The organism is Shewanella sp. WXL01, assembly GCF_012263345.1.
GTDB classification, from domain to species: Bacteria; Pseudomonadota; Gammaproteobacteria; order Enterobacterales; family Shewanellaceae; genus Shewanella; species Shewanella maritima.
Window position 1 is genome coordinate 57,672 of the sequence record NZ_JAAIKQ010000010.1, and the last position, 57,671, is coordinate 115,342.

Below are 57,671 nucleotides of genomic sequence, written 5' to 3' on the forward strand. Positions count from 1 at the left end.
TTTTAATCCAGTTACCTGAGCGTATGCGCCCTGGCGGTTATTGGCGCTATGTTGAGTTAACCCTGCAAGTGATTGTACCGACGATATTGCTGATCCTACTCACTATATTCTTGTATCGCTACATTATGAAACCGCTGGCGCAATTACAGAAGGCAACGCGAAACTTTAGCCGTGGACAACTGGATGTCAGTGCCCGCCAACTAATGGGGCAACGTCGTGATGAGTTTGGCGATCTTGCGACTGGCTTTGACCAAATGGCTGCGAGAATTAGCGAACAAATTATTAGTCAGCGCCAACTGATTGCAGATATGTCCCATGAACTACGTACGCCGCTAACGCGTTTAGATATTGCGCTAGAACAGCTTAAACAAGAATTTGTTTCTGAAAATAGCCAGCGAATAGAGCGAGAGTCACAACACATTCGCAAGTTAGTTGAAGATAGTTTGGCATTAGCCTGGCTTGAGAATGAGCGCCCAGAGCTGCAACAAGAATCAATGGAGCTGGTTGATCTGATTGATGTCATCACTACCGATGCACGCTATGAGTACCCTGACCGTGAGATCACTGCTGACCTGCCAGACTCAGTTGTGTTACACAACACCAGTCACCGCGCTGCGGGGCAAGCTATCGAGAACATTTTGCGTAATGCGCTGCGCTATACGCCTGTCGGTGGTGTGGTGCAGATAAAGCTTGTCTGCGACAAGCAACAAGCAGTGTTAGATATTCTTGACCAAGGCCCTGGTGTACCAGAAGAGTTATTGTCGGCAATATTTAAACCCTTCTTTCGGGTTGATAAGTCTCGCGAGCGTGCGGGCAATAGCTTTGGGTTAGGGCTGTCGCTAGCCCAAAGACAGCTCACAGCCATAGGCGCAAGCGTTGTAGCAACCAATCATTCCTATGGTGGTTTACAAATGCGCATGACCTTCCCGATTGCAAAAGGTTTATAAGTATTGGCTAAACTAAGTGTAAAATTTGTAAAACCGCTGTTACCTAGCTTTTAAATAACAATAATTCTCATTTGAGGATTATTTAAAGGAATATAGGTAACGCATGAACAGATCGGAATATTTAGCTTCTCCTACCAAACGCCTAGCACCACTGGCAGCGGCAGTGCTGTGCGCTCTTAGCGCGCAAAGCGCAGTTGCTCAAGAGGTTGCTGACAAGGAAGATAATCTCGATGATGTTGAGGTTATTGCGATTGTTGGTAAAACCACAAATACCGTTATTACTCCGCAAGAGCTTGAAAAGTATCAAGCCAATGACTTAGCCGATGTTTTCCGCCTAGTGCCATCAGTGTCTGTGGGTGGCTCGCTAGGTATTGCGCAAAAGGTCTACATTCGTGGCCTTGAAGATACCCTATTAAATGTCACTGTAGATGGCGCACCGCAAACCAGTACCTTATTCCACCACATGGGCCGTGTCTCGATTGATCCTGAACTACTGCGTGAAGTTGAAGTGCAAGCTGGTGCAGGTGAAGCGACTGCAGGTGCTGGCGCGGTAGGCGGTGCAATCCGCTTTAAAACCAAAGGTGTTGATGACTTACTGGACTCAAGTGAGAGCTTTGGTGGTCAACTAAAAGGTAACTACTTTAGCAATGACGGCTACAAAGGCAGTGCAACCCTTTATGGCCGCTTAGGTGACGATTGGGGCGTGCTTGGCTCTTACGTTTACTCAGACCGCAACAACATGAAAGATGGCAGCGGGGTTGAAATTAACGGCACTGGCGGTGAACAAAAACTGGGTTATTTCAAACTTGGTGGTGATATTACTGATTCACAATCGATTACTTTTAGCTACGAATCTCGCAAAGAGGAAGGTGAGTTTTCACAGCGCCCTAACTGGCCAGCGTTGGAAGGGGCAACCTTGTACCCGATTGAGCTTACCCGTGACACTTTTGTGGCTAACTACCTGTTTGAGCTTAACGATGCTGTCAATCTGGATTTAAGTGCGTATCACACCGAGGCTAAGGTGGTACAAGACGTCTATGACCGTTGGGGTAAGTATCAAGGTAAAGTCACTACCTACGGCTTTGACCTTCGCAACCAAAGTTACGTAAGCAATCACACTATTACTTACGGCGTTGAGTACCGTAAGGATGAAGTTCACTCAAAACCTCTGGTTGATGGCGGTGGCGACGGCGCTAAAGAAGAAGGCTCTGTCATGGCGTTTTATGCGCAAGACCACTGGCAAATCAATCGAGACTTACTGTTAAGTTTTGGTTTGCGTTACGACAAATATGACCTTGAGCAAATTACTTACGATGCTAAAACCGACAGCGATGGCTTTAGCCCTAACATTGGTGTGCAGTATCAAATTAGTGATAACTGGCGTTTTAACGCTGGCTACGCACAAGCAATGCGCGGTAAGGAGGTGGGCGATGCGTTCACTGTTGAGGCAGGTTACAGCTCGCTTGACCCCAACCTAAAAGCGGAAGAAGTGGATAACACTGAGGTCGCGATTACCTATGAAGATGATAGCTGGCAGGTCACTGCTACGGGTTATAAGAGCGACATTGATAACGTTATCCAGGATCAAATTGGTCAGGGCACTTACTACGAGAATGTTGGCACCTTAGAAACCAAAGGTTTTGAAGTGCGCGCCGTATATTGGTATGAAGATTTACGGGTAATGGCGAACTACAGTAACAATGATGCAGAAATTAACGGCCACACTGTTGAAGGTTATGAGCACATTGGTTTAGCCAATGCCCGTGGTGACACCTGGGGCTTGAACTTTAAGTACACGCTGACCGATGACATTGAGTTCGGTTGGAACTTCACCTATGTACATGACCTAAATAACATCGAAGTGCTGCACCGCGCGGTCGACATCGGTTGGATTGATCGTACCTATACCATAGATAAAGACGGGTACCAGGTGCATGACGTCTACGCTCAGTGGACGCCACTTAGCAACGACAGTCTCAAGGTTAATCTGGCGGTACAAAACCTGTTTGATGAAGACTACCGTGATCACTCAAGTGTCGGTGATTACAGCAGTATTCCTGATTGGGGGATTGTTGCCGGTCTAAAAGAAGCGGGTCGTGATATTCGCGCGTCAATCAGTTATCAGTTTTAAGTGCTGAGTTAGTAAGCGGTCACAGTTGTTGTGGCCGCTTTTTGTTGTTTGGGAACGCCATGAAAGCAAAAACAAGAATGTTATGGATGAAACTACATGCTTACTTTGCATGTTTTTTCTTACCTATCACCCTAGTTTATATCACAACGGGAATGTTGTACTTCTTTGATATTAAAGGGAGTGTCACATCGGAATCTGAGTATTTTATTGAGATGCCACAAGGCTGGACTAAAGATGAAAAGCAAGCTGAAGCGATAGTGACAGCCTACTTAGTGGGGGACAAATATGTTGAGCGACCTAGCGAATACTATTGGTATGAAGGTGTGCACTATTGGTACAACTACGAGCGCGAAGTAGCGCTGTCGGCGACTGATGATGACAAAGTCGCTGACTTGCATATTAAAGAGCATGACTTGCTTGAGTCATTGTTGATTGTGCATAAGGGGTTTGCAGGTACTTACTTCAAAATTTTCTCGGTGCTGTTTGGCTTAAGCCTCGCGTTTAGCATAGTGAGCGGCGTAGTGATCACTTTGCAATTACCTCAGCTTAAAGTGCCTTCGCTAATTAGTATTGCGGCGGGAGCGGCATTGCTGCTGATGGGCTTCTTTTTGTAATCGCCGCTTTGTTTGCTGTGTTTGAGTGTGAGTAGTTTGAACGATGCAATTGATGGGTATGGCTTGCACCCATATTCCAATTTAATTGTAACAATTCCACATAAATAAAAATAACATCTATTCGCATTATCATTGGTCGTGTTAATATTTTGCTAATATTCTGGGCGGGGCAACAGCATGAGCAAGAAATCCACCTTTAGCGCTGTAAAGCGGCGTAATTTAATGGCGATCATATTGGCGCTAATCACAGCGACAGTGATGATCCCAGGCATGACAGTGTATCTGCCATTTTCGTTTGAAGAGCAAATCCTTATTCCTATTTTACTGTTCCCATTTATCTGGAGCGGGTTATTTATCTACACCTACATGGCTGAAAAAGCCTGGCATCCTTTAGTTGTGATGCTGGCGCTGACCTTTAGTCATGCAGGTTTGAGTTACTATGCGTTGACTCAAGGAGCGAGTGTATGAAGAGCTTAACGATTAAGAAGCTATTTCAGCTACATAGCTGGGTGGGAGTGGTAACCGGTGTATTACTGTTTATCGTTGCTTTTACTGGTGCCGTAGCGGTATTTGCTCGTCCTGAGTTGGTGATTTGGTCAAATACGGTAACCGATGATGTGCCTCAAGCCGTGTCAGGTGAACAGGTGCAAAAGCTGGTGAATCACTATAGCGAGAAGGTGCCAGCCGAGTTTACCGAAAATATCCATATTTATATGCCAACAGGCTACAACTACACAGATTTGACCTTGCTATTTGAGTCGCACCATGGTGATGAAAATCACGAGCATGCGGCGGTATATGCTTATGAAATAGACAGTAATACGTTAGAGCTTAAACGTGAGTTTTATGGTGCCACTGGCGATTACTACATGGGGCGTAAATATAATTCAGGCTCTTTTATTGGTCACTTCCATGCCGATTTACATTTAGGCCGACCAATTGGCCTCATTTTAACAGGCTTCATGGGATTAACTCTGATGGTATCGGTGATCACAGGTCTCTATATCCATAGGGAAATGTTCAAGCAGCTGTTCACCTTTAGACGTGAAAAGAGCTTTAGCGTGCTAACCAGCGACGCGCATAAGTTGTTTGGTCTGTGGGGTAGTGTATTTCACTTAGTTATTGGTTTTACAGGTGCTTTCCTAGGCTTAGCGACGGTTATTTTACTGCCCGCTGCAGCCTACGTGAGCTTTAATGGCGACCAAGACAAGTTAGTCGAAACCTTTACCGCCATGCCTGAGCCCATTATTAGTAAAGAGTATCAACCGACAGAAATCGCCTCGATTATGTCGAGCATTGAACAAATTGACCAAAAAGCAGTGTTGATGGACTTAACTGTGATGGCGCTTAATGACAAAAACTCGGTGGTCTATGCCCGCATGATGGGTGGGGAGAACTTTTCATCTGAACTGCTTGAATACAAGGGCAATGGCGAGTTTGCTAAGTCTATGTCTAGCCTAGGCGATATTAACGGCTGGGCTATTACAGTGATTGAGTGGCTGTTCCCGTTGCACTTCGGTAACTTCTCAGGCGTATTCGTGAAGTTCCTTTGGGGCTTTTTGGGTTTATCAACCGCGTTAATACCCTTGTCTGGTGTAATGATGTGGCTAGCCAAGCGAAGCCGCGGCAATAACAGTGACTTATCGCCAATTGCTTATCAGCGTTGGAACCGCTTTGTTATCGGCTCATGCGGCGGTATTGTGCTGGCTTGTGCTGCAATGTTCCCAGCACAGGTAATATTAAATGCGACAGTTGTTGGTGTTGCGCAAAACAGTTGGTTTGCGCCTATCTTCTTTGGTAGTTGGGTCGCGTGGTTAGTGCTGTGTATTCTACCTATCGAGTATCGTCGTTTGCTCAAAGCCAATACTTTGTTAGTCGCACTGCTGCTAACTGTCATTATGCCGTTAAAGCTATTTACAGTGGATGGCTACTTAGGATATCTATTTAGCGCCAAATACAGCTTGGTTGCGGCAATTGATGTGAGCTTTTTAATTTTAGGCTTACTTAGCTTTTATGTTGCAGGCAAGGTGAAAACCCAGTCGATGGCGATGAATACAGAAGTGTTAGAGGAGAAAAGCGCATGATGTACTTGGGTTTTATGCTCATTCTGGCAAGTTTTTGGGTACTGAGAAAGTCCACATTGCCTGCAGCGTTAAACTGGGGCATTGCGGGTGGCTTAGTGGTGGCTGCTTTGGCCATTAATGTGCAAGCGCTTGGTATGGCGCCCGCCATTGTCACCTTTATTGCGAGTCTATTTTTAGCGGGCATTGTCATTGCCATGTTTACTAAGGGTAATACGCGCTAGTAGCTAGCCGAGCCGTTTTAAATTTATTAATGCCCTGTAATAAGTAATTACAGGGCATTTTTTATTGGGCAGGGATCAATCTATAGGTTTTCATCAATTCGATTGGAGATAATATCGCGGATCCATTTGTGCCCAGGTTCGGCGTTGTTGCGCTCGTGCCACAGTAATACATATTCCATCGGAATAAACTCAAACGGTAGCTCGATCAAGCTCAGCGGATATAACTTCATTGCATGTTTGGCAAAGCTAGATGGTAGGGTGAAAATCAAATCTGTATGGGCACACAAGCTGGCCGCGCCATAAAAGTCAGGTAAGGTGACGGAGATCTTGCGAGTTAGGTTTTGCTCGGCAAGATAGTAGTCCATCGCCCACCAGTCTTTGCCCTCACAGCGCACTTGTACATGATATAAATCAAGGTAATCGGCAATTTGCCATTGTTGATTTTGCACCTTATCAAGTATTGGGTGGTCATCTCGTACTAAGCACACTTGGCGGTCTTGAAACAGACTTTGCTGCTCTATGCCTTCTGGGAGTTGGTCGAACTGCTTATCTGCTTGCGGGTGAATATCGCGCCCAGTTATACCAAAGTCAATTTGCCCAAGTTGCAAATCCTGCAATGAGTTTTGATTCCACACGTATGAGTCTAGTTTAAGCTGTGGTGCTTGCTTGAGTAATGGGCCAATGAACAAAGGGAACAAGGTTTCATAAGCACTCTCAACCATGGCAAACGAGAAACGCCTTTGGCTGTCAGATGGCAAGAATGCTGGAGGTTGAGTGAGCTGATACAAACTTTGCAATAAATTGGGTAGCTGCTGACTTAGTATCTCCGCATGTGCTGTAGGCTTCAGGCCGTGAGCGGTGCGCTGAAATAACGGGTCGTCTAATGTATCACGTAAACGGTTTAAGCTTTTACTCACAGCCGACTGACTAACATTTAAGCGACTTGCGGCGCGGGTCACACTTTGTTCTTCAAGTAGTACTTGTAAGATAACCAATAAATTGAGATCAATACGAGCAAGCTTATCGATATGCACCAGATATTCCTATATGGAAATTTACTTAGGATTATATACCATTTCTGTTCATATCAATGCTCAACTAAAATAATAGCGTTATTTTTGTTTAAACCTTTTCATTTGAGCCGAATATGAAGCGAAATCTGTTCCCAACCCTAATGATGATGGTGCTATTAAGCCCATTAGCCATTGATATCTATTTGCCGTCTATGCCAACAATGGCAACGGACTATGGTGTTGAGCACCACGACGTGCAATCAACCCTGGTGCTATTTATGCTGGCTATGGGTGTGGGGCAGATATTAATTGGACCGTTAGCGGATAGATTCGGTCGTAGACCAATCGCGCTATTTGGTATCTTGCTTTATGGCTTTAGCAGCTTGTTTGGCGCGATGACCGAGCAGTTTGAGCTGCTGCAGCTAGCGCGTATTTTGCAGGGTGTGGGTGCCTGTTCAACCTCGATTGTAGTGTTCAGTGCCGTGCGCGATTGTTATGACAAGCAGCAAAGCGTGTCCATGTATAGCTATTTGAACGGCGCTATTTGTGTAGTGCCAGCGCTAGCGCCGACTTTGGGTGGCTTACTTGCCATGCAATTTGGCTGGCGATCGACCTTTATTTTTATGGCTGCCTACGCCGTGATTGTGCTGCTAGTGGTTGCGTTTGCATTTCCTGAAACTCGCCCGCAAAACACTGACAGCAGTGGCAAGCTATTTCGTTGGGCGCGTTATAAACCTGTACTTAGCGATTCGCACTTCTTGTTTTATGCCGGTGCCTGCATGGTGTCGATGGCATCAATCCTATGTTACGTGTCTTACTCATCGATTTGGTTGATTGGTCATCTAGGTGTATCTGAGCTGACGTTTAGTGGCTTATTTGGCGTTAATGCTGCAATCAATATTGTTGCTTGTTTTGCTGCGCCAGTGCTTATCAAGCGTATTGGTAATCGACCTGGTGTGATTGTCGCGTTTGCGCTAATGCTGAGCGCAGCTGTGATTGAAATTGCCCTGCAACTATGGGGACCGCAAACAGGCATGGCGGCGGCACTCAGTTTTATGATGCCTATGGTACTCTTGTGTATTGGTTTTGCTGCAGTGCTTGGCCCTGCAACCACAATGGCGCTAGCTGGGTTTGGTGAGCGTGCAGGTACTGCTGCAGCCATGCTTGGCTTTATTCAAATGGCAGGCGCATCGGTATTAACCGGATTAATTCAACAAACGAGTTTGACTGCACCTTGGGCTGTAGTGGTGATCATGGGCGGCAGCTCACTACTGTATTTGCTTATGATGGCGACGCCTAAATTGAGTTACCTGCATCAAGAACAGCATCCGTAAAACAAAAAAGCCGATGCATACCTGCATCGGCTTTTCCCATCTAGAATCGGGCGTTAACCGCAAGTCCTATTGAGAGTTCATCATCACTTTCACTATAGCTGTATCCTTGTGGGCGGTCGACATCCCTCTCTTGCCATAATTGTTCTATTTTCGCTTTGAGTGAGAAGTAGCGGCTAAATTGCCAAAAATATTGGGTGCCGATGCCATACTCAAATGTTGTCGCATCAAATTTGCTGCGTGACTCAACCATTGGGCCTAGCGTGTTGTCTTCCATGACAATGTTGCGATTAGAGACATACGTATACTCATTATTGATGTAGTTAGCTGCAATACCAACTGACCAAGCATTGGTAATGAACCAATCTGCTTTTGCTATGAACAAATGGGTCTTGCTGTCGTTTGTGCTGTATGACTTGTATCTTTGTTGTTCATCATAGTAAAACGGGTAGTCATTGTATGAATCTGACTTGTATGTTGAGTAGCCGTAGGTGGCGTTTAAGAAAATGCCAGCTGTTGACTCCAATGGAAAGAACTGTAGGTAATGAGCTGAGTAAAGGCGATTAGTGTAGTCAAATTTACTTTCATGGTTGTTGCCAATTTCATGCTCGTCATTCGAGTTTTGGGTAAAATTTATTGCAATGAGGGTGTTGTCATTGAGGTATTTCCCCGCTGACAAAGACCACGCATCCTCGCTATCTGGGCTTACCCAGTTATTTTCTTGGTTAATCCTTTGGTATGAGCCGCCAACAAACCATTTTGAGTCAAACACATACTCACCAGATGCTTGGTAGGAAGTGATAATATCAGTATTTGAGTATCCAAAACTCAATGATGAGGACTGGTTGAAAAACGAACCTAGAACCAGTGGCTTGTTGTTGGCTTCTAGCGGTTTGAAGTGAAACTCATAACTCGCATTGATAATGCCATCCGATGTAAAATCAGACTCTAGAAAGCTAACCTCAGCTTCGTGTTGGTACGAGTTTGAATAATTGTCAGGTTGGTTTTCTGCTTGAGCTGTGTGACTAGAAATTGCTAGCAAAATAGCTAACGACAAAGTGGGTTTTGTCATTTTTCATCCTTGAGTGGTTTACGAATTCTCTTTCTATTTAATAGCTTACGTATTTATTAATATTGGTTCAACATAAAGTGACAAGACAATACTGTCCTAACTGCCATTATCCACAATCAGCTTGTATTTGTGCTGCTATTACCAAGATGACGGTGAAAACTGAAGTGATTGTGATGCAGCATCCATCTGAAACCAAGCATGCGAAGAACAGTGTGCGCTTGATGCAGTTGGTGATGCCAAAGCTGCGAGTAGAAGTGGGCGAGAATCAGCAAGACTTTGTAGAGCTTAGGGCGTATTTGAGCGAGCAAAGCAAGCCGATTTACTTGCTGTACCCCAACGATAATAGCCAAAGCGCTGCAGAGGCGAATGCACCTAAAGATTGCATATTATTGTTGCTCGATGGCACCTGGAAAAAAGCTTATCGTATGTTGCAGCTTAACCCTTGGTTACTTGAGCTACCTGCGCTGCATTTAGATGTTGCTAACGCATCAAAGTACACCATTCGTAAAGCTAAGCGCGAAGATAGTTTATCAACCTTGGAAGCCACAGCGATGGTGCTAAACGAGTTAGATAGACAGCTGGATACTCAGCCATTATTTGCAGCCTTAGAGGCAATGGTGCAACATAGGCTGCAAGCTATGCCAAAGGACGTGCAACAGCGTTATCAGACTAAGTAGTTTATAATTGCGAGCCGTTGGCAATAAGGCTGTAAGTTAACAAGGAGTAGGACAGATATGACAATCAAAAATACTGGCTCAGTTTTATTAACTGGCTTGCTGTTCATTAGTCCGATTTTCATAAGCTCGTTGCTCATAAGCACTGCAGCTAGTGCTAGCGACAAGCCTAAGCTGAAAATGACCTTATCTGACAAACTCAGCGAAGATCAAAAAACTTACCATAAGACGGAAAATGAGCAGCTTGAAAAGGCGCGTAAAGCGGCGGCTGAAACGGCTAAACGCGAGCTTGATGTGTTGTCACATCAACAAAATGGTGAGTGGGAACAAGAGCAGCGTGATAAGGCTCAGGCGCAGTTCAATGAACGTAAATCCCGTGAGCAAAAGTACCTACAGGAAGCGCAGCAAGCTGCCAAGAAAGAACGTAAAATTATCAAGAAAATGTCGCCAGAAACCAAAGATTAGTTAGCTTTGGTGCTGCAGCTCCTAGTGTTGTTAGCTATATCGCCTTAAACTCAATAAATAAGTAATACCGCTTTATGTCTCAATGTCCTCTTTGTCTTAGCGCTGATTTGCAAGCATTCCATCAAGATAAAAAACGTCATTATCTGCAGTGTCAGCAATGTAAGTTGGTGACTGTACCCGCTGAATATCACCTGTGCGAAGCGGATGAAAAAGCCTTTTATGACTTACATGACAATGATGTTGCTGACGAGGGTTACCAGCGTTTTTTATCTCGCACCTTAACGCCGCTACTCGATAAAGTCTTGGCTAACGCAAGCGATGCGAATGTTAGCGATATTATCGGTCTAGACTTTGGTTGTGGCGAGGGCGCGGTATTAAGTCAAATGGCGGCGAAGCAAGGTGTGAAGGTGATGAACTACGACCTTTATTACCACAATGACCCAAGCCTGCTCGCGCTACAATATGACTTTATCAGTATGACCGAGGTGATAGAGCATGTGTATGAAGCCAAGGCGCTGATTACGCAACTAAGCGCAATGCTCAAAGCTGGTGGCACCTTAGCCATTATGACTAAGCGCGTGTTAGGGCAAGCTGAATTTGTTAACTGGCACTATAAGAATGACCCAACGCATATCAATTTCTACTCTGAAGCCACCTTTGCGTGGCTAGCCCGTGAGCTTGGCTGGCAACTGGAAGTGATCGGCAAAGACGTAGTGTTCTTCACTAAGCCTTGATTAAATCCTGATTAATTCTTGACTAGATCTTGAAAGCCGCCCGTTCCTTACTTGGGTTAACACTAAGAGCCTAGGACTATTGTCCCGCTAAGCCTGCAAATTTGTTTACATATTCAGATACAAATCATTGCCACCTCTCGCCTGATTGAGGTTAACAAACTGAGCCTAAAAGAGTAATTTATGCTGCAGGTGATTGCCTTTTGTGAGTTTTAGCAGTCTCTAGGCTCGATGATAGCTCACTACCGTGTTAGAACAGCATCACATACCGATGGAATAGCTCCAATCATGGAGCTGGAAAGGAGAAATCAATGAAACGCATGCTTACGGCGTTAACCCTGTCACTTGGGCTATTTACAGCAAGTGCGCAGGCGACAACTGCTGCCGATGTTGACAGTTTCACCCTAGAGAATGGGATGAAAATCATGGTGTTAGAGGATAGCTCAATCCCTAATGCTAATATGTACTTATTTTGGAAAGTCGGCTCGCGCAATGAAGTACCTGGCATTACCGGTATTTCACACTTCTTTGAACACATGATGTTCAATGGCTCGAAAAAGTACGGCCCTAAGATGTTTGACCGTACTATGGAAGCCGCTGGTGGTGCTAACAATGCGTACACCACAGAAAACCTCACCGTTTATACCGACTGGTTCCCAGCTAACGCTCTAGAAACTATTTTTGATCTTGAAGCGGACCGCATTCAACACCTTGATATTGACCCAAACATGGTTGAGTCAGAGCGTGGTGTAGTTCAGTCTGAGCGTTTAACAGGTTTAGAAAACTCAAACTGGCGCGCAATCAATGAAGCTGTGAAAGGCGTTGCTTTTCAGGCGCATCCATACCGCTGGTCGGTGATTGGTCATGAGTCTGACATCGCTGCCTGGAGCCTTGAAGATCTTAAGCAGTATCACAAAACTTACTACGCACCGAACAATGCTGTGGTGGTGATCGCTGGTGATGTAAAGCTTGCTGAAGTTAAGCGTCTAGCTAACCAGTACTTTGCGCCAATTCCTGCACAAGAGCCACCGCAAGAGGTGCGCACCGTTGAGCCGCTGCAAAAAGGTGAGCGTCGAGTATTCTTGCGTAAAGAGTCAGTCAGTACACCAAATGTGATGCTGGCTTACCACGTGCCTGCAACCAGCCACGCTGACTACTACGCGCTTGATTTATTAACGGCAATTCTTAGTCAGGGCAATAGCTCGCGTTTATACCAAGCATTGGTAGACAAGCAAATTGCTGTTGCTGCTGATACTTACATGCCAATGTCGTTCGACCCAAACCTGTTTTATATCATGACTGTTGCTAACCAGGGCGTCACGGCAAAAGAGCTCGAACTGGAAACGATTGCGCAAATCAACAAGGTTGCCCGTGAAGGTGTCACTGAGCAAGAGCTAGAGAAGGTGAAAAACGCTAAGTTAATCAACTTCTACCGCACCATGGAAACCATTAACGGTAAAGCCAATACCTTAGGTACGTACGAGTTATTCTTCGGCAGCTTTGAGCAGCTATTCAATGCGCCAGAGTCATACAGTAAGGTAACCGTGGAAGACATTCAGCGCGTAGCGCAAACCTATTTAGTTAGAGCGAATCGCTCGGTCGGTGTGTTAGCCGCAACAGAGGAGGCTGACCAATGAAGATCAAGCAAACATTAACTCTATCAAGCTTAGTTTTAGCCTGCGCGCTAGGTGTAAGTGGTTGTAATAGCACAACCGATACCAGCAGTGCCTCTGCGGCTGTGGTGAGCAATTCATTTGCAATGCCAGCCTATGAAACCGTGACCTTAGAAAACGGCTTAACCCTTAAGCTAATGGTTAAAAAAGAGGTGCCGCTAATTACCTTTAACGCCGTGGTTAAAGTGGGTGCAGTAAACGACGCTGTGCCAGGTATTGCGAATCTCACCGCCAATGCTCTAATGCTAGGTGCTGGTGGTAAGTCTAAGTCGCAAATTGAGCAAGAGCTTGATTTTATTGGCGCAAAAATCGCGACATCAGGCGCGATGGATGGCAGCTATGTTAGCAGCAACTTTATGGCAAAAGACCTAAATAAGGTGCTGCCAATCTTTAACGATGTACTGCGTAATCCCGACTTTGATGATGCTGAATTTGCCAAGCTAAAACAGCGCACCGTGGTTGGGCTAGCGCAAGAGAAAGAGAGTCCGCGCAGAGTAATTGGTCGCTACTACAACCAGCTGGTTTTTGGTAACCACCCATACGCGAATGCTCCATCGGGGTACGCTGGAAGCATCGAGGGTTTAACCGTTGAGCAGCTACGCAAGTTTCACCAAAGCTATTATCAACCAAGTAACACTGAAATTAGTGTCGTGGGTGACTTTGATTTAGCGAGTATGAAACAGCAGTTAAAAGCGAGCTTTGAAGATTGGCAAAATGGCGCTGCAATTGCTGAGCCTGAGCTGGCTAAACATTTACCTGAGCTGAATAAGAGCCGAGTGATGCTGGTTGATAAACCAGATGCAATTGAAACCACCTTCTTAATCGGTGGTATGGGCGTGCGTAAAGACAATGCCGATTTGGTTGGATTAACCGTAGTAAACACCATTTTGGGTGGCCGTTTTACCTCATGGCTTAACGATGAGCTAAGGGTTAATGCTGGTCTAACTTATGGTGCACGCTCAGCATTTGTTACTTATAAAGATGCAGGTGTATTTAGAATTAGCACCTTTACTAAGTCTGCCACAACTAAAGAAGCCATCGATTTAGCGTTGAAAACCTACGCTCGCCTATGGGAGAAAGGGATTGATCAAGCTACGTTAGATTCTGCAAAAGCGTACGTGAAAGGCCAGTTCCCACCTAAGTTTGAAACCAATGGTCAGCTTGCTGCTTTGATGTCAGATCAATACCTGTATGGCTTTGGTGATGAATATATCAACGACTTCCAGAAGCGTGTTGATGGCTTAACGCTTGAGGAAGCACAAAGATTAGTTAAGCAGTATTTCCCAAAAGATAAGCTGCAATATGTGCTGATTGGCAATGCCGAGAAGATTCGCGATATCGCTAAAGAGTACGGCGAAGTCACTGAAGTGGCGATTACCGATCCAGGCTTTGGTGCTAAGTGATCGAATAAGTTTGGCTTAGCCAAGCCGTCTGTATAAAGCCGTCTAGGAACCCTAGGCGGTTTTTTATTTTCAGCCCTAAAACCATCAACTTCAGTAGGTGGTTTGTAATTTCTAGTGCTCTTCAGAACACGTCACTTTATTGATTAGCTGACGTTACAATCACATTTAAAGCATGCCGTGAACACTTCCCCTCTCTGTTTAACAAGAGTGCTCGGAGAAAACATTCATGTTTTCAACGGCTTTAAATGTCATCGCAGCTCTCTGCTTTAACTTCAATTAACTATGCTCCCCTTTTCAGAAAGTGGTAATTCACTTGTGTTAACTTGGCTCTAAATAATAAAAAGTATTAAATTTACTCTGCGGGCGTCAGCAATTAGGTGTATATTTTTAGTTAAAACAATAACAGGCTCGAACAGGGAAGATATGGGCTCATTGGATATGAAGTATGTCAGATTCAAAAGTTCACCCAATCAATGCTCACTCTGCTTTTAAGTCAGTTAGTTCCCCGAATCAATCTGCTCAGCAGCAGCTTACCCATGTGCACGAAACCATTAAACTCTTGCTGTTATCGATGGCGCAAATTGAGTTAAGTCTCACCGATGGCGAGCAAAATATGTCTGGGTTGGGGCAGTTGTTCACCGATATGGCGACCCATCAACAACAGGTCAATGATTACCTTAAGACCAAGCAAGATACTCCCGCGGAGATACTGCTTTATGGCCAACAGCTCGCTGATAAGGTCAATGAAGGAGTGATAGCTTTCCAGTTTTATGATCGTCTTTCTCAGCGCTTGCAGCATGTGACTACTGGGCTGGGTTTAACCGAAGAGATCTTAGCTGATGATACTAAGCGCGGTAGCCGTTTAGCTTGGCAGCGAGTGAACGAAGAAATTAAGCAGACCTATTCGCTTGAATGTGAAAAGCATATGTTTGATTGTGTGCTTAAAGGCGTACCATTGCATGAGGCGCTTGAGCAATACAGAGCGCTGCACTCTGCTAAGGAAGAGCAAGATGACATTGAGCTGTTCTAACTAGCTTTTTCGACTTGCAGAACACTTGTCATCGAGCCGACATCACAAGCGCTAACTCGCTAACAAAGCCGCAATCACGCCCCAGCTCACCACTAATAACACCGCTAAGGCTTTAGCTAGCGGAGTGAACTGACTGGTATAGATTGGTTGTTCAAACTCAGCAGATTCAAGCTCAGCGGCTTGTTGATTTTGCTTAGCTTTAATCTGCGCTTTGCGCTGCTTATCGCGTGTTCTAGCCTTGGCTTTTTGCTGCTTTTTATATTCAGCAATACCTTTCTCGATACCTGTGGCAATCAGTTTAGTTTGCTCTTTGGTTTGCCCTGGTTTTTGGTTGGCTTTAGCAACCGCCATCGCTTGTTGTTTCGTCTCATCTGAAATAGCATTTGCGCTGCGATCTTTTTTCATTACAGCGCTCCTTCATAACCCATTTGACGCCAAGCCTCATAGCTAATAATTGCCACCGAGTTAGACAAGTTTAAGCTGCGTGATGTGCCAGCCATCGGAATGCGCAAACGCTGCTCTAACGGCGTATTGTTGATCACATCCATTGGCAAGCCACGGGTTTCAGGGCCAAACAGCAGCACGTCATCTTTTTTAAATTCAATCTCACTGTGCGGGCGGCTGCCTTTGGTGGTACAAGCCATGATACGTTTACCTGCCATGGCCTTGGCAAAGGCTTCAAAGTTCTTGTGGCGAGTCACATTGGTGAGATCTTTATAATCCAAACCAGCGCGGCGCAGCTTTTTTTCTTCAAGGTCGAAACCGAGTGGCTCAATGAGGTGTAACTGCGATCCATTATTGGCGCATAGGCGAATAATATTACCCGTGTTTGGGGCAATTTCAGGTTCAAATAAAGCAATATGGAACATGGCGCTCTCGTTGACGACTTTAAAGAGCGGCGATTATAGCCAATTGAGGGGGTAAATGGTATCTGCCCAGAAGGCGGCAGCGCTAATAAAAGCTAAAAGGTCCGTTAGCTTGAGCACCCGGTTTGAGGTTTACCTTGTCAGTGCTTTTGGTGAAGGTTTTAGATGGGAATCCTTGGGCTTCGAGGATTTTTATCGCGTTTTTGCTGATGTCGCATTGATTGTTGAACCACAAACCCACGGGAAATTCACGGTAGGTTTTCATTGATGGTTGGATTAGCGCTGAAGACAGGTTCATATTATCGGCGGCAAATTCAACTGCGGCGGTGTCACCATAGATGTAGTCAACGCGGCTTTTAAGTAGTAAAGATACGGCCTGAGGTAATGACTCAACTAAAAACAGCTCTGCCCCTTGCTCAACAAAGCTTTTGGTGACGCCTTTTGGGGCTATCATTCTCAATTGTGCGACGACCTTGCCGTCTAATTCATCTCCAACAAACTCGTTAGCTTCCAATAGACGGTGAAGTCTCAGTTTAACCAGCTCTTGTTTGGTGATTACCAATGTGTGATCTGGCGTAGCAGGAATAGGGGGATGAAAACTGGCGCACCAATTTTGTGTATTTACCTCTTTTAATGCCCGCGCGGCAGACAAGAAGTTGGCATTGATATTGATTTGTGTGCCGCTAAATGCGCGTTCGATCAACTGATAAGACTCACCGTAATTAGGCAGCTTCTCGTCAATATAGGGCGGATAGTTGATGGCGATAATGTCTAACTGCTGAGAGTTAGCATTAGCCTTTGCCGCCAATATTAGTATTGAGATGATTACAAGTAAACGTGCCATGAGTCAGTAAAATTATGAAAATTAACATAATCATAACACTCATTTCTTGAATGGATACACGTTGTACGGATATTTTTTGTAGTGCCTATGTAATGTGAGCTTAAGCGTCAGTATGTTAGCGTGGCAAGCTAATGGTGACACATAAGCCATGCGGCGTGGCATTGGTTGCCGTAATTTCGCCCTTATGGGCTTGCACCGCAGCCTGAGTGATCGCAAGGCCGAGTCCCCAGCCGCCAGATTCTCTATCGCGTGCAGAGTCTGGACGGTAAAAGGGTGCAAATATCGCTTCTAGCTCTTGCTCATCAATGCCAGGGCCGTCATCACTCACGATTATCTTTATATCATTTTCAAGCTCATGGGCTGTAATGGTGACTTGGCTGTTGGCATAGCGAATTGCGTTGCGCAGTAAGTTCTCTATTGCTCTTGCTAGGGCTTTAGGTTGATGGTTAAAGCGTAGCGAGTCAGGAATATGAATATTCAGCGTTTTTTGCTGTTGCTCTGCTTCAAACTCAGCATCGTCAAGCACCTGACTTAGAGATTCGCTGAGTTCTATGTCCATTACTGGTGCAGAAGCATTAAGGCGAATACGCGATAGGCTTAGTAGCTCGCCAATTAGGTCATCAAGCTGCTCTGCTTCATAGCTAATGCGGTCAAATTCATCAATATGTTGGTGTTTCTTGCGCGCTAGTGCCAGTGACAGTTGCAAGCGTGTAAGTGGTGTGCGCAGCTCATGAGATATGTCGCCCATTAGCCGCTGCTGACTCTTTACCATAGTCTCAATTGAGTCTGCCATGCCGTTAAATGCAATCGCGAGCTCGCCCATTTCATCAACCCGCTTAGTAGTAGCTTTATCTACACGGCTGGTTAGATCTCCAGCAGCCAAGGCGTTAGCACTGTGTTTGAGGCTACGAAGCGGCTTACCTAAATACCAAGCGAGCAGGCCACAGATTAAACCTGATAGACCGATAGCCATGATGGCTGTCAGCAGCTTGTTGTCGCTAAAGAAGAAAAACCAGGGCTTAGGGTGATGTTCAGGAAAGCGGCCATAAACTAAATAGTTCTCGCCGTTGGCAACAAACTTGTGGGGGCCAAACATAAGTTGGTCGCGAAACTGATGGCTTATGGGCTGGCCAGCTTCTTCTGCCATTAGAATAAACTTACGTAGCGCCCGACTTGGGCGGCGTGAGTTAAGTACATGGCCTTGTTCATTGGTAAGATAAAAGCGGATCGGCCCATGCTCGTTAGAGCGCCATTTGGTCAGCTTTTTAATATCTTCTTGATCAAGTCCCGGCGGCATGTCTTGCATACGCTCGGCAAAGCGATCAAGCACAAACTCTAGTCTTGGTGGCAGTGGTTTGCGGTCGTGACGCTCCTGAATCAATGGTAGCAAGGCAAACATGCCGATCAGTAATGAGCTGCATAACCAAAAACCAAGGAGTAACTTGACGAATAAGCGGCTGACAGGGCTTTTCATGGCTTAGGTTATCCAGATATAACCTTTGCCGCGCAATGTTTTTACGCGAGGGCGCCCGTCGCTGCGCTCAGGAATTTTCTTACGTACATTGGATAAGTGCATGTCGATACTGCGGTCAAACGGCATCAACTTTTTGCCTAACACCAGCTCAGATAAAATCTCTTTGGTCATTAGCTCGCCGGCATTGCTGACTAGCTGATAAAGCAAAGAAAACTCTGTGCCAGTTAGATTGATAGGTATTTCGTTGCAGAACACTTCTTGACGATTTTTATCCAGCACTAGGTCGCCAAAGCTGATGTTATCTTGCTGGGTGTGATTGTCATTACTGCCTTGCGAGCGGCGCAAAATCGCCTTGATACGCGCAATGAGTTCGCGGTCGTTAAACGGTTTTGGTAGGTAGTCGTCTGCGCCAATTTCTAAACCGACCACTCGGTCAATTTCATCGCCACGTGCGGTAAGCATTAGCACTGGGGTGCTGGTGTCTTTACGCAGTTCCTTTAATACTTCAAATCCGTTGAGTTTAGGTAGCATTACATCAAGTAAGATTAAATCGTACTGAGATTGGCGCGCCATATCTAAACCTTGCTGGCCGTCATAAGCCTGGTTTAGCTCAAAGCCTTCAAGTTCGAGGAGTTGTGTCAGTAATTCAGATAAACCTAGGTCATCATCAACAAGCAAAATGCGGTTCATTAGGATCCTCAACGCAGGTATTAACAATGCAAGATACCCATTGATTAGGGGCGTCGATACCAATCAACACAAGTATGTACGCTTATTTATCCTGATTGGTATTGAAACTGTAGCGCAATGCTGACCCAGAAGGAATCAACATTGCACTGCTTTACATAAATACCAATTAGCACAAGTATGTGATCATTCTTACTGCTTAAAATCACTTATAACTTCGTTATAAATTTTGAAGCTAGAACAACTAGCTTGCTGCAATTTATGCCTTGTTCTAATCGATTTTTCCTGCGTAACCTCTGATCACTAACTTATCCCAATTGGTATAAGTGGCGATTATTTCTTATCGCGAAGGATGTAGCGTTTAGCCTTGTTGACGACAAAGGTTAGGACAATCGACATTAGGATTAAGCCAATTGAAATAACCGGGTTTTGCATTGAGTTAGGGTCAAGTACCAGCATGCTACCTAAACCAAACATCATGATGCCTGACATGAGCTTAAGTACTTCACCTTCTTTTTCAGTTAGCTTGCGCTTACCTAAAGTAGCCGAGAAGGCAATCACGATGGCAGCGAGTGGAATAACGTAAACCACGTTGTAAGCCACTAGGTACATGTAGCGCTCAGCAGTGTCCAGGCCAGACATCGACAATACCGAGGTGTAGATCATCGGGAAGCCGGCTGTACAAAGTAGTTCGTAAGCGTTAGCCAAAATCGCCAGTACAGTTGAGCCAACAATCATAGTAGGCAGTGAGCTGGCTTTTGATAGCTTGCCCATACGTTTGATTAAGCTGCCACGGTTTTCTACCGACATCGACAAGCTAACGTCACCGCGGCCAAAGAAGTAATCCTTCATGTTCACCACAGCAGCAATCAAGGCGAGAATACCGGCACAGGTAATAATGATGCCACCGTCACCACCACCAAGTAGTTGGAATAGATTCAACCAGGCGCTCATAAAGATGAAGTAAATAAAGCCTGAGAAGAATACGAAAATACCGCCAACCAGTAACATGCGTTTGCGACTACCTGCGTTAACCATTATGCTAAGCAAGAATAGCAACACGAAGAATGCACATGGGTTGAATGCATCCACACCTGCTAGGACCACAGTAAGTAGTGGTAGTGACATCTTGTCTGGCTGTACAGCACCGATCAGTGGAATGTCTACTGGCTGCACTGATGGCGCAGGTGATACGCCCATGCCACAAGTACCAGCGGCTTCAGGGTCTGCCGATGTGTCAGAGCAAGTGCCAAATAGTGGTTCTTCTTCGGTTGATGCCTCGGCGAAATAGTCATCTAGCTGAGTGGTAATATTGGGTGTACCGCCAGCTTTTTGGTAACAAGCTTCTAAGCGCTCCATGATGTAACGGCCTGTGACATCATGGTTGTTATAGCCGACAACGGCTTCACCACAAATGGCAAAATAAGGTACTGAGCGTGGCTCAACACCTGTCATTTTGCCCACTTCCATTAGTTTATCAACAGTGCCGTCAGCGCTAATTAAGTAGTCGTGGAGTTCAATCCAGTCGATTCGCTCTGCTAACGCATCAATAAACGGGTGCGCTTCTTTACAGTGAGGGCAAGTTTGCGACCAAAAGAAGTGCAGTTTTACCTTGGGTTCGCCATTGGCTTGTTGCTCAACCCAAAAGTCATTGTTTACATCTTGGGCTTTCACTTCACCAATAAGTGCGAAGCTAAGCGCTGAAACAAAAATCAAAATACTGACAAGCAGTCTGTTCATTATGAACCTCGAGAAATATCTATGTGTGACTATTTTATGCCGAAGCAATGGTCAATAAATTAGAAATTAAGCAATTCGTTAACTAGCTCGCATAAAACCGAGCAGCAGCGTTAGAAAGTGGGTAATTCATGCTGAATACGACTGGTGGACTGAGTAAGAGGTTAAAAAGTTCAGCTAGTTAGTTGGTTTTTATTGATAGTGTGAGCACGCGCAGTTTTATGATTGTAACAATCTTGCTTGGGTTACTTTACGTTGCTTTACTATTTGCACACCCTGTTTGACATTGCAGCTTCTACAATGGTCACCAAGTTAAGCAAATATGCTTCAACCAAATACACTCTTGACCAAAAAGAGTTTTGACCAAAAGAGGAAGCCGTTATGAAAACACCTTTATCGATTGCTACAGCCATTGCTTTAGTTGTGGGCACCAGTTTTGTACTTCCTGTGTCAGCAGAGAATGCCCAAACTGAAACTGCGCAAGAAATGAAAATGGAAAAGCGTAAGCATCACAAGCGTGGTGGCATGCACAAAATGCTACGAAAGCTAGATTTGACCGAAGAGCAAAAAACTCAGGTTAAAACCATAGTGCAGAAATACAAGCCAGAAATGACAGATGCCGAGCGTGAAGCTAAGAAAGCGAATAAGCAAGCACGCAAGCAAGAAGTCATTGCACTGGTTACCGCACCGCAATTTGACGAAAGCCAAGCACAAGCCATTGTAGAAGCTGGCCAAGCTAATCATCAGCAAAAGATGCTTGATCAACTGCGTATGCAAAATGAGATTTACCAAATCTTGGATTCAGATCAGCAAGCTAAGTTTCAAGAAATGCTTGAGCGCGGTAAAAAGCGTCGCCGCTAAGCTAGTACAGCTAAGTTAGTACAGTTAAGCGAATCGCATAAGGCGCTAGCGAATTAACATTTAGTTTAATCGCATCCCCAAATTTACCAATGCTTCTCCCCAGACGTTGGTAAAGTCGCTAGGTACTCATCTCATCTAGCGGCGCTAAACGGCCACAAACATCAGTTTGTGGCCGTTTGCTATTTACGACTCGCCCGACTTTTCGATTATTGCAATCGATTCAAACTGGTATTTAACCTGAACTCGGGATAAGGAAGTGCCAATGGCTCTTTGGCCCTGGGTTATACTTAGCACTATGTTTCTAGCGAGATAGTTTTGTTTAGTTCAAGGCGAAGCTACGCGTCAATAGCTAGTCTATTGCAAGTAGCTTCAACGCAGAAGTAGGCAAAAATAGCCGTTAGAAACCGATTTATTATCTCGAGCTCAGGTTATATCTAAGTAAAGCTACTGGCTTAACTTGCCTGCCACCGTTAAGCTTTTATTAACTCCGCACTTAAATCTTTGTTGGATAACGCTGATGTCTGCACAACCTGATTCTGAATATGACTTTTGGGTCAAACTTGCTAGCCGCGCTGCAGTGGCAACAGCCATTACCCTAATTACCATTAAGTTGATTGCCTGGCTGCATTCAGGCTCGGCGAGTATGTTGGCGTCTTTGACCGACTCGGTTGCCGATACATTGGCATCAGTGGTGAATTTTATCGCCATCCGTTATGCCATTTTACCCGCTGATGCCGATCATCGTTTTGGTCATGGTAAGGCAGAACCGCTAGCTGCATTAGCTCAATCGGCATTTATTCTCGGCTCGGCATTTCTATTGTTGTTCTATGGTGGTGACCGGTTGATTAACCCTGTGCCAGTCAATCAGGCAACTTTGGGCATTATTGTGTCGGTTATTGCCATTGTGCTCACTCTAGCGTTGGTGATGCTTCAAAAAAGGGCGCTGGAGAAAACCAACAGCACTGTGGTTGAGGCGGACTCTTTGCATTATAAGTCTGACTTATTGCTCAATGGCGCAGTATTGCTGGCTTTGGTATTGGCGCAATATGGCTGGTGGTGGGCTGATGGCTTGTTTGCCATCGCAATAGCCCTGTTTATTGGTCAGCAAGCTATTGATTTAGGTTTTCGCTCGATTCAAACCTTGTTAGACCGCGAGCTAGATGAAGCAACGCGTCAGCAAATCATAGATACAGTTAAGGCTCATAAGCAAGTGAGCGGTGTGCATGACCTACGCACAAGGGAGGCGGGAAAAACCACCTTTGTGCAAATGCATTTAGAGATAGATGGCGAGCTTAGTTTACGTGCAGCTCATAAAATTGCAGATGAGGTGGAATCGAGCGTGGCAGCCTTGTTTGACGATGCTGAGGTGATAGTCCATCAAGACCCGACGTGATGCAAGTCGGCTAGCTAAGGACAAACGAACTTTGATGGTGCAAGACGCCGTAAAATCATCCATGATGGCTCCACTTTAGCATCCCTGCTAAAGAGGCTTGCTTCCTCAAAGTTCATTTATACCTCATAAAAACGTGCAATAAATGTTCATGAACGGCTAGCTATTTAATGGCTACCATCTACTCGTAGCGGTCTATTCGCGGCTATTTGCTTGTAACTATTTATTAGCTATCACCGTCTGGTTTTTCCCCTGAGTTTTAGCTTGATACAAGGCCTTGTCTGCAGCGTTAATCGTGGCGCTCAAACTAATGCTATCTTGTTTAAATATCATGGGTGATAACCCAAGACTGACACTCAGTTTTATGTCGTGCTGCTCAGTTGCAAACAGATGGTTTTCCAGTTGATGACGCAATGCTTCGCACTTGTTGTAGGCGTTGTTGATGTCGTAGCACGACAACAAGATAACAAACTCTTCGCCGCCCCAGCGGCCAAATAATGCATCGTGGGGTAAATTGGCGGCAAATAGGTTCACTAAATAGCAAATTGCCTCATCACCAATTTGATGGCCAAAACAGTCATTGATGTGTTTAAAGTCATCAATATCAAAGAGCACGCAGAAGTGGCTGAGTGGATCGCCACCATTTGCGAAAATCTGCTCTGCTTTTTGGCTAAAAGCGCGGCGGTTAAGAATTTGCGTCAGCTCATCAATTTCTGCTTGGTGTTGCAGTTGTTGCTTTAATAGATACTGCTCAGTGGTGTCGGTTAAGGTCACCTGAGATGCACTTTGCCCTTCCCACTCAATATTACGCTCAATGAGTTCAACCCATACTTCTTCGCCATTAGGTTTAATGCATTTGATTTCCGTTTTGGGTGAGGCAGCTAACTTATTGCCTTCATGGTCATCCAGCACTTCGGTAACTGTGATGCGCTGTTTTTGAAAGTCTGGGTGAATAACCGAAATAATCGACTCCAATGCCAATACTTGCTCAGGGGAGTCAAAACCTAAAATATTTGCGTAGGCTTGATTACAAAAGAGTGGTTTGAAGTGCTGGTGTACCAACACGCCTTGCACTGAGCCATCGACCAACTCACGATAGCGCTTTTCGCTGGCGGCAAGTCGGTCACGAGTAAGCATGACATCAGACAGGTCGACTATGGTGATTTGCAGTGCGTTGCGCCCTTGCCACTCAACAATGTGCTCTACCGCCAGCACTTGCATTGGTGTGCCATCGAGGCGGTGATTGATATAGCTGCGAACTTGAGGTTTCTCTATACCACTCATCAAGGCATAGTAAGTATGAGCAGCAATATCGCGGGAATCAGGGGCAATTAAATCAAGTACTGAGCTTAACGCCAGCACGTCGTTAGCACTATCAAAACCAAAGGTCTGCGCAAAGTTGTCGTCGACATGTAGTGGAACAAAGTCACGGTGAATAATGACACCATAATGAGCACTATAGTCCACAGCTTCTCCTTCCAAGGTATTTGAGGGCTAATTTTAATTTAGTTTTGAGTAAAACACCTGAGTTTTGGGATAAATATACCTGAAGTTCAGGTGCACAAAGAAGTGTGTAGCTCGCAGTTTATTGATATAACCTATTAAATTTATATTAATTTGTCTGCAACTCGTGTTTTTTTAGCAATTGATAAAAAGTGTAATCACCAACCTAGCAAGGACAGTATTATGACCCAAATTTGTCAGCCATTTACCTATGTCGACTTGCCTGACACAGGTGACGCAAACATGATGCAACTCGCCAAGGGTGAGCTTAAACAGCTAGGTGCTAATCAAGTATTGATTGAAGTGCACTGTGCTGGTGTAAATGGCCCTGATATTAAGCAGCGTCAAGGCGCATACCCTGCGCCTAAAGATGCCAGCCCAATTCTGGGTTTAGAAGTAGCTGGTACCGTAATCGCGATTGGCAGTGAAGTGAGTCAATTGCAAGCTGGTGATAGGGTTTGCGCTCTAGTGCCTGGTGGCGGCTATGCTTCCCATGTGGTGACCTATGCGCAGCATTGCCTGCCGATCCCTCAAGGTATGTCGATGATGCAAGCGGCCGCACTGCCTGAAACCTTTTTTACTGTGTGGGGCAATGTGTTTATGCGCGGTAAACTGCAAGCAAATGAGTGGCTACTTGTACATGGCGGCGCAGGAGGCATAGGCTCTACTACGATTGCGTTGGCTAAGGCGTTTGGTGCCAAGGTGATCGCCACAGCTAGCTCAGCGCAAAAGCGCGATTATTGTTTACAAATTGGTGCCGATCATTGCGTGCAGGTGCCAGGTTATGGCGCAGATGCACAAACATCGTTAGTTGACGCTGTGCTGAGCCTGACCAACGGGCGAGGTGTAGATGTGGTGCTCGATATGGCTGGCGGCGAAATGATTAACCAAAACCTTAAAATGATCGCCTCAGATGGGCGTATCGTATCCATTGCTATGCAATCGGGTGCTAAGGCTACAGTAGATGTATTTAGGTTAATGGCAAAACGGGTTGTCTGGACCGGCTCAACCTTGAGGCCACAATCTGTTGCCGCCAAAGCAGCAATTGCAGCAGAGTTGAAGCAAACTGTTTGGCCGCTATTGGATGTTGGCACGATACAGCTACAGGTCGATCGCAGTTTTGCGCTTAGTGAAGTAGTTGCAGCGCATGAGTATATGGAGTCTGGAGAGCACAAGGGCAAAATCGTCTTGCAACTAAAGTAGTGGCGCTGGAGTTGGATAGATTGGCAAGCGGTCAGTTTTAGAAACACAAAATTTGTTTTTGGCAGCTTGAACCTTAATATTTTTCGACTAAATTATGAGCAAGCTAAGGCGCTGTGCAATTTTGTTGCCTGTCTTATGCGTGAACGGTAAACCATGAGTTAGTTTTGTGAACTAGAGTTAAATTTTGAATCAAGTGCTGAGTTTTTAGTAAAAAATTCATTATTAAAGGCATTGATTCTGGATTTTTTTCTGTTTAAATACGGTCATTAAGGCAAAGCAGATATAAGCCTATTCGCTGTGACTAAATCTGCTTGTAATCAATAACTTTTACACTTCCAATATGTGTTGATTAAAGGTGTTAGCATATATGTTCAATAAAGCTGCGAAACAAGTTTGGTACGGCGAATTACGCACCAGCAAGGGTAATACAGTTGTGGTCTATGACGGCGGCTTACCAGAGGCCTCTCCTGGCCGATTAAACTTCTTCCACTCTGGCCGTAATGCCATTATCGAGTTTGTCGAAGACATAGTGACTCCCAATCTCCATGATTTAGATGCTGAACAAACTAAAGCCGCTAAAGCCGAGTTTGGTGATGCCTGGGAAACGGCTCGTAATGAGTTTTTAGCAAAGCATCCATCACGACTGGATTTATCTGCCGTGCCAGATAGTGCACCGGCTACCAAGACTAAATCGAAAGATGAAGAAATGGTTGAAGAGGAAGTCGTTGAGTACATTGAAAACGACGATGATGATGACGATGAAGACACCAAAGACTTTGATGAAATGGGTGACAACCTAGATGACATGGATTAATCCATGTGCTTTTTAAACCAATTGGTATCCGCATCACTATTGATGTTATTGAAACAAAAAGGAATAACCTAGGTTATTCCTTTTTTGTTGCTAGCATTTGTCTCAAACGCGAATTATTGGCATTAGCTGCTGAGCTCTTTTTGCATAGCCACACAGTCCATCACAAAACCTCGTGGGTTATTGTATTTGATGACCGTATCGCCAACATAGCCTAACGAGCGATAAAATGGCGCTGCATTCAGCGTCGAGTCAAGGTGGACGGTATTGATATTATTCTCGAGAGCCAAGGCTTCGAGATAAGCCATGATCTGCCGCCCAACGCCTTTACCCATAAATTCAGGCTTAACGAACATAGCGTAGATTTTGTTTTCGTTATAACTGAACGCGCCGAGACCAATAATTTCATCACCTTCAAAGGCAACGTAAAAGTTACTTTCTAACTCAGCTGCAAAGCCCTCAGGTAGCGAACCATTGAGCCAAGGCTCAATGACTTCAGGAGGGTAATGTTCAATACACTGGGCCTTGATTGACTGTTTACGGATCTGCCATGCGACATCAATGTCACGTCTGGTCGCTTTGCGTATTTTCATCAAACTTCCTTGTCGTTATTGGCTAGCCGATAGCAGGTCGCGGCAAATAATTGGTAATTAATCTGCTAACCCAAACTGATAACGACTGACATGATGATAAGTCTCGCCCGGCTGAGTAAAACCATTGCCTGGCAGGTGAGGTTGATTTGGCGAGTCAGGCACCAGTTGCGGCTCAATACAAATCGCTTGATGGTCGTTATAAACCTGCTGTTGATAACCCACAGTGCCAGATAAGAAGTTAGCGCCATAAAGCTGCACGCCAACCTGATTGGTGTATAGGGTTAATGAGCGGCCAGAGTTTGGCTCAACAATACTGCCGAAACGCTGCAGCTGGTTGGTGTCACTTTGCTCAAGTACGTAGCAATGGTCGAAACCATTTGTCGCTGCAAGCACAGTTCGCTGAGTTTGCACCGCCATAGGTGTGGCTTGCTGCATATCGAGATCTGTTCCTGCAACATTGAGCATTTGCTGCGGAATGCCGACGTCATTCATGGTCAAATATTGCTTGGCTTCAACTTGCACTAAATGCTCAGTATTGCTGTGGCACTGCTGGCCACCAAGGTTGAAGTAGCTGTGTTGAGTTAAGCTAAGCGGGCAAGTTTTGTCGGTTGTGGCTTTAATGTCGACAGTGAGGCTATCGCCATCTAAGCGGTAATCAAGGGTCACATTACAATTGCCGGGAAAGCCCATATCGCCGTCAGGACTACTTAGGGTTAAGCGTACGCCATCATCAAGCAAATTCATTTGCCATTGTTTGAGGTTAAAGCCTTGCTCACCACCATGCAGACAATTAGTGGCGTTGTTCACGCTTAACTGATATTGCTCGCCGTTAACGGTGAACTGACCATTAGCGATACGGTTAGCATAGCGCCCGGCAATGGCGCCTAAATGAGCAGATTGCTTAAGGTAGTCTTCAATGCTGTCGCAGCCCAACACAATATTGTCATGCTGACCGTGTTTATCGGCTGTGGTTAGGGTACGAATAATGCCACCAAGGCTTAGCACTTCCATGGTAATTGCGCCGCTATCTAACTGTACTCGCTGGATCTCACCGCCGCGTGGGTCTTGCCACGGCTGAAGTTGGGTTACCTTTACCATAGTCATTTTGTTATTGCCGTTCCGTTTACTTTGTCAGTGTTAGTGTCAGTGCTAATGAATTTGCTAAAGCAGGGCGTTGTCCATGTAGACGTTAATTACAAGCGGCCAGCGCCGCTAGATGCTGAACATAAGTGGATAACAGCGTCTCGCCCAGTTTGTTTAAAGAATGCTTGCTCAACCAGATTAATCACGTCATCGGTTAGGCTGTGGTCAACCAGGGCGATAATGCAGCCATCACTCATTCTTACGCCGCCATTATCACCAATTAGCTCATCAATTAGGGTCACGAGTTTATCGGCTTGTGGATCGACTGCATCAAAGTTCTCACGCAGAGAATGTTGTGAGTGACGCATTAGCTCGCTAAAACGTGGCATATTGTTTTCTTGTAATGCCCGTGCAGCACTTGCTGTGCGCTGGCTCTCGGTCATCACGTGCAAAGCGCGGTGATATTGGATTTCGGTTAAGGATTGCTTAGCACGTTGCAGCTGCAAGTGAGTTAAATCGCGTAGGGAATCGAGCCCAAGAATATCGGCAATTTCAAAGCATTCTTGTCTGCGCTCTGCAAATTGAGCGGTGAATTTTTTGCGGTCGATTTGTGGGTCAATAACAATCAGGCTTAGTGAGTCAGGCAGTTTCACTGGCTCGCTGTCGAGGGCTAAACAGTCGATAAGCAGGGCATGATCAGACTCAGCTAATGCACTGATCATTTGATCCATAATGCCGCACTGTTGGCGCATAAGTTGGCTTTCGGCGCGCTGCGCAATTTGGGCAATGGCAAGTGGCGACAAATGCAGTTGGTCGGCGTAAGAGATTGCTGTACCAAACGCGATTTCAAGCGCGGCAGAAGAAGATAAGCCTGCGCCTAAAGGCACGTTACCAACAATGGCGAGATCTAAGCCTTTGGCGGATAAACCCGATTGCGCCATCGCGGCGGTGATCCCTTTAAGGTAATTGAACCACAATCCGTCATCGTCAATATTACCTTCGTTACCAAACTCCCATTGCTCAATTTGTCCCGGAAAAGCATCGCTCACCGCGCGGAATTGATAATCGTCGCGGTGTTTAACTGCAATAACCGTATGAAAGTTGATGGCAACGGGCAGCACTAGGCCTTCGTTGTAATCTGAATGTTCACCAATAATATTGATCCGCCCTGGAGCTTGATAAAGCTCGTCGGCGGTGGTGCCAAAGGTTTGTACAAAAAGCTTAGTTGCACGCTGAGCAGGGTTTGCCATAGTCATCGACTTCCACACAATCAAAATGGTAATGCCTGCGACATTGGCAAGCATATATGTGATTTAAATCACTTTATTATAGTCAGTCTTATAGCATGGATGACGGTAGAAATTAAGCGGCTTTGATGCGAATGTGGAAAATTGACTATTAAGGTGAATTATTTGATAGCTCAGCATTTTGGCTTATAAGCAACAAAATGCTGAGTTTTTGTTTGTAATATATTGATTTTGATGGATTTGGTTTTTACTTATCTTTAGTTAAGCGTCTGCTTAATGCACTTTGGCTAATGCCCAGCATTTGCGCAGCAGCAGTTTGGTTTTGTGCACTGCGACTCATGGCCTCATCAATCAGTGCCTGACTGATTTCAGCTAAGGTTGGTAGTTCAGCACCAAAACTAAATTTAGCCACGGGAGCGGCCACATCTTTGCAATCATTTACTGCCTGCATAAATGGCGCAGTATTTAGGGTTACGCTACTGCTGCGACTTACTGCATCCAAAACCATGGCTTTTAGCTCGTTAATATTGCCGGGGAAGGGATAGTCTTGTAGCTGAGTGGCAAGGTTAGCAGGGACTGGCGGCGGGCTTAATTCAAGCTCGTTGGCAGCCTGTTGCACAAAGTGGTTTAACAAAATGCTGATATCGAGGCGACGCTCTCGCAGCGGCGGTAAACTGAGTTTGTGACCGCGTAGGCGATACATTAAGTCACTACGTAACTTGCCGTCTTTATTAAGTGCTAAAAGATCAGCTTGAGTAGAGGCAATAAAGCGGCAGTTAACCGCGTAGCTTTGCTCGCTGCCAAGTGGGAAGTATACCTTCTGCTCTAGTAGTTCAACTAGCTTTGCCTGACTCTCTCTGGGCAGCTCAGCAATCTCTTTTAAATAAATAATACCGCTGCCCGCTTTATGGATTGCACCAGCCACTGACTTTCCCGGCTCAGTGCTTAGCTCGCCGTATAACTGCTTATCAAACTGGCGTGCCGATATCCCCGCGAGGTTGATGGTAATAAACGGCGCATCTGGCGCACTAAGTAAGTGGCAACTTTGCGCAAAAGCTTGCTTACCGCTGCCGCTTTCACCCTCAATAAGAATCGGCTCAGGGCTAAAGGCAATGGCTTCAAGATAGCGAAATTGATCCAGTACCGCAGGCTCGCAGGTGAGAATATGGCTAAACGCATCAGGGCGGCTTAAGGTTTTACTCAAAAAGCTGTCTTTAATGCGCTTGTAGTTACGCTCTAGCCCAACTACTTCAAGCGCGCGCCTCACCGAGCGGCCTAAATCTGCAACATCATCGGTTTTAATGAAGTAATCATAGGCGCCATGTTTGATGCAGCGCACTGCGGTTTCCACTTCATTCACGCCAGTTACAATAATCACTCGGGTATTTGGCTGCGCCTCACGAATGCTTTCAAGTAATTGCTCGCCAGAGTGATAAGGCATGGTGAGGTCCAGCAGCACCAACGCATAGTCGGTAGCTTCGAGGCGATTCATGACCTGACGGCTATCAACACAGGTATCAATAATTGCTTCTGGCACTAAGCGCTGCAAAGTCACCGACAGAGTGCGTAGCCAAGGGGCTTCATCGTCTACTAGCAGGATGTTTCTGGCTAAGATCATAGGCGTGATTGCTCCTTGTGAATTGGCGTTGGGTCACTGGCTAAGCTTGAGCTAGGATTTAAACGGTCAAAGGTGAGGGTAAAGCGGCTACCTTGGCCTAGTGCTGATTGCACCAGCATGTTAGCTCCATGCTCTTTTAAGATGCGGCTACATACCGATAAACCTAGGCCGCTACCGCCATATGAGCGGCGCGTGGTAAAGAATGGCTCGGTGATCCGTGCAAGTGTCGCATTATCCATGCCTGAGCCGGTGTCGTTGACCATCACATACACCTTGTCAGCATCTTGTTGGGTAACAATGCTAATGGTGTCGGCTGATGAGTCGCAGGCATGACAAGCGTTTTGGATAAGATTAATGAGCACCTGATGCAGCTGCTGGGCATCGCCAGTAATGATTGGCTCAGGTTGTTGTAACTCCACACTTACCTGTAGGCGTTTTACTTGATTGGCAGTCAGGCGCAGCGCCACTTCAACAACCTCGTTAATTGAAACAGCCTGATGATGACTGTCTTCATGGGGCAAGGCATAACGTTTTAGGTCGTTTACAATGCGGCTAATGCGCTTGGCGCTATCATCGACAGCTTGCGCACTGTGGTGCAGCTCTTCAAAAGCTTGCTCGGGCTGCAGCCCTGCAACTAGCCAAAATGGGTTTTGGCTTTGGTAGCTGTCTGCTGCGGCTTGTAAGTCTTTAATGGCGTCCATAAACAGGGCGACAGAATGAATGATAATGCCGGTTGGGTTATTTATTTCATGGGCGATACCAGCAGATAGCTCACCTAAAGATGCAAGCCTGCTAGCTTCGTCATTGGCCTGGCGCAGCACATGTTGTTCGGTGTTTTCTTGCACTAGCACTACAGCTTGTTCGTTGGCTATCGGGTGAATTTGCACCTGCCAAAACTGCGAGTTGTAGCGCATGTCAGCAATGAATGAACCTTGGGTATCCAGCACTTGTTTAACGCTTTGCTCAAGCGCAAAGGGCATGCCGTCGAGATATTCGAACTCGTCTTTATGTAGTAGCTGCTCAGCATCGTTGCTCCATAAACAGTCCATTTGCCTATTAAGAATTGTCACGCAGTGAGGAATGCCATCTAGCACATTTTGAAATTGCTGCGACAAGCTGGAAATTTGTTTCTCTGCGATTTTGCGCTGTTTAAGCTCAAGTGCCAGCGCCTCTGAGCGCACTCTTAAATTACGACTGACATAAGCAGTATAAAGCGCGCCGAACACCGAAATAAGCGCCACCACAATTGCCAGTGCTAGCATCTTTTGCTCTGTTGTGGTGATGTCGACTTTCTCGCGCCCAGTACCAAACCATTTACGTACTAAACGATCATATTCACCTGAGAGTTTTAGCTGCCTTAATGCGTCGTTAATATCACGCATCATCGCTTGTTTTGATGGATGGCTGACAAACGAAAAAGCGCCAAAAATAAGTGGGTTACTTGAGCTGCGCACTAAGGGATATTTAGGCTGTAAGCGCCGTGCGACAAAATTCTCTGCTAGTACCACGTCAACTAAATCTTCACCAAGCAGCTGAAAGCCGGTTTCGTATAAATCTACGGTAACTGGGGTGAAGTTTTGTGGCTGCTTTTCTAAAAACACATCAACCAGTGCACCATGTTTAATAGCGACACGTTTACCGTCTAAGTCTGACCAGGTTTCGATAAATGGCGCGCCCTGACGTGTATAGGCTTTAGCATGGGTTGCATAAATTGGGTCTGACTGGCTTAGGTTGCGTGAAATACCAATTGGCGAAACCACAGCAATCACATCAATATCGCTGCTTGGGTCTTCTACATCTTCAATCAACTGCTGGAAGGTTTTGCGGCGCACCATAATCGGTTTATCGAGTATCTGCCCAATGCGGTTCATCAACTCAACGTTAAAGCCTTGGTCAATGCCGTTGGCGCGCCACTCTAGCGGCGCAGTTTTGGAGTGCACGCCAAAGACGATGCGATCGTAACTTGCTTCACTAGAGCGGATGGTCGCGCTGGTTTTTAGCGCTTGCTGAACCAGATTTTCATCGGCAATAGTGTCCGCAGCTATGGTATTAAAAACAACAGCTTGGCAAGTAATAAATAGGAGTAATCGAAGAACTGATTTCATTAAATTAGCTTAGCAAAATCAACTGATAGTAAAGGTGATGCAGAGCGCGGTTCTGAGTAAATCTTTACTGCTAAATAGTGGAACATTGGCAGTGTATCGGTCGCGGCTAATTCAAACTCCAGTATCAAATATCACTCGTGAATGCTTTGTGATTAGGCTCACGGGGCATTATGCAAAAATGCATAGTCGTTCTCAGGGTTATGCATTTTTGCATAGGGGAAAATTGAAGATGTGATCCACGGATAAATTTGGAACGTGTTATTGCAAGTGCAATTGAGAGCGGCTAATTTGCGGCGCAAACTTACCTTAAAACAAACGTGTGACAAGGTGAGAAAAATGAAAATAACTAAATGCGCAGCACTACTAGCAGCGATTTTAGGAACAGCAGGATTTGCCGGTGGAGCAGTGGCAAATGATACATTGGCAGACTTCCACGGTGAGAACATGGAGTGTGATAGCTGCCACTTAGAGAGCGGAGAGCTATCGAACGACAGCCTGACTTATGAGAATGAGCAGTGTGTATCGTGCCACGGTACATTAGCTGAAGTTGCTGAGGGCAACACTCGCAAAAACTACAATGCTCATGAATCTCACTTCCCTGGTGATGTCGCGTGTACAGCATGTCACGCAGGTCACGAAAAATCAGTTAACTACTGTGACTCATGCCATAGCTTTGAATTTGATATGCCATACAGCGCTAAATGGGAGCGTTACGAGCCATCAATTGCAGAGCTAGCAAAAGACGCTGCTGACCGCAAAGCAGCACTAGCAGCCGATCCTGCCGCGACAGTTGATGTACTGGTCGTTGGTTCAGGTGGTGCTGGTTTCGCTGCTGCGGTTGCGGCACATGACAAAGGTGCCAAAGTCATGTTGATTGAAAAAGAGCCTGTGATTGGTGGTAACGCTAAGCTGGCTGCTGGTGGTATGAACGCTGCCTGGACTGATCAACAAAAAGCTAAAGACATCAAAGACAGCGTTGAGTCTATGTACAAAGACACCATGAAAGGTGGTCGTAACCTTAACCAGCCTGAGCTAGTTGAGATCTTAACCGGTAACTCAAAATCATCAGTAGACTGGTTAACTAGTCTAGGTGCTGACTTAAACGACATCGGTCGTATGGGTGGTGCTTCTGCTAACCGTTCTCACCGTCCGACAGGTGGTGCAGGTGTTGGTGCTCACGTGATTCAAGTGCTTTACGATAATGCAGTTAAACGCGACATCGACCTACGCATGAACACTCGTGGTGTTGAAGTACTTAAAGAAGGTGGCAAGGTTAAAGGCTTACTGGTTAAAGGTAAGTACAAAGGTTACTACTGGGTGAAAGCCGACGCTGTGATTATGGCGACAGGTGGTTTCGGTAAAAACAACGACCGCGTAGCAAGCTACGATCCTAAGCTTAAAGGCTTTATCTCTACCAACCAGCCGGGAGCAACTGGTGACGGTCTAGATGTAGCGGGCAATGCTGGCGCAGGCATGACAGACGTACAGTACATTCAGGCTCACCCAACATTATCTGTTAAAGGTGGTGTGATGGTAACTGAAGCAGTACGTGGTAATGGTGCGATTCTGGTTAACCGTGAAGGTAAGCGTTTCGTTAACGAAATCACTACTCGCGATAAAGCAGCGGCGGCTATCTTAAAACAAACGGGTAAAACTGCTTACTTGATTTTCGATGACTCAGTACGCAACTCACTGAAGAAAATCAACAAGTACATCAAGCTAGGTGTTGTACCAACAGCTGAAAGCCCAGAAGCGCTAGGTAAACTAGAAGGTATCGACGGTAAAGCACTAGCGGCAACTATCGCACAATACAACAAGCTAGTAGCGTCAGGCAAAGACACTGACTTTGAGCGTCCAAACCTACCGCGCGCATTAAATGAAGGTAACTACTACGCAATTGAAGTCACACCAGGTGTTCACCACACTATGGGCGGTGTATCAATTGACAAGAACTCAGGCATCCTAACGGAAGATAAGAAAGCGATTCCTGGCTTCTACGGTGCTGGTGAGGTTACAGGTGGTGTTCACGGTGCTAACCGCTTAGGTGGTAACGCAATCTCTGACATCATTACCTTCGGTAAACTTGCCGGTGAGAATGCAGCGAAATACTCAAAACAATAACCTCACTCTTGGAGAGGCGTATCTAGGACGATGAGCTTCTCCTTTTATTGATTTGGGTTGTACCAATTGGGATAAATAAGTTATCAGAGATTACGCAGGGAAAATCGCTTAGAACAAGGCGGAAATTGCAGCTAGCTAGTTGTTCTACCTACAAAATTTCTAACGAAGTTATAAGCGGTTTTAACTAGTAAGAATGATCAAATACTTGTGCTAATTGGTATTATGTGGCGGTAACTATCCCTTACTTAATGAGTCGCCACCATTGCTACTAGTTCGCTGATGTATCTGTGAATTACAGAAAAAGCAGTAGCAAGTTAGTTTTCATCACCCCAGTCAAAGGCAGGCCTAATGGTCTGCCTTTTTATTTGCATTGTTATCTGAACCCTAGTCGACCTGCTTTTCAATCGCGTAAATATCATCATCAATTGACTGAATGCGCTCTTCAAAAATCGCTCTGGCATCATTTAACACCAATTGGGATAAATAAGTGTTCAGAGATTACGCAGGAAAAGTCGCTTAGAACAAGGCGGAAATTGCAGCTAGCTAGTCATTCTACCTACAAAATTTCTAACGAAGTTATAAGCGGCTTTAACCAGTAAGAATGATCACATACTTGTGCTAATTGGTATCAGCCCTGATTATAAAAATAGCCGCCCATTTCTTTAGCGAAGAAGTCGAGTAGAAATTCAGCATCAAACTGCCCAAGATCTTGATTTAGCTCACTTTCAAAGTAAGTCTGCAGCTTCTCTACCATGCGGGCAGTATCTGAGCTAGAAAATTCAATTTTAGACATGGTGATGTTTCCTGAAGTTGTGGTTCTAGCATCTAACAAGCGCAGGCTAGCGATTTACCTGCGCGATTAACGAATTAGCGTTTCAGTATTTCGAGAATACGTAAAAACAAATTGATGATGCTCATATACAAGTAGGCCGCCGCATCGATTGCATTGTCTAATGTTGGTTCCTGCTCACAAGCATGTACCCAGTAATAACCAATATACCCTGCAAATGTCACCACCATGCCAGCGTGGATGAGAATATTACTGCCGCCAAGCACAAAGATATAAACGAGTTCGACCGCGACTAAGGTTAAGCCAACTAAGGCGAGCTTACCGATAATGCTTTTAAAGAAACCGGGAAATAACATGCTCAAACACATCATGGTAACGGTTACTAGGGCGGTAAGCTCCATTGCATAGGTGATCAATGGTGTAGCAACACCGTCTGTGGCGATGTTAACAACCAGCCCTAATGGCACAACCACTAGGTTAAAACCAATAAAGCTGACTAGCGCGTTGCTTGAGCCCTGAAATAACGAGCAGCCCAATATAAAGCTGCCAAAATAGAAACCAAGGAACAGCAGTACGCTGTAATTGATAAATGCCGTTGGGTGAATGTTTTGCACCATCCACCAGTTAACCCCAAAGCCCCAACAAAGGGTGAGACCAAGTATTAGGTGGTACAGAGGTTTACTGATAACACGGTTACTCAGAGGGATGCGGGTTTGTTGTTGTACTTGTTTTTGTTTTTGGTGCATATCTTCTCTTTAAAATGACTCTTCAATGACTATACAAATCTGTATTGGTGCAAAATGCTTGCTTCGGCCGTGAAGCAGAAAGTGAGCATTTTAAAGCGGGAGTGAGTTGTTATATAGCTTGGCGTAGGCTGCTAATGTGCGATTGGTTAAATTGTGGGCATGGTTTTTGAATTTGAACGAGTGAGAGTAGCTCAAAGGGGGGGGCTGAAATTAACTGGTGGTTAATTAAAACTTCGATTATAAACCAAAGGGTTTTAGTGAAAAATATTATAATTACTTCATATGTGTTGATGATTTATTTATATTGTCTCTTTTTGTTGTAATTTAAAGAGCCTTGTTAGAAGTGTTATTCCCCAGTAAGGCTCTTTAGTGACATATTTCGGCTTTTACTACGCTAAGATTTAAAATGCGTTGGTATTATTTACATTCTTTGTTTTTAAATGCGTAGGGTAAAGTAAGGTTATTACTTCTTCATGCAGATTTTTGGTGCAATTCTACATATGTAGCTTCCAAAAGTTTTGTTGTCATTTTTTATTTGGGTTGATTCTACTTCTTGAGTGTTGCTTTTTGCTTGGGTTGGAAGTGAGATTAATAGGGATGCGATTGATAGTGTAAATACCTGAACTGTTTTCTTCATTTTTTCTTCCTTGCTTTTGGTTGATGTTGTTATTGCTTGGTTAAACCTATTTTAGTTTTGCAAGATATGCAAGCGTTGAAATAAATTATTTTTCGCAAGGCGTTGTTTTATACGTTATTTTATCTTTGTTATTATCGGTAAGGATTAGTATTTAAGTACTAGTAGTTATGTTGTAGTTTGTAGTATTTTTTTTGCTTTATATAGATGGTTTTGTGCTTTAAATACTCTGTATTAATGGCGTGGTAATGCTGTTTCTCTGTATTTTAAATTAATTTGTTAAGTAACAAAATATAAATAACTCTTCGAGGTATGAATAGTTTCTTAATTCATAGCAAAGGTACAAGGTTGCCATTTCGTTATTAAAGACAGAATAAACTATTTTTTCTTTAGCAGCTCGACAATATCTTGATATTGGTAACGCTCTGCGAGTTCAAGTGGCGTGTCGTTTTCATAGGTGGTTAAATCTTGCAGTGCGCCTGCTTCGATAAATGCTTTAGCCGCCTCAGTATTGCCGTGCCAAATGGCATCATGCAGTGGAGTGTAGCCGTTGTTTGGCCCTTGAGCGTTAAGCACCTGCGCTGCTCGTTTATCTTTAACTAACAGCTCAACAATATCAGGGTGTCCCATGTAGGCGGCTTTATGAAATGCAATCGCATCCATTGGGTAGCCTGTAATCGTTTGGTCTGCGCCATTATCCAATAGTAGTTTGACGATTTGTCCATAACCGTTTCGCGCAGAAATCAGTAATGGCGTGTGCCAGTCATTGCCGGTTGAATAAACCGGGCGACGTTGATTCACATCTTGCCCTTGCTTAAGCAGAGCGGATATTTGCTTCACTTTTTCTTGCTCAGACAGCTGAGTACTCTCGACGGTATTTAAGATTTTCTGTGATTCAAGTTGGGCAGTCTGCTCGGCGCGTTTTTGGGTAAATAGCTGCTTTAGGCTTTGATATAGCTTGGCTTCATGTGGTTCAACATTGCGATCCCAGCCGCCAACCATATCTTCAGCTTTGGCGCCCGATGGCGTCTTTAACTCAATGTTTAATTCTGAATATTGAAACAATAATTTGATGTTGTCGCTTTTTGAATACCAGGCAGCGACCATCAGTGGGCTGTGACCAGAGCGAGGTGCTTGTAGATTGATAAACGCGCCATTATCCAATAGGTATTTAAGGATGTCGGTATGATCGGTTTGCGCAGCAATATGAGCAGGACTATTGCCCATTTTACCATCCAACTGATTGATATCGGCACCTGACTCAACCAGTGCTTTCACTTCAGACAATTGACCTGAAATAACAGCTTGATGCAGCTTAGGCAGCGGATGTTCTTGGTTTGCGATACTCGCCGTTGAAACAAGGGAAAACAACATCAGGCTTATCCAAATTTTCATCTATACACTCATTAAATTCAAAGTCACAGGCGTTTAGTATAGATTGGATTTTTTGTAAGTATTAGAGGGTAAATAGCTAATTGATTTTTAGGTTTTAGATAATAATTGTTGTTTGCGGAGTTTATCGAACTCACACAAAAACGCCTTACGCACCAAACGTGATACACAGTGGTAGTAAGGCGTATCTTCAAAACTCACCAACGTCCTACTAGACCTTGCTGCTCATGTTGGCTAGCGGAAATCCTGTTCAGTAATAAACGAGTTTCATATGCGTAGTTTAGTGTTTGTGAATGTTTAATGATTATGGGTGGCCATGTTACTCTTGAGATTACTAACGTCCCACGCATAATTGCCTTGTTAGGTTTTTACTTTTTCATTTAAGAGCTCTAATGCATTATCAAGTTCATTTTGCTTATGACCGACCTGACGTATTAAGCTTTCACTTTTTGAATCTATGAACGCCCTCAACTCTGTTAAAGAAAAGTGTACATCTGCGAAACGCTTGCACATCTCGTCATGTTCAGGAATTTTAATTTCTGAATGATTAAACCTATAAATGATTTCATTAAGTGATGCGTGGTGGTGAAAACACAAAAGATACTTCTTGTTCAAAGCTCCAAAATATAGACTCTGAAACATTTTTAACTTGTGATAGAGAAGTTCAATCGTATCTTTTTGACTATTCCATTGTTCAAAACCACTATGTTCATGATTTTTTTAAGTAAAGAGAATATCTTTGGCTTTGTAGTTCGATCGTTTCTAATAACAATAAATAGAGCTCTTCTAATTTTCCACGTAATAGTTCTCTACGAGTTCTCCTTTCAAGAAACCACTGGTTAAGTAAAACTACAGTAATTGCAATAATTGAACTTAATATTGCTGTTCCTATAGTGATGTATATAGTAGAAACCTTGTCCATAAGTAAAATAATCTCGAAAGTTGAACTAAAAACCTAACGCTACCAATAAGCGGCGAGCGGAGCGAGTCCGGCGACCAACGGGAGCGTACTTAATTGGTTTGTTATAAATCTAGCTTCAGATCTCGACGCACTTCCTTAGCAATTGTTGAGAGCAAAGGAGATACACCTTTGATTACAACCCTCGCTTGCTCAGGCTTCACCTCTTTTTGATCCTTTTCTGCCATATTGCGCATTCTATTGATATGACCCATCAAGTCTCCCAATGCTCCCATGATGTTTGATTTTTCATTAAAGAAAAGAGCGTTCCTTGAGCAAAACTTGTACAACTCTTCGAATTGCCTAGATGATTCAACCAGCGTTTCTAGTTGCTTAGTCTCGGAGTCAATAAACATCGGTACAACGTAACTTTCCAATTTGATTTTAATATCAGCTAGCTTTGCGTAAGCTTCAGTTAAGACTTCGACCCGCTTTGAGTGGTTTAAATTGACCACATGAGTCATTCTTTCAAGTTCGGTTTGAAATTTTACCAAACTAGATTGTTGATGCTCCTCAATTTGCTTAAGACGAAAAGCGAGTTCCTCATTTGCGCTTCGTGCTTGAGCCGCAGCCTCTGCAGTTTTTCGCTGAGTAAATACAGCACCAAATAATGCAATGAGTGCGGCAGCCGTGCTAGCACATGCCGCAATATATACTGGTTCTAATGTCACTTCTTCAAGACTTCCATATCTAAATAAAATTTATAACATTTATATAGTGCGCATGCGCACGTAACGGGATTAACGCACATGCGCGTTTTGCCAAGCTCCCACATCTGCAAATGCTCAATTAACTATTTGTATATATTGAAGTTAACAGATAACGGAGCACCATTCCATGTTGAAAAAGTGAGCATGCACACATAATGGGATTAATGCGCAAAGTTGATTAATTGAGTTGCAGGTAAGTCGCGGTTTACAGCAGGTAAGTGAATTGAAAAGAGCTTGCTTTAAGAGGGGGCGAGCAAAACAGCGAGTAGATTGCGACTCTATCAATCTACCCGCTATCAAAATCACTAAGAACTATACTGTACTGCCATATCAATAAGCGGCTCGCGTGAACCTTTCTCAGCACGTAATCGTGCCAAATAACGCTCCCAAATTTCGACTTGTTGACTACCTAGCTCGTATAAAATCTTCCACGAGAATAGACCTGTGTCGTGGCCGTCATCAAACACTAGCTTCACTGAGTAATTACCCACTGGCTCAATAGCGTTGATGTTCACATTCTTTTTGTGGGTGACCAAAATTGGGTTGCCGTGACGCTGCACTTCAGCTGATGGTGAGTGCACCCGCAGCATTTCGCAGCTGATGTTGAATACCTCACCGTTATCAAAGGTGACTTCTAACATGCGTGATTTACGCTTGAGTTTTATGCCTGAGACATTGGGTGTGGTCATAGTGTTCTCGTTTGTTGAATGAAGTTTATTGCTAAAAGCTTAGTTAATAAAAAGGTGACTGTTTAACGTATTACTACGAAAAAGTGAGTCACCTAGTTTAACGAATATAGCTTGGGGTAAATCAGTATTAGCTCACATTATAACGTTGCTGCGGCTAACAGCTAATCGCTAACCACTAACCGTTAACTGATCACCACGCCAATAGTTTGCTAGCTATTACAGAATGAAGCGGTTTAGGTCTTCATCTTGTACTAGCAGATCAAGATGCTCGTTGACGTACTTGTCGTCAATCACAAATGCGCTGCCAGATTTGTCAGAGGCCTCGTATGAGATCTCTTCCATTAGTTTTTCCATTACCGTGTGCAGGCGGCGAGCGCCAATGTTTTCAGTGCGCTCGTTTACTTGCCATGCAGCCTCAGCAATACGCTTAATGCCAGACTCGGCAAACTCAATAGTTACGCCCTCTGTACCCATTAATGCAACATATTGCTCGGTTAATGATGCGTGAGGCTCGGTAAGAATACGCTCAAAATCTTCTGCACTTAGGGCATCTAGCTCAACGCGAATTGGCAGACGACCTTGCAGCTCAGCGATTAAGTCTGATGGCTTAGACATTTGGAACGCACCAGAGGCGATAAACAAGATGTGGTCAGTTTTAACCATACCGTGCTTAGTATTAACGGTGCAGCCTTCTACTAGTGGTAGTAGGTCGCGTTGTACACCTTCGCGTGATACATCTGGACCAGAGGTGTCGCCACGCTTACAGATTTTGTCGATTTCGTCTAAGAACACGATACCGTTTTGCTCAACTAAATCGATAGCTTGCTCTTTAAGATCTTCTTGATTGACTAGCTTGGCAGCTTCGTCTTCAACCAGTTGTTTAAACGCATCTTTGATTTTCATCTTTTTGCGTTTAGTGGTGTTTTGACCGCCCATGTTTTGGAATAGACCTTGAAGCTGGTTGGTCATTTCTTCCATGCCTGGAGGCGACATGATCTCAACGCCAATTTGCGGCGCAGCGATATCAATTTCGATTTCTTTGTCATCTAGCTGACCTTCGCGTAGTTTCTTACGGAAGATTTGGCGGGTGTTTGAGTCGTCTTTGTTGTCAGCGTCCCACTCACTCTTAGGCTTTGGCAGTAGCGCATCAAGAATACGCTCTTCTGCTTGCTCTTCAGCGCGGAAGCGGCATTTCTTCATTTGCTGCTCGCGGGTCATTTTTACCGCTGAGTCAGTAAGGTCGCGAATGATTTGCTCAACTTCTTTACCTACGTAACCCACTTCAGTGAACTTGGTGGCTTCAACTTTAATAAACGGCGCGTTAGCAAGCTTAGCTAGGCGGCGGGCGATTTCAGTTTTACCCACACCAGTTGGGCCAATCATTAGAATGTTTTTTGGGGTCACTTCTTGGCGCAAGTCTGGCTCAAGCTGCATACGACGCCAGCGATTACGCAGTGCTACTGCAACTGAGCGCTTGGCATTTTTTTGACCGATAATGTGCGTGTCCAGCTCGTGGACAATTTCGCGAGGTGTCATTTCAGACATAGTTGTTCCTTACGCTTAGAATTTAGTAGTCGATTTGTTCAATCGTTTTGTGCTGGTTCGAGTACACGCAAATATCGCCAGCAATGGTTAGCGATTTTTCAGCAATCTCACGGGCGGTTAGTTCAGTGTTTTGAATTAAAGCCAGTGCGGATGCGTGGGCAAAGTTGCCCCCTGAGCCAATAGCGACAATGTCGTGCTCAGGTTGTACTACGTCACCATTACCTGTGATGATTAATGATGCTTCAGTGTCGGCGACAATCAGCATGGCTTCTAGGTTGCGCAGCATTTTGTCTGTGCGCCAGTCTTTGGCTAGCTCAACCGCTGATTTAAGTAAGTGGCCTTGATGCATTTCTAGCTTGGTTTCAAAGCGTTCAAATAAGGTGAATGCATCTGCGGTGCCGCCAGCAAAACCTGCTAGCACCTTGTTGTTATATAGACGACGCACCTTACGTGCATTGCCTTTCATGACAGTATTGCCGAGGGAAACTTGGCCATCGCCTGCGATGACAACTTGATTATTGCGGCGTACGGATACGATTGTAGTCACGGGAAATCCTCTTCATTTAACAGCCAAGGAGTCTGTGTCGCTGGCTGACTGATAAAGCAGATATGGGGACAGTGAAGATAAATTCAAGGTATAGATAACACTCAGGCCACATAAAGTGGCCTGAGCGGTGGATTTTGGGGCGATTAAGCTTTGGTTACTTGTCTTGAGTGACTAGCAGACTTATTGCCACAGCCAGATTTTACAGCCGTTAATGCCGCCACGTTGCAGGATGTGACGCTGGCTTTCAGCTTTACGTTTACCTTCAAATGGACCAAGTACCACCTTGTACCAAAGGCCGGTTGTGCCTTCGGTGCGCTTAACTTGCGCTTCCATACCCTGGAATGCAATTCGCGCTTTTAGTTGTTCGGCCTGCGACTCTTTACGGAATGAGCCACATTGCATTTGGTAAAGCTTTACCTGCACCATTTCTGACTCAGGAATGTCTACCTCGATTTGCTTGTTTTCAAGCTCTTCTTGGTAAGTCCATTTTTGTTGAGGCTTAGGTGGCAGCTCGTCTTGCGCTTTTGGCTTAGGTTTGGGTTTAGTTTGCTCTTTAACCACAGGCGCAGGCTCAACAGGTGTTGGCGCATCGCTCGTGGCTAACCAGTACAAAAAGTAAATAAAACCGGCGGCAAAGCTGACGGTAAACAAGATGATACCGAATGGTACTGGTTTTTTGGCAGGCGCTTTTTTGCCGCGCGAGCTGCGCGGCTTAGCGTTTCTTGGTTTACGGTTGGCGTAATCTCGGCTCATAGTTACATGCGCTCTAAGGTTTCGATGCCTAGTAGTGATAAACCTGTTTTCAGGGTGTTTGCGGTTAGCTTAGCAAGCAATAGACGCGAGTGTTTTTGCTCCTCGGTGTCGGCTGCTAGCACTGGGCAAGCCTCGTAGAAGCTTGAGAACTCGCTTGCTAGCTCGTACAGGTAACCACAAAGTACGTGCGGCTGACCTTTGTCTGTCATGCGCGCAAGAATTTCGTTGAACTGAGCCAGCTTGGTTGCTAAATCTTTCTCTTTTTCATGCTCAAGTACAATCTTAGCGTTAGTTAAATCAACGCCTTCTGCACGCTTAAAGATACCGGCTACACGGGTGTATGCGTACAGTAGGTAAGGCGCGGTGTTACCTTCAAAACTCAGCATTTGCTCGAAGCTAAAGATGTAGTCGCTGGCACGGTTTTTAGAAAGGTCAGCGTATTTAACTGCGCTGATACCGACAACGCGAGCGATTTCAGTTAGCGTTTGCTCGTCCATATCTGGGTTCTTGCTGCGTACTAGCTCAAGTGCACGGGTGTTGGCTTCATCAAGCAGGTCAACCAACTTAACTACGCCGCCAGAGCGGGTCTTAAATGGCTTGCCATCTTCACCGTTCATGGTGCCAAAGCCTGTGTGCTCTAGTGACATGTCTGGGCTAACAAAGCCTGCTTGACGGGCTAGGCTAAATACTTGTTGGAAGTGCAGCGCTTGGCGCAGGTCAACAAAGTACAGTACGCGATCAGCTTTTAGCACGTTTGAGCGGTAACGCATTGCTGCCATATCTGTTGTGGCATATAGGTAGCCGCCATCTGCTTTTTGGATGATAACTGGCAGTGGCTCACCGTCTTTGGTTTTAAACTCGTCCTGGAATACGACTTTAGCGCCGTCACTTTCAGTTAGTAGGCCTTTGGCATCAAGGTCGGCAACCACTTGGTCTAGGTCATCGTTATATGCGCTTTCGCCGCGTACGTCTTCACGGGTTAGGCTAACACCTAAACGCTCATAGATTTCCATACAGTGACTTAGCGAGATGTCGTTAAATTCGCGCCATAGTTTGTTGCAGTATTCGTCGCCTGATTGCAGCTCAACTACTAGCTTACGGGCGCGAGTGGCAAACTCTTCTGACTCGTCAAAACGTACTTTTGCGGCGCGGTAGAATTCTTGTAGATCAGAAAGCTCAAGTGATGCTTGCTCTTGGTTGCTTGCGCGTAGCTCTTCCATGTATGCCAGTAGCATACCGAACTGAGTACCCCAGTCGCCGACGTGGTTTTGGCGGATAACTTTGTGGCCCAAGAACTCAAGTGCGCGAACCACACTGTCGCCAATAATGGTTGAACGCAGGTGACCTACGTGCATTTCTTTGGCTAGGTTTGGTGATGAGTAGTCAACCACAATGGTTTGCGGCTTTGGTAATTCAATACCAAGGTGCTCATCGTTTAGCGCTGCTTGCAGTTGGTTGGCTAGGGCGTTGTCATCAATAAAGAAGTTGATGAAACCTGGGCCTGCAATTTCAACTTTAGCGACATGGCTAGACTCAGGCAGGTTGTCGATGATCAACTGCGCGATTTCACGTGGGTTCTTCTTTGCCACCTTGGTTAGCATCATTGCTAAGTTAGTTGCTAGGTCGCCATGGCTTTTATCTTTGGTTCGGTCTACCTGAATACGTGCTTGAAAATCAGCAGGGATAATTTCTTGCTGTTTAAACGATTCAATGGTTTGTTCAAGTAAAGAGATAATATGTGATTTCATGGCGTTACTTTGCACTCAAGGTGGATTCAAAAATGATGACGCGGTTGGCCAAATAACGAGTAAAAACTCAAGTTTGACCGAACCGCATATTTTACTCATTTCTACTGCCTAAATGCTATCCGTTTTGCATCATTATGGTGAATTTTTGCAGAAAATTTTATGACGCGGATTCAGGCTTGGGGTTAGCTAGGTTTAGTGGCTGCGGGAAATATTAGAATGCAGCAGCTAGCAGGGTGATAACTTAGTTACATCAAATCTTGCGGATCTCTGTCGATGCTCCAGCGGCAGCGTTTTTGCTGTGGTAGCTGCTCAATTTGCGGCAGAGCCTGCTCAAATGCTGCTTGTAGCTGATTACGCTCTTTCGTTTGGAACAATAACTGACGGCGATATTTGCCTGCTTTACGATCGAGCGGCGCTGGAATTGGGCCAATGACTTCGCAATGGGTGTTTTGCGGCAGTAACTCGCTTACCGCTTGCAAAAAGTCGTCGGCATCTTGGGCGTTATGGGCTTCGGCGCGAATAAGCAGCATGTGCCAAACCGGTGGCAATAGTGCCTGACTTCGCTCGGTAAGTTGGTTTTTCGCAAAGTGGTGATAGCCGTGTTTAAGAATATCGCGAATGACCACATTGTCGCTTTGGTGAGTTTGCAGCAGTACTTTACCTGGTTTATCTGCGCGGCCTGCGCGGCCAGAAACCTGTGTATAAAGCTGGGCAAATCGCTCTGGGGCGCGAAAATCGGCGCTAAATAGCGCGCCATCGACATCAATCAAACCAACTAGGGTGACATCAGGAAAGTGATGTCCTTTAGCCAGCATTTGCGTGCCAACTAAGATCTTATACTCGCCTTTGTGAATGGCATGCAGCTGTTTCTCAAGTGAGCCTTTACGGCGGGTAGTATCACGGTCGATTCGCACCACTGGATATTGCGGGAATATTTTTTCTAGCTCTTGCTCTAGCTGCTCTGTGCCTAAGCCTTGCCCCATTAACATAGTGCTGCCGCATTGGTGGCATTGCTTTGGAATCGCGTATTCGTTGCCACAGTGATGGCAGCAAATCTCGTTAAGCCCTTTATGCACGGTAAAGAAGGCATCGCAGCGATCGCACTCATGTAAGTGGCCGCACTCGTGACACAGCAGCGCTGGTGCAAACCCGCGGCGGTTTAAGAACAGCAGTACCTGATTGCCCGCATCGAGGTGGATGCGCATTTCATTAATTAATGAGTCAGACATGCCCGCTTTGAGCGGCAAGGAGCGAATATCGATCAGCCCTTGTTTGACCTTTTGTGCTTTACCAGCACGCTCACTTAACTCGATATGGTGGTAGCGACCATTAAGGGCGTTTTGCAGGGTTTCTAATGATGGCGTTGCTGTGCCAAGGATGACTGGCACCTTTTCATAATTGCCGCGCATCACGGCTAAATCACGGGCGTGATAGCGCACGCCTTCTTGCTGCTTAAAGCTGGCATCGTGCTCTTCATCGAGAATAATCAGCCCAGGATAAGCCATAGGCGTGAACAGCGCTGAGCGAGTGCCGATAATAATTGCCGCTTGCCCTGAGCGCGCAAGTCGCCAGGCATCGAGGCGTTGATTGTCGGTTAGCCCTGAGTGAATCACAGCGACATGCACATCAAAGCGTCGCTTAAAGCGATTAATGGTTTGAGGTGTAAGACCAATCTCTGGCACTAAAATCAGCGCCTGCTTGCCTTGTTTAAGCACATTTTCAAGTACATTGAGGTACACCTCAGTTTTACCTGATCCGGTAATGCCCTCTAATAAGGTGCAGTGATAACCTTGCTGCTGATTAAGCACTGACACCGCTACAGCTTGTTGCTTATTAAGCTTATGAGCTGACTCGTTCATTACAAGTTGCTGACGCCAAGACAGGTCGATACTCACTTCAACTTGCTTTTTCTCAACCCAGCCTTTGTCTTGCAATGCTTTTAGCGCAGCTTTACTCAGCTCAAGAGCGTTGAACTCATCCATAGTAATAGAGTGTGAGTTTGATTCTTGCTGCAGCTTTTGCAGTAGGCGTTTTTGCGCCGGTGCGCGGTTAAGCACATTCAATTCTGCCTCTAACCCTGCTGACGTTAATGCCAAATGCGTAATCGACTTGGGCGCGGCATCTTCACCTTTACGCAGGGCGACCGGTAGCGCTTGGCTGAGCATTTGCCCCTGACTGCAAAAATAATATCTAGCTGCCCACAGGGTGAGTTTGAAAAGTGACTCAGGGATTAATGGCTCGTGCTCAAGTATCTCGGTGACGGGCTTGACTTTACTGGTATCGAACTGGCATTCAACATTAAGCTTGGTGATTAAGCCGATTTGTTGCCTAGGGCCAAATGGCACTTTTACCCGCAGGCCAACTTTAACCTGAGTTTGCTGTTCTGCTTTCAATTGGTAGGTAAAGTTTTGACGCAGAGGAACGGGCAGGGCGACTTCAACAAACACAAGCTTAAATTCATAAAGGGACGATACAATCAGTGTACCTTTATCTAGCGCTATGTGAATTAAATATTTTTGCGGTTTGCTATCGGTAAGACGTTAACTATGCCCTTGTTAACAACCTTATAAAGAGTGGGTTGAATTATCACCTGATTAAGGCTTAATCTAGGTATTAAGCTCAGTCTTTGGTTTTAGTTAGCGAAGCTCTTGATGTTGGTGAGCCAGTTAGTTTCGTGTTGGTATCCCTTTATAGGCACCATTAAAGCGGCATACTAGACGGTTTACTCTTGAATGCGCAGTAGTATTACTATTTGCTAGGTTAAAAACAAAGGCTGGAATTTGTAACTGGTTTTTTGAGCCAGCTCTGGTAGTTATGCAAATTTTTCTTTACTATCATTGCGTTGTTATCTGCTTTATAAGTTACATTGACGGATCCAAAACAATAATTCAGGTACGGTGATTTACGGCTTTTTTAAGTGTTACCAAAACTGAAAATAATCAAAAAGGATTGATTTGATGAAAGCGTTTGCAGCGTTAGCCCTTCTGGTTACGCTGGTTTTTGGCACAACAGCAACGGCATTTGCTGAAATAAGCCATGTCAGAATTGATAGTAATCAGTACGAAGCAGGCTCGCTTCCTACTATTTACGTAAATGTTGAGACCGAGCATAAAGATGTTTCTCGGCTTAATTTCTATCTGCGACAAATCTATCGCGGCACCATTATTCTTGAAAAGTTAGAAGTGCTAACAAGCACGGGCACGCGTATTGCGCTTAAAGGCAAAGAGCCTATTCAAGATCCTAACGCAACGTTAATCGTGTCTGAGTATCGCCATTCTAAGTGGCAGCAATATAAGCCTGTGCCTGTGTTTGATGACAACGACTTTTATAATAAGTCGAAAGCGGTTGCTAAAAAGACGATGAAAGCAACTAAGCCAAAGCCTGTTGTTACAGCTCAAGCTAAACCTCAACCTAAGCCACAAGCCGAACCCCAAGCTAAGTCAAAGTCTGAGACTTTAGTTGCTGACTCAAGCAAAAAGCCCGCTAAGCGCACTTATTCATCACAGCCTGTAGTTGTTGCTAGCACTGGCGCAGCAATGAGCGACGATAACCTCGCAGGGTGTGAAGTGCTACGAGATGATGGCGATACCCTATGGCGCATAGCAGCTAAAAATCAGCGAGTATGGAATACCAATACGTTTGGTGCCATGTTAGCAATCCACGATGCCAACCCGCAGGCGTTTAAGCGTGGTGAGATAGCGCATTTACGTGCTGATGTTGAGCTTGAATGCCCGACTCAGTCGATATTAGATAACTATGTGGACGTGAACGCTGACAAACGTAGCTTTGATTTGCGCGTCGCAGGCAAGGTCGAGCTGGCTGAAAACGCATTAGAAGATACGCTAGACAATGCTGTAGCAGTAACTCCAGCATCTGAGCAACAAGCGCAAGACTTTGCACAAGCTTCTGACCCTGAACAAGTTGTGGTGGCGGAAACGGCAGATGAAGCTGTTGAAAGCGCGGCAGCTATGACTAATGCCAGTGATACTGTTAAAGAGATACAAGCTTCAGTGGCAGAAGAGCCGTTTACCGAGCAAATTGATGCGCCCTTGACTGACGAGCTAAAGTCTAACAAGCTGACTTCTGAGCAAGTGAGCGCAGAAGATAAATCTGCAGCCATCGTAGAAGATATTCGTAACTCAGATATTGCGGTGAAGCTTGCTGACCTTGATGAGCAGCAAGAAGAAGTGGCGATTAAAACAGATGGCGACTGCGTGTTAGAACGTGGCGAAGGTGAAACCTTATGGAAGTTAGCACAGAAGTATTCTAAGTCGTGGGATGTTGGGCTGTTTGGTGCCATGCTCGCGATTTATGAAGCTAACCCTAGAGGCTTTGCAGGCGGTAAAATCTCTAAGCTGCGCGCTGACGTTGAGCTTGCGTGTCCAAGTGATGCAGTGCTTCAGGTGTACCGCGATAATGACAGCAACAAAGAAGAGTTTGATACCCTATTTGCTCGGTAAGGTGAGCCAAACCTTAGCTATACAGCGGGGTAAAGTGCTTTAGTGCATTGCCAAGTGGCAGTAAAAATTCCAACATATTTTGCGAATCAAGCCTAATTTGTCCATTGCGGATAAATTAGGCTTGTTTGTATAGCGTATTAGCTGTATTATCTCGCGCCTAAATCAGATTGTTAATTAACTGCATGTGGTGCTCAACTTCGGGTTGGGAGAGCGACATGGCCTTAAACTGAGGTAATCCAAATGAAACCAGGTATTCACCCTGAATATGCAGAAATCACTGCAACTTGTACTTGTGGTAACGTTATCAAAGTAAACTCTACTGCTGGTAAAGATTTACACTTAGACGTATGTGGTGCATGTCACCCATTCTACACTGGTACTCAGAAAGTTGTTGATACCGGTGGTCGTATCGACAAGTTCAACAAGCGTTTCGGTATGCTTGGTAAGAAGTAATCGATTTCGATTACTCATAAAAGGCGCCTTAGGCGCCTTTTTTGTTGCTTGTTTTTTAAGTGCTTGGGTTAGCCAATTGACCAATTCTTCTGGGTTGCAGCCCTATTTCCATTAAAATTTTTTGTTATAAATAAGAGATTTTTTATTCAGTGTAAATATTGTTATGTTTACGAATAAAATTGCACCAAAAATTAATAAAACTGACAAGAGATTGCTAAATCTTGTTATTTTCCTACATTTTTAACTTGTTGATTTATAAGTGCAGTTTTTCAATAAGTTTTCATTTTAGCTTTTTATGTTTTTCATCCTCTGGTAAGTCCTGTTTTGGACATTTTTTGATTTAACTCCATCGCTAACTAGCGTATGGTTAGCCTGATTTTGCCAGCCCCAACTTTCATGTGGGGAAATCGAGCAAAACACGCGGCCTAATTCCTTAAAAAATTGTGCATTTCAGGATGTAAAAAATGTCAGATTTTCGTCAACAAGCTCTCGATTACCATGAATTTCCAGTTGCCGGTAAAACGGCTGTAAAGCTGACCAAGCCAGCGCAAACTAGCCATGACTTGTCTCTGGCTTATAGCCCTGGTGTCGCTGAGCCTGTCCGAGAAATTGCAGCGGATCCTGACAATGCTTACCGTTACACCAACAAGGGTAATACGGTTGCGGTTATTTCAAACGGTACTGCTATCTTAGGTTTAGGTAACTTAGGCCCATTGGCGTCGAAGCCTGTAATGGAGGGTAAGGCGCTGTTGTTCAAACGCTTTGCTGGCATTGATTCAATTGACCTTGAAGTTAAGCACCGTACAAGCGAAGAGTTTATTCAAACCGTTGAAGCGATTTCTGATTCATTTGGTGGTATTAACCTTGAGGACATCAAGGCGCCAGAGTGTTTTGAAATTGAGCGTGAGCTTATCTCGCGTTGTAACGTACCCGTATTCCATGATGATCAGCATGGCACCGCAATTGTGACTGCCGCTGGTATCATCAATGCCCTAGAAATTCAGGGTAAGAAGATTGAAGAGTCGATTTTCGTGTGTATGGGCGCAGGTGCAGCCGCTATTGCTTGTATGACCATGATTGTTAAATGTGGTGCACTACGTGAGAACGTCTACATGCTAGACCGTCAGGGTGTATTGCATACTCGCCGTGAAGAAATTAATGAGTACAAAGCACTGTTCGCTAACAATACAGACAAGCGTACTCTGCAAGATGTTATTACTGGAGCTGACGTTTTCTTAGGTCTGTCCGGTGCAGACTTATTAAAAGAAGAAGACATAGCGTTAATGGCAGAAAACCCAGTGGTATTTGCCTGCTCTAACCCTGACCCTGAAATTAAGCCAGAACTTGCTCACGCTACTCGCACTGACTTAATTATGGGTACCGGCCGCAGTGACTATCCAAATCAGGTCAACAACGTGCTTTGCTTCCCATTTATCTTCCGCGGTGCGTTAGATGTGCGTGCTAGCTGCATTAATGATGAAATGAAGATTGCTGCAGTGCGTGCAATTGCTGATCTTGCTAAAGAGCCGGTGCCAGCTGAAGTACTTGCTGCATATCCTGACGTGGATTCATTAGAGTTTGGTCCAGATTACGTGCTGCCAAAACCAATGGACCCACGTTTACTGCCAAACGTCGCGCGCGCAGTATCTCAAGCAGCAATAGACTCAGGTGTGGCATCGATTGACACCTTACCGCAAGATTACGAGATCTAATTTGGCTGTAACTTTGTCGCATTAGGGTTTTAATGCGCACAGCAAACTTAATAAAAGGGGCATTTGCCCCTTTTTTGTATTTGAAGTTTGCATGCTAGCGTGTTGTAGTAAGCTCTATGCATATTTGAGCACGGAACTCGCCAGTTGCCCTTGTGAAGGGGATTGTCAGCGTTTCATCTGACACTGGTTTATAACAATAATAAGTCACTTTTCTGCAGGGCCGCAGTACCATGAAATTGACCAAAATCCTCACTAAAAAACTCACCAGCTTCTGGATGTTGTCGCTATCGGCCGTCGCTTTTGTGTTCTTGCTTACCGCTGCCATCAGTTTTATCCAACTTACCTATTCATTTCAGCAGCAAAAAGTCACTGAGTTACATCAGATTGTTACCGAGCATTATCATGAAGAAGACCTGCAGCAGCTCACCGTGTGGCTAGAGCCTATGTTGCAAGCGTTCCATGCCAGTGAGTTTGAGCTCACCCGCAATGGCGAGTCGCTTATTCGTCTTGAGCCAAAAGCATCAGACTCGTTTAATTATTATAAGCGCTATCGCTTTGAGATCGATGCCAAAGAGCAGGTGATGATGCTTATTAGTTTGCCTCAGCCTTATACTCTGCATTCGCCTGATTGGTACGAATATCTCACCTTATTTATTGGGCTTAGCGCTATCGGCATGTTTGTACGTTTTGGTTACGGCTGGATTAGCCGCGAGGTAAATGGTATCGAGGTGCTTGCAGCGCGCAGTAAACAAGTGCTCGATGGCGAGTATAAAGCTGCTAGCGAAGTTTCCCGCAAGGGTAAGCCTATTGTTATTAATCGAGCGTTGACCAAGTTGTTACATGAACTGGAAGATGCCAAAAAAGAGCGCGGCCGTTTTGATAAATTTATCCGCTCCAATACCTTTTTAGACTCAGACACTGAAATTGGTAACCATATCTTTTTCGCTAACCGTCTTGATGCCTTAAGTAATCATCAAGTGATGATCGCCCATGGCGTGGTGATGTTGGTTGAATTTGATGAGTTCGACTCTGGAGCTGCATCTGTTAGTCAAGCGATGGTAGCCGTGTCGCAAGCTGTTAATAAGCTGATCGAGAATATTCCTGATAGTTTTATTGCGCGGCGCCGAAAGCATCAGCTGGCAATTGTGGTGCCGCAATTGTCGTTAACTGAAGCCGATACTTTGGCGAGTAGGGTGCTGAATAACTGTTTGGCGCTACCAATGGATGATGTGGTAGAAGAAGACAACTACCTACACGTTGGCGCAGCGTTTTATAAGTCGGGCGATGTCACCAGTCAAATTGTCGAAGAAGCTGAAATGGCACTTAAGGCGGCGCAGCTGCAGCGAATAAACACCTGGTTTATGTACGACAAAGGTGTGCTTGATAGTGAAATTGCTAAAGGTTCAGTGCGTTGGCGCAGCTTCTTAGAAAATGCGTTAGTGGCCAAGCGCTTTTATCCGCTAGTGCAAACCATTGTCGATAGTGATGAAAAGCTACTGTATCGCGAGGTATTCACTCGCGCTCATGATGCCAATGGCAGCGATGTACGCGCCACCTTGTTTATCCCAATGGCAAACAAATGTGGTTTGATGCCGCAGATTGAGCGGCAAATGCTGACTTTGGTAATGCAGCAAATCATGTCCGTAAGCAAGGATACATACTGCGTCAACTTGAGCTTTGACTCACTCACCAGCCGCGCGTTTGTGCGTTGGTTGCAATCAACATTATTGGAACATAGACCACTAGCACAGCGCCTAGTGTTTGAGGTGTCTGAGGACATTATTGTTAAGCATCAGAGTCACCCTATGCTGATCAAAACCCTTGATATGATCCGTAAAATGGGCGCTAAACTGGCAGTTGACAATGTTGGTCAGCAGGTAGTGGGTACTCACTATATTCAAGAGTTTCATTTTGACTTAGTAAAACTGCACCGTTCAATTGTGCGTGAAATTCATCAACGCTCTGAAAACCAGTTGTTTATCCGCTCGTTAATTGGTGGCCTGTATCGTGCTGAGGTGCAAGTACTCGCTGAGGGGGTAGGGAGTTTTGAAGAGTGGCAAACATTGAAAATTTTGGGCGTCAGTGCGGCGCAAGGTGAGTATTTTGGCTCAGCGCAGCCTGAGATTTTGGCCTAAGTTATTTATTGCGCTACTGATACTTGTCGTCGTACCTTCACTGCGTCATGGCTGGTAATGGTCTTATAATTGCATATTCAATATGTACTGGGCCTATTTGGGCAAATTCGAATAAATAGCGTCAATACTTGTGTATCCCTAGTTAGCAAACTATCTTAATTAAAGGCACATTTTTACAGTAAATTTCTATAAAATTAGCCAATTAGCGTTTAGAATTGTGGGATAACAAATTTTGACGGTAAATCACAACTAATGTTGTATTTTTGTCAATATACACATGCATAGTAAATGCAGATAAATATAAGCACCACGTGCTTTATAAGACTATGGAAAGCATAAATGAGTAATCGCTTTTTTGAAAAGTTGGCGTTTTGGCAAACTCACTCTGCGTCGGGCGAGTTGGGCGTGTTTGTAAGCGAAAGCGCAATTTATGTTTACCAGGCCGCTAAAAACGACGCGCCAGAACAAGCTGTCACGTATGAAGTGAGCAATGGTCAGTGGCGGGACGCGTTTGAAGCGATGAAGTCTCAATTTGGCGCTGCTAAATTACAAATCATTCTATCTGATGGCTTATATCAGCTACTGCAAGCTGACAAACCCAACGTTGAACCCTCTGAAGTTAACCAGGCATTGATCTGGCAAATCAAAGATATGGTAACTGAGCCAGTTACCAATATTCATCTCGATTATTTTGAAAGCCCAGTGACTAATAACGACAAAGTTAACGTGGTGATTTGCAGCCGTGAGTTCTTGGTTGAGCTTGCGGTGATTTGCGATGACCTTGGCTTTAGCGTTAATGGCATTAGCATTGAAGAGTTGGCTCTCAGACATTTATTCAAAGATGACCCGATGGCGCACCTGTTGGTGATGCACCTTCCTGAGCAAGAGTTGTTACTGTCTGTGGTAAAAGCTGGGCAGTTATTAATGCACCGCCGTATTCGCGGCTTTAACCAGTTAGATACGGTGAAAGCTGAAGAGCTAGGTTATGGCATGGCTGATAACTTGAGCTTAGAGATCCAGCGCTCAATGGATTATTTTGAAAGTCAGCTACGTCAGCCGCCTGTATCGTCAATCAAATTACTTGTTGGCGGTGAAGCTGCGCGCTTGACTGAGTTAGTGGCTGCTAACTTTAACCAAACCGTGCAAGAAGTAGAACATCAGGGTGTAGCCAACTTTGTGGCAAAGTTAGCTATGCATGAATTAGTGCGAGGCCAAGCATGACCAAGCAGACAGTAAATTTATATTCCAGTCACCTGCTGCCGCCTAAACTAAGGCTGTCGTTTAAGCGCTTGATGGTAACGAGCGCAGTAATGGTAGTTGTTGCCTTGTTTATTGGAATGGGTCTAGCGTGGCAAAGCTCGCAGCGCAACAATGAAATCATTGCCGCGCAAGCACAAAAATCGACATTTGATCTTAAAAAGCAGCAACTAGAAGCACAAATTGCAGCAAGACAACCTGACGCAGCTTTGGTTGCTAAAGTCGAGCTAGAGCAAAAAAGGCTCGAGCTTAAACAGTTACTCAAGGGCGAGCTAAGTGCCAGACGTTCTGAAGTCAGCATGGGCTATTCTCCATTATTGATGGATCTTGCCAAGGTGTCTGATTCGTCAGTTTGGTTAAGTCGCATTCAGGTTAATGACGGTAAATATGAGTTTGAAGGTTACGGCTCAACGGCGCAAAGCATTCCTATGTGGGTTGAAAAGCTTAAAGGTACTGAAACCTTAAAAGGTTACTCGTTTGCCTCAATGACCATGAACCGTGGGGAAGATAAACCATTGGCATTTAAGCTAACCAGTACCCCTGTTGAGGAGAGTGAGCAGTGAATCAGCAGTGGCAACAATTAGAAACTAAGTTTAATGACCTTAGCCAGCGCGAGCGCGGACTTATTGCGTTAGTAGTCATTATTATCGTTGCTATGGTGGCGTTTACCTTGCTTGAAGGCCAATTTAAAGATCTGCAACGACTGAAAGGGCAGTTAACTAGCCTTGAGAATGAAAATCGTATTTCTGAGCAGCAAATCGCTTTGTATGAGCAGCGCTTAACCTTAGACCCAAATGACGATTATCGTCAGCGTTTGGTGTTGCTTGAAGAGCAAATGGCGCAAGTTGATGCTGAGCTTAAGTCGCAGATGATTGATATGGTGCCAGCAGACTATATGCCGACGGTGCTATCTAATTTATTGGCAAACATGAAGGGCGTGACTTTAGAGTCGTTCGCATCAATCCCGCCAGTGCCACTGATCCAAGTTGGTGAGCAAGAGAAAATGAACTTATACAGTCACGGCATTCGCTTATCGCTTACCGGTGACTACTTTTCCATTATGAAGTTTGTGCAAGCCGTTGAAGATATGCCAGACAAACTATTTTGGGAACGATTAGATTACCAGGTTGATAGTTATCCTAAAGGTACTATTGAGTTGGAAATGTACACATTGAGCATTAATAAGGACTTTATCGGTGTTGCTAAGCAAGATTAATTGGCTAAGTAAAAAGAGTTGGCTAGTGGTTGTGACATGTTTGTCATTGCTAGCGAGCTTGCCTGCAACTAGCCAAACACTGCGCGACCCAACTAGGCCAGGAAAAGGCCAGGTTGTGACATCGTCATCGCAAACAACAACCCAGAAATTAGTGCTAAAGAGTATTGTGACTGGTGCTAATCGCCATGCCGTGATTAACGACCAAATCGTATCCGTCGGTGAAGTGATTCAAGGGCGTAGAGTGTCGTATATAGGCGATGACTACGTCAACTTTTCTGATGGCGGCAAGTTGCAATTATTCAAGTCGGTTATAAAGAGATAGGAACGGCAATATAATGAAATCGTTGAAAATTTTAACCCCAGTACTATCCCTATGTTTAGTGGCTTGTCAGTC

General features: G+C 45.0%; 51 protein-coding genes and 1 pseudogene (2 of these 52 cut by a window edge). 27 read left to right on the forward strand and 25 right to left on the reverse strand.

What is annotated here, in order from left to right; translation table 11 throughout:
• From G3R49_RS17200 to G3R49_RS17225, 6 genes are all read left to right on the forward strand, one after another.
• Positions 1-947, forward strand: the 3' portion of a protein-coding gene (locus G3R49_RS17200; protein ID WP_167870487.1) for a sensor histidine kinase. 409 nt of this gene lie to the left of the window's left edge; only the last 947 of its 1,356 coding nucleotides appear in the window; its start codon lies off the left edge, out of view; the stop codon is at positions 945-947.
• Positions 948-1,050: 103 nt separating this feature from the next.
• Positions 1,051-3,078 (forward strand): TonB-dependent siderophore receptor, encoded by a 2,028-nt coding sequence (locus G3R49_RS17205; protein WP_167870488.1) that lies wholly within the window; start codon positions 1,051-1,053, stop codon positions 3,076-3,078.
• A 59-nt stretch (positions 3,079-3,137) separates the two neighbouring features.
• Complete coding sequence (locus tag G3R49_RS17210) at positions 3,138-3,692, forward strand: PepSY domain-containing protein (RefSeq protein ID WP_167870489.1); 555 nt, start codon at positions 3,138-3,140, stop codon at positions 3,690-3,692.
• A gap of 177 nt (positions 3,693-3,869) precedes the next feature.
• Entirely contained in the window at positions 3,870-4,160 is a 291-nt protein-coding gene (locus tag G3R49_RS17215; protein WP_167870490.1) for a hypothetical protein, read from the forward strand.
• Positions 4,157-5,776: a PepSY domain-containing protein gene (locus tag G3R49_RS17220; RefSeq protein ID WP_167870491.1), complete on the forward strand. Its 1,620-nt coding sequence runs from the start codon at positions 4,157-4,159 to the stop codon at positions 5,774-5,776. The genes G3R49_RS17215 and G3R49_RS17220 overlap by 4 nt, the downstream gene beginning before the upstream one ends.
• Entirely contained in the window at positions 5,773-5,997 is a 225-nt protein-coding gene (locus G3R49_RS17225; RefSeq protein WP_130600244.1) for a hypothetical protein, read from the forward strand. The genes G3R49_RS17220 and G3R49_RS17225 overlap by 4 nt, the downstream gene beginning before the upstream one ends.
• A gap of 80 nt (positions 5,998-6,077) precedes the next feature.
• Here G3R49_RS17225 and G3R49_RS17230 read toward each other — a convergent pair whose 3' ends face one another.
• Entirely contained in the window at positions 6,078-7,031 is a 954-nt protein-coding gene (locus G3R49_RS17230; protein WP_167870492.1) for a LysR substrate-binding domain-containing protein, read from the reverse strand.
• Positions 7,032-7,144: 113 nt separating this feature from the next.
• Here G3R49_RS17230 and G3R49_RS17235 point away from each other — a divergent pair, with 113 nt between their 5' ends.
• Entirely contained in the window at positions 7,145-8,344 is a 1,200-nt protein-coding gene (locus tag G3R49_RS17235; protein ID WP_167870493.1) for a multidrug effflux MFS transporter, read from the forward strand.
• Between the two features lie 40 nt (positions 8,345-8,384).
• Here G3R49_RS17235 and G3R49_RS17240 read toward each other — a convergent pair whose 3' ends face one another.
• A complete protein-coding gene (locus G3R49_RS17240) occupies positions 8,385-9,413 on the reverse strand; it encodes a hypothetical protein (RefSeq protein ID WP_167870494.1) in 1,029 nt (342 codons plus the stop codon).
• Between the two features lie 77 nt (positions 9,414-9,490).
• Between G3R49_RS17240 and G3R49_RS17245 the strand changes: the two genes are divergently transcribed.
• The 6 genes from G3R49_RS17245 (at position 9,491) to G3R49_RS17270 (ending at position 15,389) form a co-directional block, all read left to right on the forward strand.
• Entirely contained in the window at positions 9,491-10,090 is a 600-nt protein-coding gene (locus G3R49_RS17245) for a tRNA-uridine aminocarboxypropyltransferase (RefSeq protein ID WP_167870495.1), read from the forward strand.
• A gap of 57 nt (positions 10,091-10,147) precedes the next feature.
• On the forward strand, positions 10,148-10,552 hold the full coding sequence (locus G3R49_RS17250) for a hypothetical protein (protein WP_242620198.1): 405 nt from the start codon (positions 10,148-10,150) through the stop codon (positions 10,550-10,552).
• A 74-nt stretch (positions 10,553-10,626) separates the two neighbouring features.
• On the forward strand, positions 10,627-11,286 hold the full coding sequence (locus tag G3R49_RS17255) for a class I SAM-dependent methyltransferase (RefSeq protein WP_167870496.1): 660 nt from the start codon (positions 10,627-10,629) through the stop codon (positions 11,284-11,286).
• Between the two features lie 308 nt (positions 11,287-11,594).
• Positions 11,595-12,920 (forward strand): pitrilysin family protein, encoded by a 1,326-nt coding sequence (locus G3R49_RS17260; RefSeq protein WP_167870497.1) that lies wholly within the window; start codon positions 11,595-11,597, stop codon positions 12,918-12,920.
• Complete coding sequence (locus G3R49_RS17265; RefSeq protein ID WP_167870498.1) at positions 12,917-14,359, forward strand: pitrilysin family protein; 1,443 nt, start codon at positions 12,917-12,919, stop codon at positions 14,357-14,359. Before G3R49_RS17260 ends, G3R49_RS17265 begins: the two co-directional genes overlap by 4 nt.
• A 445-nt stretch (positions 14,360-14,804) precedes the next feature.
• On the forward strand, positions 14,805-15,389 hold the full coding sequence (locus tag G3R49_RS17270) for a hypothetical protein (protein ID WP_210147267.1): 585 nt from the start codon (positions 14,805-14,807) through the stop codon (positions 15,387-15,389).
• A gap of 51 nt (positions 15,390-15,440) precedes the next feature.
• On the opposite strand, the gene G3R49_RS17275 is transcribed toward G3R49_RS17270, so the two are convergent.
• From G3R49_RS17275 to G3R49_RS17300, 6 genes are all read right to left on the reverse strand, one after another.
• A complete protein-coding gene (locus G3R49_RS17275) occupies positions 15,441-15,794 on the reverse strand; it encodes a DUF2956 domain-containing protein (RefSeq protein WP_167870499.1) in 354 nt (117 codons plus the stop codon).
• A complete protein-coding gene (gene trmL / locus G3R49_RS17280; RefSeq protein WP_167870500.1) occupies positions 15,794-16,258 on the reverse strand; it encodes a tRNA (uridine(34)/cytosine(34)/5-carboxymethylaminomethyluridine(34)-2'-O)-methyltransferase TrmL in 465 nt (154 codons plus the stop codon). The genes G3R49_RS17275 and trmL overlap by 1 nt, the downstream gene beginning before the upstream one ends.
• 82 nt (positions 16,259-16,340) lie before the next feature.
• A complete protein-coding gene (locus G3R49_RS17285; RefSeq protein ID WP_167870501.1) occupies positions 16,341-17,099 on the reverse strand; it encodes a hypothetical protein in 759 nt (252 codons plus the stop codon).
• A 115-nt stretch (positions 17,100-17,214) separates the two neighbouring features.
• The gene (locus G3R49_RS17290; protein WP_130600262.1) at positions 17,215-18,573 is read right to left on the reverse strand and encodes an ATP-binding protein; all 1,359 of its coding nucleotides are present in this window, start codon (positions 18,571-18,573) and stop codon (positions 17,215-17,217) included.
• Between the two features lie 3 nt (positions 18,574-18,576).
• Complete coding sequence (locus G3R49_RS17295; RefSeq protein ID WP_130600264.1) at positions 18,577-19,263, reverse strand: response regulator; 687 nt, start codon at positions 19,261-19,263, stop codon at positions 18,577-18,579.
• A gap of 330 nt (positions 19,264-19,593) precedes the next feature.
• Positions 19,594-21,000, reverse strand: coding sequence for a cytochrome C biosynthesis protein (locus G3R49_RS17300; RefSeq protein WP_167870502.1), 1,407 nt, complete (start codon positions 20,998-21,000; stop codon positions 19,594-19,596).
• Positions 21,001-21,378: 378 nt separating this feature from the next.
• Between G3R49_RS17300 and G3R49_RS17305 the strand changes: the two genes are divergently transcribed.
• Both G3R49_RS17305 and G3R49_RS17310 read left to right on the forward strand, forming a co-directional pair.
• Positions 21,379-21,858, forward strand: coding sequence for a Spy/CpxP family protein refolding chaperone (locus tag G3R49_RS17305; RefSeq protein ID WP_167870503.1), 480 nt, complete (start codon positions 21,379-21,381; stop codon positions 21,856-21,858).
• 517 nt (positions 21,859-22,375) lie between these two features.
• A complete protein-coding gene (locus G3R49_RS17310; RefSeq protein ID WP_130600270.1) occupies positions 22,376-23,251 on the forward strand; it encodes a cation diffusion facilitator family transporter in 876 nt (291 codons plus the stop codon).
• A gap of 216 nt (positions 23,252-23,467) precedes the next feature.
• On the opposite strand, the gene G3R49_RS17315 is transcribed toward G3R49_RS17310, so the two are convergent.
• Positions 23,468-24,715, reverse strand: a complete 1,248-nt coding sequence (locus G3R49_RS17315) for a sensor domain-containing diguanylate cyclase (protein ID WP_167870504.1) — start codon at positions 24,713-24,715, stop codon at positions 23,468-23,470.
• A gap of 219 nt (positions 24,716-24,934) precedes the next feature.
• Between G3R49_RS17315 and G3R49_RS17320 the strand changes: the two genes are divergently transcribed.
• Together G3R49_RS17320 and G3R49_RS17325 are read left to right on the forward strand one after the other, a co-directional pair.
• Positions 24,935-25,954 carry an NAD(P)H-quinone oxidoreductase gene (locus tag G3R49_RS17320; protein ID WP_167870505.1) on the forward strand — a complete coding sequence of 340 codons (1,020 nt, stop codon included), beginning with the start codon at positions 24,935-24,937 and terminating at the stop codon, positions 25,952-25,954.
• Positions 25,955-26,321: 367 nt separating this feature from the next.
• Positions 26,322-26,768 carry a hypothetical protein gene (locus G3R49_RS17325; RefSeq protein WP_130600276.1) on the forward strand — a complete coding sequence of 149 codons (447 nt, stop codon included), beginning with the start codon at positions 26,322-26,324 and terminating at the stop codon, positions 26,766-26,768.
• Positions 26,769-26,890: 122 nt separating this feature from the next.
• On the opposite strand, the gene G3R49_RS17330 is transcribed toward G3R49_RS17325, so the two are convergent.
• The 5 genes from G3R49_RS17330 to G3R49_RS17350 form a co-directional block, all read right to left on the reverse strand.
• The gene (locus G3R49_RS17330) at positions 26,891-27,358 is read right to left on the reverse strand and encodes a GNAT family N-acetyltransferase (RefSeq protein WP_167870506.1); all 468 of its coding nucleotides are present in this window, start codon (positions 27,356-27,358) and stop codon (positions 26,891-26,893) included.
• 57 nt (positions 27,359-27,415) lie between these two features.
• The gene (locus G3R49_RS17335) at positions 27,416-28,456 is read right to left on the reverse strand and encodes an aldose epimerase family protein (RefSeq protein ID WP_167870542.1); all 1,041 of its coding nucleotides are present in this window, start codon (positions 28,454-28,456) and stop codon (positions 27,416-27,418) included.
• A gap of 95 nt (positions 28,457-28,551) precedes the next feature.
• Positions 28,552-29,691, reverse strand: a complete 1,140-nt coding sequence (gene galK / locus G3R49_RS17340; RefSeq protein WP_167870543.1) for a galactokinase — start codon at positions 29,689-29,691, stop codon at positions 28,552-28,554.
• Positions 29,692-29,935: 244 nt separating this feature from the next.
• On the reverse strand, positions 29,936-31,306 hold the full coding sequence (locus G3R49_RS17345; protein ID WP_167870507.1) for a sigma-54 dependent transcriptional regulator: 1,371 nt from the start codon (positions 31,304-31,306) through the stop codon (positions 29,936-29,938).
• Positions 31,303-33,411 (reverse strand): transporter substrate-binding domain-containing protein, encoded by a 2,109-nt coding sequence (locus G3R49_RS17350; protein WP_167870508.1) that lies wholly within the window; start codon positions 33,409-33,411, stop codon positions 31,303-31,305. The genes G3R49_RS17345 and G3R49_RS17350 overlap by 4 nt, the downstream gene beginning before the upstream one ends.
• Before the next feature lie 336 nt (positions 33,412-33,747).
• Here G3R49_RS17350 and G3R49_RS17355 point away from each other — a divergent pair, with 336 nt between their 5' ends.
• A complete protein-coding gene (locus G3R49_RS17355) occupies positions 33,748-35,532 on the forward strand; it encodes a flavocytochrome c (RefSeq protein ID WP_130600284.1) in 1,785 nt (594 codons plus the stop codon).
• 628 nt (positions 35,533-36,160) lie between these two features.
• Here the strand turns inward: G3R49_RS17355 and G3R49_RS17360 are convergent.
• From G3R49_RS17360 to priA, 11 genes and pseudogenes are all read right to left on the reverse strand, one after another.
• Positions 36,161-36,325, reverse strand: a complete 165-nt coding sequence (locus G3R49_RS17360) for a DUF2164 domain-containing protein (RefSeq protein ID WP_167870509.1) — start codon at positions 36,323-36,325, stop codon at positions 36,161-36,163.
• Positions 36,326-36,399: 74 nt separating this feature from the next.
• Entirely contained in the window at positions 36,400-37,068 is a 669-nt protein-coding gene (locus G3R49_RS17365) for a Bax inhibitor-1 family protein (RefSeq protein WP_167870510.1), read from the reverse strand.
• Between the two features lie 1,012 nt (positions 37,069-38,080).
• Positions 38,081-39,097, reverse strand: a complete 1,017-nt coding sequence (locus tag G3R49_RS17370; RefSeq protein ID WP_167870511.1) for an ankyrin repeat domain-containing protein — start codon at positions 39,095-39,097, stop codon at positions 38,081-38,083.
• A 120-nt stretch (positions 39,098-39,217) separates the two neighbouring features.
• Positions 39,218-39,298: pseudogene (locus G3R49_RS20190) on the reverse strand (Mobile element protein); the annotation flags it as partial.
• Positions 39,299-40,117: 819 nt separating this feature from the next.
• Complete coding sequence (locus G3R49_RS17375) at positions 40,118-40,723, reverse strand: hypothetical protein (protein WP_130600292.1); 606 nt, start codon at positions 40,721-40,723, stop codon at positions 40,118-40,120.
• 344 nt (positions 40,724-41,067) lie between these two features.
• Positions 41,068-41,451, reverse strand: coding sequence for a gamma-butyrobetaine hydroxylase-like domain-containing protein (locus tag G3R49_RS17380; protein ID WP_130600294.1), 384 nt, complete (start codon positions 41,449-41,451; stop codon positions 41,068-41,070).
• 216 nt (positions 41,452-41,667) lie between these two features.
• Complete coding sequence (hslU, locus tag G3R49_RS17385; protein ID WP_167870512.1) at positions 41,668-42,996, reverse strand: HslU--HslV peptidase ATPase subunit; 1,329 nt, start codon at positions 42,994-42,996, stop codon at positions 41,668-41,670.
• 22 nt (positions 42,997-43,018) lie between these two features.
• Entirely contained in the window at positions 43,019-43,543 is a 525-nt protein-coding gene (gene hslV, locus G3R49_RS17390; RefSeq protein WP_130600298.1) for an ATP-dependent protease subunit HslV, read from the reverse strand.
• Positions 43,544-43,723: 180 nt separating this feature from the next.
• On the reverse strand, positions 43,724-44,296 hold the full coding sequence (locus G3R49_RS17395; protein ID WP_130600300.1) for an SPOR domain-containing protein: 573 nt from the start codon (positions 44,294-44,296) through the stop codon (positions 43,724-43,726).
• Positions 44,297-44,298: 2 nt separating this feature from the next.
• On the reverse strand, positions 44,299-46,044 hold the full coding sequence (gene argS, locus G3R49_RS17400) for an arginine--tRNA ligase (protein ID WP_167870513.1): 1,746 nt from the start codon (positions 46,042-46,044) through the stop codon (positions 44,299-44,301).
• Positions 46,045-46,289: 245 nt separating this feature from the next.
• Positions 46,290-48,491, reverse strand: coding sequence for a primosomal protein N' (gene priA, locus G3R49_RS17405; RefSeq protein ID WP_167870514.1), 2,202 nt, complete (start codon positions 48,489-48,491; stop codon positions 46,290-46,292).
• A gap of 510 nt (positions 48,492-49,001) precedes the next feature.
• Here priA and G3R49_RS17410 point away from each other — a divergent pair.
• The 9 genes from G3R49_RS17410 to mshL form a co-directional block, all read left to right on the forward strand.
• On the forward strand, positions 49,002-50,504 hold the full coding sequence (locus G3R49_RS17410) for a LysM peptidoglycan-binding domain-containing protein (RefSeq protein WP_167870515.1): 1,503 nt from the start codon (positions 49,002-49,004) through the stop codon (positions 50,502-50,504).
• A 240-nt stretch (positions 50,505-50,744) separates the two neighbouring features.
• Positions 50,745-50,957 carry a 50S ribosomal protein L31 gene (rpmE, locus tag G3R49_RS17415; RefSeq protein WP_130600308.1) on the forward strand — a complete coding sequence of 71 codons (213 nt, stop codon included), beginning with the start codon at positions 50,745-50,747 and terminating at the stop codon, positions 50,955-50,957.
• Between the two features lie 464 nt (positions 50,958-51,421).
• A complete protein-coding gene (locus G3R49_RS17420; RefSeq protein WP_167870516.1) occupies positions 51,422-52,669 on the forward strand; it encodes a malic enzyme-like NAD(P)-binding protein in 1,248 nt (415 codons plus the stop codon).
• A 230-nt stretch (positions 52,670-52,899) separates the two neighbouring features.
• On the forward strand, positions 52,900-54,804 hold the full coding sequence (csrD, locus tag G3R49_RS17425; protein ID WP_167870517.1) for an RNase E specificity factor CsrD: 1,905 nt from the start codon (positions 52,900-52,902) through the stop codon (positions 54,802-54,804).
• 339 nt (positions 54,805-55,143) lie between these two features.
• Complete coding sequence (locus G3R49_RS17430; RefSeq protein WP_167870518.1) at positions 55,144-56,025, forward strand: biogenesis protein MshI; 882 nt, start codon at positions 55,144-55,146, stop codon at positions 56,023-56,025.
• Positions 56,022-56,624 carry a PilN domain-containing protein gene (locus G3R49_RS17435; protein WP_167870519.1) on the forward strand — a complete coding sequence of 201 codons (603 nt, stop codon included), beginning with the start codon at positions 56,022-56,024 and terminating at the stop codon, positions 56,622-56,624. The genes G3R49_RS17430 and G3R49_RS17435 overlap by 4 nt, the downstream gene beginning before the upstream one ends.
• Positions 56,621-57,277: an MSHA biogenesis protein MshJ gene (locus G3R49_RS17440; protein ID WP_167870520.1), complete on the forward strand. Its 657-nt coding sequence runs from the start codon at positions 56,621-56,623 to the stop codon at positions 57,275-57,277. Before G3R49_RS17435 ends, G3R49_RS17440 begins: the two co-directional genes overlap by 4 nt.
• Before the next feature lie 25 nt (positions 57,278-57,302).
• Positions 57,303-57,599: an MSHA biogenesis protein MshK gene (locus G3R49_RS17445; RefSeq protein WP_167870521.1), complete on the forward strand. Its 297-nt coding sequence runs from the start codon at positions 57,303-57,305 to the stop codon at positions 57,597-57,599.
• Between the two features lie 13 nt (positions 57,600-57,612).
• Positions 57,613-57,671, forward strand: the beginning of a protein-coding gene (gene mshL, locus G3R49_RS17450; protein ID WP_130600321.1) for a pilus (MSHA type) biogenesis protein MshL. 1,624 nt of this gene lie beyond the right edge of the window; 59 of the gene's 1,683 nt are visible here — the first part of the coding sequence; it begins with the start codon at positions 57,613-57,615; the stop codon falls past the right edge of the window.

Excerpts from the sequence above, each read along its gene's own strand:
- G3R49_RS17360 (WP_167870509.1), bottom strand. The coding sequence starts at position 36,325 with ATGTCTAAAATTGAATTTTCTAGCTCAGATACTGCCCGCATGGTAGAG.
- G3R49_RS17260 (WP_167870497.1), top strand. The coding sequence starts at position 11,595 with ATGAAACGCATGCTTACGGCGTTAACCCTGTCACTTGGGCTATTTACA.
- G3R49_RS17205 (WP_167870488.1), top strand. The coding sequence starts at position 1,051 with ATGAACAGATCGGAATATTTAGCTTCTCCTACCAAACGCCTAGCACCA.
- G3R49_RS17290 (WP_130600262.1), bottom strand. The coding sequence starts at position 18,573 with ATGAAAAGCCCTGTCAGCCGCTTATTCGTCAAGTTACTCCTTGGTTTT.
- G3R49_RS17210 (WP_167870489.1), top strand. The coding sequence starts at position 3,138 with ATGAAAGCAAAAACAAGAATGTTATGGATGAAACTACATGCTTACTTT.
- G3R49_RS17435 (WP_167870519.1), top strand. The coding sequence starts at position 56,022 with ATGACCAAGCAGACAGTAAATTTATATTCCAGTCACCTGCTGCCGCCT.
- G3R49_RS17345 (WP_167870507.1), bottom strand. The coding sequence starts at position 31,306 with ATGATCTTAGCCAGAAACATCCTGCTAGTAGACGATGAAGCCCCTTGG.
- G3R49_RS17410 (WP_167870515.1), top strand. The coding sequence starts at position 49,002 with ATGAAAGCGTTTGCAGCGTTAGCCCTTCTGGTTACGCTGGTTTTTGGC.
- G3R49_RS17325 (WP_130600276.1), top strand. The coding sequence starts at position 26,322 with ATGTTCAATAAAGCTGCGAAACAAGTTTGGTACGGCGAATTACGCACC.
- G3R49_RS17380 (WP_130600294.1), bottom strand. The coding sequence starts at position 41,451 with ATGACCACACCCAATGTCTCAGGCATAAAACTCAAGCGTAAATCACGC.
- rpmE (WP_130600308.1), top strand. The coding sequence starts at position 50,745 with ATGAAACCAGGTATTCACCCTGAATATGCAGAAATCACTGCAACTTGT.
- G3R49_RS17370 (WP_167870511.1), bottom strand. The coding sequence starts at position 39,097 with ATGAAAATTTGGATAAGCCTGATGTTGTTTTCCCTTGTTTCAACGGCG.
- G3R49_RS17255 (WP_167870496.1), top strand. The coding sequence starts at position 10,627 with ATGTCTCAATGTCCTCTTTGTCTTAGCGCTGATTTGCAAGCATTCCAT.
- G3R49_RS17365 (WP_167870510.1), bottom strand. The coding sequence starts at position 37,068 with ATGCACCAAAAACAAAAACAAGTACAACAACAAACCCGCATCCCTCTG.
- G3R49_RS17395 (WP_130600300.1), bottom strand. The coding sequence starts at position 44,296 with ATGAGCCGAGATTACGCCAACCGTAAACCAAGAAACGCTAAGCCGCGC.
- G3R49_RS17430 (WP_167870518.1), top strand. The coding sequence starts at position 55,144 with ATGAGTAATCGCTTTTTTGAAAAGTTGGCGTTTTGGCAAACTCACTCT.
- G3R49_RS17250 (WP_242620198.1), top strand. The coding sequence starts at position 10,148 with ATGACAATCAAAAATACTGGCTCAGTTTTATTAACTGGCTTGCTGTTC.
- G3R49_RS17295 (WP_130600264.1), bottom strand. The coding sequence starts at position 19,263 with ATGAACCGCATTTTGCTTGTTGATGATGACCTAGGTTTATCTGAATTA.
- G3R49_RS17305 (WP_167870503.1), top strand. The coding sequence starts at position 21,379 with ATGAAAACACCTTTATCGATTGCTACAGCCATTGCTTTAGTTGTGGGC.
- G3R49_RS17225 (WP_130600244.1), top strand. The coding sequence starts at position 5,773 with ATGATGTACTTGGGTTTTATGCTCATTCTGGCAAGTTTTTGGGTACTG.
- G3R49_RS17240 (WP_167870494.1), bottom strand. The coding sequence starts at position 9,413 with ATGACAAAACCCACTTTGTCGTTAGCTATTTTGCTAGCAATTTCTAGT.
- G3R49_RS17285 (WP_167870501.1), bottom strand. The coding sequence starts at position 17,099 with ATGGCACGTTTACTTGTAATCATCTCAATACTAATATTGGCGGCAAAG.
- argS (WP_167870513.1), bottom strand. The coding sequence starts at position 46,044 with ATGAAATCACATATTATCTCTTTACTTGAACAAACCATTGAATCGTTT.
- trmL (WP_167870500.1), bottom strand. The coding sequence starts at position 16,258 with ATGTTCCATATTGCTTTATTTGAACCTGAAATTGCCCCAAACACGGGT.
- G3R49_RS17265 (WP_167870498.1), top strand. The coding sequence starts at position 12,917 with ATGAAGATCAAGCAAACATTAACTCTATCAAGCTTAGTTTTAGCCTGC.
- G3R49_RS17355 (WP_130600284.1), top strand. The coding sequence starts at position 33,748 with ATGAAAATAACTAAATGCGCAGCACTACTAGCAGCGATTTTAGGAACA.
- G3R49_RS17310 (WP_130600270.1), top strand. The coding sequence starts at position 22,376 with ATGTCTGCACAACCTGATTCTGAATATGACTTTTGGGTCAAACTTGCT.
- G3R49_RS17420 (WP_167870516.1), top strand. The coding sequence starts at position 51,422 with ATGTCAGATTTTCGTCAACAAGCTCTCGATTACCATGAATTTCCAGTT.
- galK (WP_167870543.1), bottom strand. The coding sequence starts at position 29,691 with ATGGCAAACCCTGCTCAGCGTGCAACTAAGCTTTTTGTACAAACCTTT.
- csrD (WP_167870517.1), top strand. The coding sequence starts at position 52,900 with ATGAAATTGACCAAAATCCTCACTAAAAAACTCACCAGCTTCTGGATG.
- G3R49_RS17235 (WP_167870493.1), top strand. The coding sequence starts at position 7,145 with ATGAAGCGAAATCTGTTCCCAACCCTAATGATGATGGTGCTATTAAGC.
- G3R49_RS17300 (WP_167870502.1), bottom strand. The coding sequence starts at position 21,000 with ATGAACAGACTGCTTGTCAGTATTTTGATTTTTGTTTCAGCGCTTAGC.
- G3R49_RS17330 (WP_167870506.1), bottom strand. The coding sequence starts at position 27,358 with ATGAAAATACGCAAAGCGACCAGACGTGACATTGATGTCGCATGGCAG.
- G3R49_RS17220 (WP_167870491.1), top strand. The coding sequence starts at position 4,157 with ATGAAGAGCTTAACGATTAAGAAGCTATTTCAGCTACATAGCTGGGTG.
- G3R49_RS17270 (WP_210147267.1), top strand. The coding sequence starts at position 14,805 with ATGTCAGATTCAAAAGTTCACCCAATCAATGCTCACTCTGCTTTTAAG.
- G3R49_RS17275 (WP_167870499.1), bottom strand. The coding sequence starts at position 15,794 with ATGAAAAAAGATCGCAGCGCAAATGCTATTTCAGATGAGACGAAACAA.
- hslU (WP_167870512.1), bottom strand. The coding sequence starts at position 42,996 with ATGTCTGAAATGACACCTCGCGAAATTGTCCACGAGCTGGACACGCAC.
- G3R49_RS17320 (WP_167870505.1), top strand. The coding sequence starts at position 24,935 with ATGACCCAAATTTGTCAGCCATTTACCTATGTCGACTTGCCTGACACA.
- G3R49_RS17335 (WP_167870542.1), bottom strand. The coding sequence starts at position 28,456 with ATGGTAAAGGTAACCCAACTTCAGCCGTGGCAAGACCCACGCGGCGGT.
- G3R49_RS17350 (WP_167870508.1), bottom strand. The coding sequence starts at position 33,411 with ATGAAATCAGTTCTTCGATTACTCCTATTTATTACTTGCCAAGCTGTT.
- G3R49_RS17215 (WP_167870490.1), top strand. The coding sequence starts at position 3,870 with ATGAGCAAGAAATCCACCTTTAGCGCTGTAAAGCGGCGTAATTTAATG.